This window comes from Burkholderia sp. USMB20 (assembly GCF_000949135.2).
Taxonomy (GTDB): Bacteria; Pseudomonadota; Gammaproteobacteria; order Burkholderiales; family Burkholderiaceae; genus Burkholderia.
On sequence record NZ_JTAN02000012.1, the window covers coordinates 55,896 to 113,566 of the forward strand.

General features: G+C 69.0%; 44 protein-coding genes and 4 pseudogenes (1 of these 48 only partly in view). 21 read left to right on the forward strand and 27 right to left on the reverse strand.

Translation table 11 applies throughout. The features are described from left to right. Positions 1–162: 162 nt before the first annotated feature. Complete coding sequence (locus PL79_RS13410) at positions 163–3,735, forward strand: indolepyruvate ferredoxin oxidoreductase family protein (RefSeq protein ID WP_044846171.1); 3,573 nt, start codon at positions 163–165, stop codon at positions 3,733–3,735. An 88-nt stretch (positions 3,736–3,823) separates the two neighbouring features. Here the strand turns inward: PL79_RS13410 and PL79_RS13415 are convergent, their stop codons facing one another. Further along, entirely contained in the window at positions 3,824–5,491 is a 1,668-nt protein-coding gene (locus PL79_RS13415; protein WP_044846172.1) for a Na+/H+ antiporter, read from the reverse strand. A gap of 291 nt (positions 5,492–5,782) precedes the next feature. On the opposite strand from PL79_RS13415, the gene PL79_RS13420 reads away from it, so the two are divergent. Further along, positions 5,783–7,069, forward strand: a complete 1,287-nt coding sequence (locus tag PL79_RS13420) for a sensor domain-containing phosphodiesterase (RefSeq protein WP_044846173.1) — start codon at positions 5,783–5,785, stop codon at positions 7,067–7,069. A gap of 77 nt (positions 7,070–7,146) precedes the next feature. Next, entirely contained in the window at positions 7,147–7,872 is a 726-nt protein-coding gene (locus PL79_RS13425) for a copper homeostasis protein CutC (protein WP_044846174.1), read from the forward strand. A gap of 187 nt (positions 7,873–8,059) precedes the next feature. On the opposite strand, the gene bioB is transcribed toward PL79_RS13425, so the two are convergent. The 9 genes from bioB to aceK form a co-directional block, all read right to left on the reverse strand. Further along, positions 8,060–9,079: a biotin synthase BioB gene (gene bioB / locus PL79_RS13430; RefSeq protein WP_044846175.1), complete on the reverse strand. Its 1,020-nt coding sequence runs from the start codon at positions 9,077–9,079 to the stop codon at positions 8,060–8,062. Positions 9,080–9,115: 36 nt separating this feature from the next. After that, on the reverse strand, positions 9,116–9,835 hold the full coding sequence (gene bioD / locus PL79_RS13435) for a dethiobiotin synthase (RefSeq protein WP_044846176.1): 720 nt from the start codon (positions 9,833–9,835) through the stop codon (positions 9,116–9,118). Then, positions 9,832–11,043: an 8-amino-7-oxononanoate synthase gene (gene bioF / locus PL79_RS13440; protein ID WP_044846177.1), complete on the reverse strand. Its 1,212-nt coding sequence runs from the start codon at positions 11,041–11,043 to the stop codon at positions 9,832–9,834. Before bioF ends, bioD begins: the two co-directional genes overlap by 4 nt. Further along, positions 11,043–12,386 (reverse strand): adenosylmethionine--8-amino-7-oxononanoate transaminase, encoded by a 1,344-nt coding sequence (gene bioA, locus PL79_RS13445; protein WP_044846178.1) that lies wholly within the window; start codon positions 12,384–12,386, stop codon positions 11,043–11,045. The genes bioF and bioA overlap by 1 nt, the downstream gene beginning before the upstream one ends. Before the next feature lie 612 nt (positions 12,387–12,998). Further along, positions 12,999–14,258 carry a dienelactone hydrolase family protein gene (locus PL79_RS13455; protein ID WP_044846179.1) on the reverse strand — a complete coding sequence of 420 codons (1,260 nt, stop codon included), beginning with the start codon at positions 14,256–14,258 and terminating at the stop codon, positions 12,999–13,001. Between the two features lie 107 nt (positions 14,259–14,365). Then, positions 14,366–14,803 carry a YchJ family protein gene (locus PL79_RS13460; RefSeq protein ID WP_044846180.1) on the reverse strand — a complete coding sequence of 146 codons (438 nt, stop codon included), beginning with the start codon at positions 14,801–14,803 and terminating at the stop codon, positions 14,366–14,368. Positions 14,804–14,842: 39 nt separating this feature from the next. Continuing rightward, positions 14,843–15,520: an SDR family oxidoreductase gene (locus tag PL79_RS13465; protein WP_044846181.1), complete on the reverse strand. Its 678-nt coding sequence runs from the start codon at positions 15,518–15,520 to the stop codon at positions 14,843–14,845. A 243-nt stretch (positions 15,521–15,763) separates the two neighbouring features. Further along, positions 15,764–16,531: a carbonate dehydratase gene (gene can, locus PL79_RS13470; protein ID WP_044846182.1), complete on the reverse strand. Its 768-nt coding sequence runs from the start codon at positions 16,529–16,531 to the stop codon at positions 15,764–15,766. Between the two features lie 62 nt (positions 16,532–16,593). Next, positions 16,594–18,414: a bifunctional isocitrate dehydrogenase kinase/phosphatase gene (gene aceK / locus PL79_RS13475; protein WP_044846183.1), complete on the reverse strand. Its 1,821-nt coding sequence runs from the start codon at positions 18,412–18,414 to the stop codon at positions 16,594–16,596. A 337-nt stretch (positions 18,415–18,751) separates the two neighbouring features. Between aceK and PL79_RS13485 the strand changes: the two genes are divergently transcribed. Next, complete coding sequence (locus tag PL79_RS13485) at positions 18,752–19,828, forward strand: MBL fold metallo-hydrolase (protein WP_044846184.1); 1,077 nt, start codon at positions 18,752–18,754, stop codon at positions 19,826–19,828. Between the two features lie 175 nt (positions 19,829–20,003). Here the strand turns inward: PL79_RS13485 and PL79_RS13490 are convergent, their stop codons facing one another. From PL79_RS13490 to argS, 6 genes are all read right to left on the reverse strand, one after another. Next, positions 20,004–21,644, reverse strand: a complete 1,641-nt coding sequence (locus PL79_RS13490; protein ID WP_044846185.1) for an ABC-F family ATP-binding cassette domain-containing protein — start codon at positions 21,642–21,644, stop codon at positions 20,004–20,006. Between the two features lie 192 nt (positions 21,645–21,836). Next, positions 21,837–23,432, reverse strand: a complete 1,596-nt coding sequence (locus PL79_RS13495; protein ID WP_044846186.1) for an ABC transporter substrate-binding protein — start codon at positions 23,430–23,432, stop codon at positions 21,837–21,839. A 517-nt stretch (positions 23,433–23,949) separates the two neighbouring features. Then, entirely contained in the window at positions 23,950–24,723 is a 774-nt protein-coding gene (locus tag PL79_RS13505; RefSeq protein ID WP_044846187.1) for an SDR family oxidoreductase, read from the reverse strand. A gap of 19 nt (positions 24,724–24,742) precedes the next feature. Next, positions 24,743–25,384 (reverse strand): thiol:disulfide interchange protein DsbA/DsbL, encoded by a 642-nt coding sequence (locus tag PL79_RS13510; protein ID WP_044846188.1) that lies wholly within the window; start codon positions 25,382–25,384, stop codon positions 24,743–24,745. Positions 25,385–25,453: 69 nt separating this feature from the next. Continuing rightward, entirely contained in the window at positions 25,454–26,365 is a 912-nt protein-coding gene (locus tag PL79_RS13515; RefSeq protein ID WP_044846189.1) for an SPOR domain-containing protein, read from the reverse strand. Between the two features lie 113 nt (positions 26,366–26,478). After that, entirely contained in the window at positions 26,479–28,260 is a 1,782-nt protein-coding gene (gene argS, locus PL79_RS13520) for an arginine--tRNA ligase (RefSeq protein WP_044846190.1), read from the reverse strand. A gap of 200 nt (positions 28,261–28,460) precedes the next feature. Between argS and PL79_RS13525 the strand changes: the two genes are divergently transcribed. After that, the gene (locus PL79_RS13525; RefSeq protein ID WP_044846191.1) at positions 28,461–28,784 is read left to right on the forward strand and encodes a DUF1840 domain-containing protein; all 324 of its coding nucleotides are present in this window, start codon (positions 28,461–28,463) and stop codon (positions 28,782–28,784) included. Positions 28,785–29,067: 283 nt separating this feature from the next. Here the strand turns inward: PL79_RS13525 and PL79_RS13530 are convergent, their stop codons facing one another. The 6 genes and pseudogenes from PL79_RS13530 to PL79_RS13560 form a co-directional block, all read right to left on the reverse strand. Next, positions 29,068–29,694: a hypothetical protein gene (locus tag PL79_RS13530; protein WP_235879265.1), complete on the reverse strand. Its 627-nt coding sequence runs from the start codon at positions 29,692–29,694 to the stop codon at positions 29,068–29,070. Between the two features lie 148 nt (positions 29,695–29,842). Further along, positions 29,843–32,560, reverse strand: a complete 2,718-nt coding sequence (gene metH / locus PL79_RS13535) for a methionine synthase (protein ID WP_044846193.1) — start codon at positions 32,558–32,560, stop codon at positions 29,843–29,845. A gap of 46 nt (positions 32,561–32,606) precedes the next feature. After that, positions 32,607–33,674, reverse strand: coding sequence for a homocysteine S-methyltransferase family protein (locus PL79_RS13540; RefSeq protein WP_044846194.1), 1,068 nt, complete (start codon positions 33,672–33,674; stop codon positions 32,607–32,609). 318 nt (positions 33,675–33,992) lie between these two features. After that, positions 33,993–34,250 carry a BTH_I0359 family protein gene (locus PL79_RS13545; RefSeq protein ID WP_006477667.1) on the reverse strand — a complete coding sequence of 86 codons (258 nt, stop codon included), beginning with the start codon at positions 34,248–34,250 and terminating at the stop codon, positions 33,993–33,995. Positions 34,251–34,494: 244 nt separating this feature from the next. After that, positions 34,495–35,773, reverse strand: a pseudogene (locus PL79_RS13555) (DUF3108 domain-containing protein). Between the two features lie 137 nt (positions 35,774–35,910). Continuing rightward, positions 35,911–36,786 (reverse strand): IclR family transcriptional regulator, encoded by an 876-nt coding sequence (locus PL79_RS13560; protein ID WP_044846196.1) that lies wholly within the window; start codon positions 36,784–36,786, stop codon positions 35,911–35,913. 127 nt (positions 36,787–36,913) lie between these two features. Between PL79_RS13560 and PL79_RS13565 the strand changes: the two genes are divergently transcribed. The 6 genes and pseudogenes from PL79_RS13565 (at position 36,914) to rfaE2 (ending at position 42,947) form a co-directional block, all read left to right on the forward strand. After that, the gene (locus PL79_RS13565) at positions 36,914–37,906 is read left to right on the forward strand and encodes a fumarylacetoacetate hydrolase family protein (protein ID WP_044846197.1); all 993 of its coding nucleotides are present in this window, start codon (positions 36,914–36,916) and stop codon (positions 37,904–37,906) included. A gap of 130 nt (positions 37,907–38,036) precedes the next feature. After that, the gene (locus PL79_RS13570; protein WP_044846198.1) at positions 38,037–38,864 is read left to right on the forward strand and encodes an enoyl-CoA hydratase/isomerase family protein; all 828 of its coding nucleotides are present in this window, start codon (positions 38,037–38,039) and stop codon (positions 38,862–38,864) included. A gap of 79 nt (positions 38,865–38,943) precedes the next feature. Further along, positions 38,944–39,683 (forward strand): annotated as a pseudogene (locus PL79_RS13575) (PhaM family polyhydroxyalkanoate granule multifunctional regulatory protein). A gap of 24 nt (positions 39,684–39,707) precedes the next feature. Continuing rightward, entirely contained in the window at positions 39,708–40,934 is a 1,227-nt protein-coding gene (locus PL79_RS13580) for a patatin-like phospholipase family protein (RefSeq protein WP_044846772.1), read from the forward strand. Between the two features lie 486 nt (positions 40,935–41,420). Beyond that, positions 41,421–42,299: a ferritin gene (locus tag PL79_RS13590; protein ID WP_044846770.1), complete on the forward strand. Its 879-nt coding sequence runs from the start codon at positions 41,421–41,423 to the stop codon at positions 42,297–42,299. Positions 42,300–42,461: 162 nt separating this feature from the next. After that, positions 42,462–42,947 carry a D-glycero-beta-D-manno-heptose 1-phosphate adenylyltransferase gene (gene rfaE2, locus PL79_RS13595; protein ID WP_044846769.1) on the forward strand — a complete coding sequence of 162 codons (486 nt, stop codon included), beginning with the start codon at positions 42,462–42,464 and terminating at the stop codon, positions 42,945–42,947. A gap of 16 nt (positions 42,948–42,963) precedes the next feature. Here the strand turns inward: rfaE2 and PL79_RS37030 are convergent. From PL79_RS37030 to PL79_RS13610, 3 genes and pseudogenes are all read right to left on the reverse strand, one after another. Then, positions 42,964–43,205 (reverse strand): annotated as a pseudogene (locus tag PL79_RS37030) (hypothetical protein). A gap of 92 nt (positions 43,206–43,297) precedes the next feature. Then, on the reverse strand, positions 43,298–44,086 hold the full coding sequence (locus tag PL79_RS13605) for a type III pantothenate kinase (RefSeq protein ID WP_044846768.1): 789 nt from the start codon (positions 44,084–44,086) through the stop codon (positions 43,298–43,300). Continuing rightward, positions 44,083–45,003 carry a biotin--[acetyl-CoA-carboxylase] ligase gene (locus tag PL79_RS13610; protein ID WP_044846767.1) on the reverse strand — a complete coding sequence of 307 codons (921 nt, stop codon included), beginning with the start codon at positions 45,001–45,003 and terminating at the stop codon, positions 44,083–44,085. The genes PL79_RS13605 and PL79_RS13610 overlap by 4 nt, the downstream gene beginning before the upstream one ends. Before the next feature lie 567 nt (positions 45,004–45,570). Between PL79_RS13610 and PL79_RS13615 the strand changes: the two genes are divergently transcribed. After that, entirely contained in the window at positions 45,571–46,080 is a 510-nt protein-coding gene (locus PL79_RS13615) for a hypothetical protein (RefSeq protein ID WP_044846766.1), read from the forward strand. 43 nt (positions 46,081–46,123) lie between these two features. Here PL79_RS13615 and PL79_RS13620 read toward each other — a convergent pair. Together PL79_RS13620 and PL79_RS13630 are read right to left on the reverse strand one after the other, a co-directional pair. Further along, a pseudogene (locus PL79_RS13620) lies at positions 46,124–46,966 on the reverse strand (tetratricopeptide repeat protein). Between the two features lie 14 nt (positions 46,967–46,980). Further along, on the reverse strand, positions 46,981–49,050 hold the full coding sequence (locus PL79_RS13630; protein WP_044846764.1) for a bifunctional 2',3'-cyclic-nucleotide 2'-phosphodiesterase/3'-nucleotidase: 2,070 nt from the start codon (positions 49,048–49,050) through the stop codon (positions 46,981–46,983). 319 nt (positions 49,051–49,369) lie between these two features. Between PL79_RS13630 and PL79_RS13635 the strand changes: the two genes are divergently transcribed. The 9 genes from PL79_RS13635 to PL79_RS13675 all read left to right on the forward strand — a co-directional run. Further along, on the forward strand, positions 49,370–50,494 hold the full coding sequence (locus tag PL79_RS13635; protein WP_044846763.1) for an MlaE family ABC transporter permease: 1,125 nt from the start codon (positions 49,370–49,372) through the stop codon (positions 50,492–50,494). Then, complete coding sequence (locus tag PL79_RS13640; protein ID WP_044846762.1) at positions 50,491–51,420, forward strand: ABC transporter ATP-binding protein; 930 nt, start codon at positions 50,491–50,493, stop codon at positions 51,418–51,420. The genes PL79_RS13635 and PL79_RS13640 overlap by 4 nt, the downstream gene beginning before the upstream one ends. 27 nt (positions 51,421–51,447) lie before the next feature. Continuing rightward, positions 51,448–52,383 (forward strand): MlaD family protein, encoded by a 936-nt coding sequence (locus PL79_RS13645; protein WP_044846761.1) that lies wholly within the window; start codon positions 51,448–51,450, stop codon positions 52,381–52,383. An 89-nt stretch (positions 52,384–52,472) separates the two neighbouring features. Then, positions 52,473–53,096 (forward strand): ABC-type transport auxiliary lipoprotein family protein, encoded by a 624-nt coding sequence (locus PL79_RS13650; RefSeq protein ID WP_044846778.1) that lies wholly within the window; start codon positions 52,473–52,475, stop codon positions 53,094–53,096. Between the two features lie 19 nt (positions 53,097–53,115). Further along, entirely contained in the window at positions 53,116–54,267 is a 1,152-nt protein-coding gene (locus tag PL79_RS13655; protein ID WP_044846760.1) for a VanZ family protein, read from the forward strand. Positions 54,268–54,413: 146 nt separating this feature from the next. After that, positions 54,414–54,731 (forward strand): (2Fe-2S) ferredoxin domain-containing protein, encoded by a 318-nt coding sequence (locus PL79_RS13660; protein WP_044846759.1) that lies wholly within the window; start codon positions 54,414–54,416, stop codon positions 54,729–54,731. A gap of 13 nt (positions 54,732–54,744) precedes the next feature. Next, positions 54,745–55,389 (forward strand): alpha/beta hydrolase, encoded by a 645-nt coding sequence (locus PL79_RS13665; RefSeq protein ID WP_044846758.1) that lies wholly within the window; start codon positions 54,745–54,747, stop codon positions 55,387–55,389. A gap of 484 nt (positions 55,390–55,873) precedes the next feature. Beyond that, on the forward strand, positions 55,874–57,190 hold the full coding sequence (locus PL79_RS13670; RefSeq protein WP_044846757.1) for a D-alanyl-D-alanine carboxypeptidase family protein: 1,317 nt from the start codon (positions 55,874–55,876) through the stop codon (positions 57,188–57,190). A gap of 48 nt (positions 57,191–57,238) precedes the next feature. Beyond that, positions 57,239–57,671, forward strand: the 5' end (the start) of a protein-coding gene (locus PL79_RS13675; protein WP_044846756.1) for a D-amino acid aminotransferase. 494 nt of this gene lie beyond the right edge of the window; the window shows 433 of its 927 coding nt (coding positions 1–433); its start codon is at positions 57,239–57,241; its stop codon lies off the right edge, out of view.

Below are 57,671 nucleotides of genomic sequence, written 5' to 3' on the forward strand. Positions count from 1 at the left end.
ACCGAAACCTGCGCAGTTTTTCTCGCTCCGGCGTCATCCGAGCAAGATGAGAAAAAACTTTCTCGTCTCCCCGCGAAAAAATAGAGCCATCCAGCCGCAGCCCGGCCGGCGTCGCCCGACGCCCCGTGCGCGGCCCAGAACACACAATCAGGAGACATCCCCATGACCGCCCGCCTGCCCGTCGACGGCACGCCCGCTCTATCCGACTACCGCCTGACCGACAACCTGACCGCCACGCGCGGCCGGATCTTCCTGACCGGCACGCAGGCGCTGGTCCGCCTGCTGCTGATGCAGCGCGCAGCCGATACCGCGCAGGGCCTGAACACGGCCGGCTTCGTCAGCGGCTACCGCGGCTCGCCGCTCGGGATGGTCGACCAGCAGCTGTGGAAGGCGAAGAAACTGCTCGACGGCAGCGGCGTGCGCTTCCTGCCCGCGATCAACGAGGAACTCGGCGGCACCGCCGTGCTCGGCACGCAGCGCGTCGAGGCGGACCCGGAGCGCACCGTCGATGGCGTGTACGCGATGTGGTACGGCAAGGGTCCCGGCGTCGACCGCGCCGGCGACGCGCTGAAGCACGGCAACGCATACGGTTCGTCGCCGCACGGCGGCGTGCTGGTGGTGGCCGGCGACGACCATGGCTGCGTGTCGTCGTCGATGCCGCACCAGAGCGACTTCGCGATGATCGCGTGGCACATGCCGGTCGTGAACCCGTCGAACATCGCCGACATGCTGGAGTTCGGCCTGTACGGCTGGGCGCTGTCGCGCTACTCGGGCGCATGGGTCGGCTTCAAGGCGATCTCGGAGACCGTCGAATCGGGCTCGACCGTCGATCTCGACGCGCTGCAGACGCAATGGCCGGCGCCGGCGGGCTTCACGCCGCCGGCGGGCGGCCTGCACAACCGCTGGCCCGACCTGCCGAGCCTCACGATCGAAGCGCGCCTCGCCGCGAAGCTGGACGCGGTGCGCCACTTCGCGCGCACCAACAGCATCGACAAATGGATCGCGCCGAGCGCGCACGCGAACGTCGGCATCGTCACGTGCGGCAAGGCGCACCTCGACCTGATGGAGGCGCTGCGCCGGCTCGACCTCACCGTCGCCGACCTGGAAGCGGCCGGCGTGCGGATCTACAAGGTCGGCCTGTCGTATCCGCTCGAGATGACACGGATCGAAACCTTCGTCGACGGCCTGTCGGAAGTGCTCGTCATCGAAGAGAAGGGTCCGGTGATCGAGCAGCAGATCAAGGACTACCTGTACAACCGCGCGGACGGTGCGCGCCCGCGCGTGCTCGGCAAGCACGACGCCGAAGGCGCGTGCCTGCTGTCCGAACTCGGCGAGCTGCGCCCGTCGCGGATCCTGCCGGTGTTCGCCACCTGGCTCGCGCGGCACAAGCCGGCGCTCGACCGGCGCGAGCGCGTCGTCGATCTCGTCGCGCCGCAGATCCTGTCGAACGAGGCGGACGCGGTGAAGCGCACGCCGTACTTCTGCTCAGGCTGCCCGCACAACACGTCGACGAAGGTGCCGGAAGGCTCGATCGCGCAGGCCGGCATCGGCTGCCACTTCATGGCGTCGTGGATGGAGCGCGACACGACGGGCCTGATCCAGATGGGCGGCGAGGGCGTCGACTGGGCCGCGCACGCGATGTTCACCAACACGAAGCACGTGTTCCAGAACCTCGGCGACGGCACCTACTTCCATTCAGGCATTCTCGCGATCCGCCAGGCGGTCGCCGCGAAAGCGAACATCACGTACAAGATCCTCTACAACGACGCAGTCGCGATGACGGGCGGCCAGCCGGTCGACGGCAGCATCTCGGTGCCGCAGATCGCGCGGCAGGTCGAGGCGGAAGGCGTGTCGCGCTTCGTCGTGGTGTCCGACGAACCGGAGAAGTACGACGGTCATCACGGGCTGTTCCCGAAGGGCACGACGTTCCATCACCGCAGCGAACTCGACGCGGTGCAGCGCGAGCTGCGCGAGACGCCGGGCGTCACCGTGCTGATCTACGACCAGACCTGCGCGGCCGAGAAGCGCCGCCGCCGCAAGAAGGGCGAATTCCCCGACCCGGACAAGCGGCTGTTCATCAACGACGCCGTATGCGAAGGCTGCGGCGACTGCGGCGTGCAGTCGAACTGCCTGTCGGTCGAGCCGCTCGAGACGCCGCTCGGCCGCAAGCGCCGCATCGACCAGTCGTCGTGCAACAAGGACTACTCGTGCGTGAACGGCTTCTGCCCGAGCTTCGTGACGGTCGAAGGCGCGGCGCTGAAGAAGGCCGCGGGCGCGGCGTTCGACGAAGCCGCGCTCGCCGTGCGCGTCGACGCGCTGCCGGTGCCCGCGACCCATCTCGACGCGGCGCCGTACGACATGCTGGTCACGGGCGTGGGCGGCACGGGCGTCGTGACGGTCGGCGCGCTGATCAGCATGGCCGCGCACCTCGAAGGCAAGAGCGCGTCGGTGCTCGACTTCATGGGCTTCGCGCAGAAGGGCGGCTCGGTGCTGTCGTTCGTGCGGATCGCGTCGAGCGACCGGTGGCTGAACCAGGTGCGCATCGACACGCAGCAGGCCGACGTGCTGCTCGCGTGCGACATGGTCGTCGGCGCGAGCGCCGAGGCGCTGCAGACGGTGCGCCACGAGCGCACGCGGATCGTGGTCAACACGCACCGGATTCCGAACGCGTCGTTCGTGCAGAACCCCGACGCGAACCTGCACGCGGATGCGCTGCTCGAAAAAATGCATCACGCGGCCGGCGACGGCTACCTGTCGAGCTGCGACGCGCAGGCGCTCGCCGCGAAATTCCTCGGCGACTCGATCGGCGCGAACATCCTGATGCTCGGCTACGCGTGGCAGCTCGGCCTCGTGCCGGTGTCGCTCGCCGCGATGATGCGCGCGATCGAGCTGAACAACGTCGCGGTGCCGATGAACAAGCTCGCGTTCGCGATCGGCCGGATGGCGGCCGGCGACGCGGCGGGCCTCGACGCATTGTGGAACGCGCGTCACGCGGTGGCCGTGCAGGCCGCGCCGGAGACGCTCGCCGAGCTGATCGCCGATCGCGAAGCGCGCCTCGACGCCTACGGCGGCGTGCGTTACGTCGAGCGCTACCGCGCACTGGTGAACGCGGCGCGCGCGAAGGGCGACGATGCGCTGACGCGCGCGGTCGCGACGACGTTCTACCGGTTACTCGCGGTGAAGGACGAATACGAGGTTGCCCGGCTGTATGCGGACGGCGCGTTCCGCACGGCGCTCGAAGCGCAGTTCGAAGGCGTGCCGGGGCAGGACTATCGCGTGAAGTTCAACCTGGCGCCGCCGACGGTCGCGAAGGCCGGCCGCGACGGCAGCGTGCCGAAGAAGCGCGTGTTCGGCCAGTGGATGTGGCCGGTGCTCGGCACGCTCGCGCGCGTGCGCAGCCTGCGCGGCACGTGGCTCGATCCGTTCGACCGCACGGCCGAGCGCCGGATGGAGCGCGCGCTCGCCGACGACTACGAAACCACGCTCACGCGCGCGCTCGCCGCGGTGACCGCCGGCAATGCGGCGCAGGTCGCGCAACTGGCAGATCTTCACGCTCGCGTGCGCGGCTTCGGTCACGTGAAGGTGCGCAACCTCGCGGGCGTGAAGCGTGCGGAGCGCGAGCTCGCGCTGCAGCTCGGCATCGACGCGGCGACGAGTGCGGCAGTGCAGCACGCGCTCGACGAGATGAAGGGCGCGGGAATGCTGAAGGGGATTCCGGTCGTCGTCGCGAAGTAACGCCGCGGCGGGCGGATGTGAAAACGGCGACGCTCGTGCGTCGCCGTTTCTTTTGAGCGGCCGTGCGATCGCACCGCGGCGCAGCCGCTCAGACGAGTCCTTTCTTGCGCGTCGACAGCGCCGTTTCCGACAGGTCGATCTCGCGGATCAGCTTCGTCAGCGTCTCGTCGGAAATCCTGCTTTCGCTGCGCAGCCGGTACAGCACCGAACGTTCCGCGCGCACCGCCGCGATCCGCATCTGCAGTTCCATCGTCTCCGCCTGCTTGGCTTGCGCGCGCGGGGTCGGGCCGTCGTCGGCGAGCGCGGCGAGGCGGCGGCGGTACTGGTCCATCACGCGCGCCGAGATGTCCGCGCAGCGCGCGGCGCCCGATTCGTCGAGATCGGCCGAGATCGCGTCGTGCGACGAGTCGATCGCGCGGATCGCGGCCTGCGCGGCGGCCGCGCGCGCGGTGCGCTCCTCGTCGGCGAGCGGGTTGCGCGTCGAGCGCACGCCGCGCAGCAGCAGCGGCAGGCCGATCACCGCGACGATCAGCGAACCGAGAATCACCGCCGATGCGACGAAGATCGCGGTGTCGCGCCCGGGCAGCGGCGCGCCGTCGGACAGCGCGACGGGGATCGACAGCACGCCCGCGAGCGTGACCGCGCCGCGCACGCCGCCGACCGTCATCACCGCGATCGTGCGCACGCCGGCCATCGTGCCCGCGAGGCCCTGGCGCGCGGCGCGGCGGCTCGCGATCCAGCGCAGCAGCCAGACCCACAGGAAGCGGATCGCATACAGCGCGATCATCATCGCGCACACGTTGAAGATCATCCGGCCGACGAGCGCGTCGCTCGTGTGGTGCGCGTCGACGAGCGCGCGGCCGATGATGTGCGGCAACTGCAGCCCGAGCATGATGAACACCATGCCGTTGAACACGAACTCGATCATCGCCCACGTGCTTTCGGCCCGCACGCGCGACGCGACGGTGCTTTTGCGGGAGAAGCTCGTGTAGTTCATCATCATCCCGGCCGACACGGCCGCGAGCACGCCCGACAGGTCGAGATGCTCGGCGAACAGATAGGCGGCGAACGGCACGAGCAGCGTCATCACGATGCCTGGGGCCGGATCGCCTTCCTGCTCGGCGTTCAGGAAGCGCGTCGACAGCGCGCTGAATCCCCACGACACGAGCGCGCCCGTCGCGAGCCCGCCGGCGGCGACGATCACGAACGTGATCGACGCATCGCGCAGCGAGAACATGCCGGTGAGCGCGGCCGCGACCGCGAACTTCAGCGCGACGAGGCCCGACGCGTCGTTCATCAGCGCCTCGCCTTCCAGGATGTGCATCAGTTGCGGCGGGATCCGCCCCTTGCCGGCGATGCCGGACAGCGCGACCGCGTCGGTGGGCGACAGCACGGCCGCGAGCGCGAACGCGATCGGCAGCGGCAACTCGGGTATCAGCCAGTGCGCGAAATAGCCGACTGCGAGTACCGTCATGAACACGAGCCCGAACGCGAGCATCAGGATCGCGCGGCGCTGCAGGTACAGCTCGCGTTTCGGAATCCGCCAGCCGTCCGCGAACAGCAGCGGCGGAATGAACAGCAGCATGAAGATTTCGGGATCGAACGTGACGTGCAGGTTCAGCTTCGGCCACGCGAGCATCGCGCCGAACGCGATCTGCATCAGCGGCAGCGGAAGCTGCAACGGCAGGATGCGTGTGACCGCGCCGGACAGCGCGACGGTCAGCAGCAGGATCAGGACTGTGAAGACGATTTCCATCGAGACGGCGATTGCGGAGAATGAAACGACCGTACGGAGTTTAGCGTGACGATGCGGCGGGTGCGTTCGAGTGCGCCGGTGCGCATGCACGTGAACGGTGCATCCGGCCTGCGCCATGCTGGTGCGGCGGCGCCGCACGCAGGCGCGGCGCGCGCGTTCGGCCCTTGCACGGACCTTGCTTGATGCTTGCCTACCGTCCGGCACCGGCCGGACAACCGAGGATTCCACCATGACATTGCGCGCGCCGTCTCAACCAACCGCCGCGTTCGGCTGCATCACCAGGAGGGCGCCATGACGATCGCGCAACAGGAGCGTCCGGCCACCGCATCGCCGTATCGTTTCGAGCGGGAGATGAGCTCCGGCCTCGAGCGCCTGGCGACGCAGCATCACGACCTGTCGCTCACGACCGTGTTCCAGCCGATCTTCAGCCTGTCGCACCAGCGCGCGGTGGGCTACGAGGCGCTGCTGCGCGCGCATGACGCGCTCGACCGCGCGGTGTCGCCGCTCGACGTGTTCGGCGAGGCCGCGCGCCAGGGCGAGTTGCTGCAGCTCGACCGGCTCGCGCAGGCGCTGCATCTCGAGAACTTCGCGCTGCTCGGCGCCGAGCGCGAGTGGCTGTTCCTCAACGTGCATCCGGGCGTGCTGACCGACCCGTTCCAGGCCGCCGCGCTGTTCGCGAACCTGAAGCGGATCGGCATGCCGCCGCGCCGCGTCGTGCTCGAAGTGCTCGAACAGCGCGCGGAAGACGTCGAGCGGCTCGCCGAGGCCGTGCGCGAATTCCGCGCGCAGGGTTTCCTGATCGCGCTCGACGATTTCGGCGCCGGTCACTCGAACCTCGAGCGGATCTGGCAGCTGAACCCGGACATCGTGAAGCTCGACCGGATCATGCTGTCCCACGCGGCGCACCGCACGGGGCTCACCGCGATCCTGCACGGGCTCGTCACGCTGCTGCACGAGGCCGGCAAGCTGGTGCTCGTCGAGGGGATCGAGACCGAGCACGACGCGCAGATCGCGCTGTCGTGCGAGGCCGATTTCGTGCAGGGCTATTTCTTCGGCCGCCCGGCCCCCGGGCTACCTGACAGCGCGGCCGCGACCGGTTGCATCGGCGAGCTGACCGAGCGCTTTCGCCAGCAGACCGAAGCGCGCGAGCGGCGCGACGCGCAGCGGCTCGCGCCGTACCTGCGCGCGTTCGAGCGCGCGGCCGAGCGGGTGGCGGCCGGCGAGCCGCTCGACGAGGTGTGCTGGAACTTCCTCGCGCTCGACGATGCCGCGCGCTGCTTCCTGCTCGACGCGCGCGGCCGGCAGGCCGGCCGCAACGTCGTGCTGCGCGCGGACCGCGCGCTCGCCGAGGCGCGCTTCTCGCCGCTGTCGGATGCGCAGGGTGCGAACTGGCTGCGCCGGCCGTATTTCCGCACGGCGATCGCCGAGCCCGGACGCGTGCAGGTGACGCGCCCGTACCTGTCGATCAACGAGGCGCAGCCGTGCGTGACGCTGTCGGTGGCGGTGCGCATCGGCGATGCGCAGCACGTGCTGTGCGGCGATATCGACTGGATCGACGAGGAAGCGGGCGGCGCATAGCGACGGCCGGCATGCTGGCGCGGTTCATGCCGCTCGGCTAGGATGCGCGAATTGTCCTGACGATTCGCGAGCCGCCGATGAACCGCACCGCCGCTTCCTCCGTTCTCCTCGAAGTGATCGCCACCACCGTCGGCGACGCGAAGGCCGCTGCCCGCGCGGGCGCCGACCGGCTCGAGCTCGTGACCGCGATCAGCGAAGGCGGGCTCACGCCGAGCGTCGGCCTGATCGAGGCCGTCGTGGCCGCCGTGGCGATCCCGGTGAACGTGATCGTGCGCCCGCACAGCCGCGCGTTCGTCTACGACGCCGACGACCTGCGCGTGATCGAGCGCGACGTGCGCGCGGCCGTCGCGGCTGGTGCGAACGGCGTCGTGTTCGGCGCGCTCGATGCGCGCGGCGACGTCGATCTCGATGCGCTCCAGCGCATCGCGGCGGCCGCGGACGGGCGCGACCTGACGTTCCATCGCGCGTTCGACGTGTCGCGCGACCTCAATGCCGCGTTCGACGCGCTGCTGCGCGTGCCGGCTGTCACGTCGGTGCTGACCTCGGGCGGCCATCCGTCGGTGCTCGACGCGGTCGCGACGATCACGCGGCTGGTGCGCCAGGCGGCAGGCTCGACCTGCACGGTGCTGGCCGGCTCGGGCCTCACGATCGACGCGGTCGGCGATTTCGTTCGCGCGACCGGCGTGCGCGCGGTGCACTTCGGCTCGGGCGTACGGCCGCGCGGCGAGGTGCTGGCACCCGTCGACGAACAGCGCGTCGCGCGCGTGCGCGCGGCGCTCGACGGCGCGGCCGCACACGTGTGACGCGCGGGCGGAAGTTGCGCCGAAGCGCACGCCGACGGGCGGGCTCGACGCTTCGATCCGGCACGCGGGCAAGACCGCGATGCGCGACGCGCAGGCCGGCCCGGCGCAGACGATCGGACGAAAAAAAACCGGGGCATGCCCCGGTTTTTTCGTCTGCAACCTTCGCTGAACGACGCGAGGCCGGCGCTTACGCGTTCTCCGCCAGCGCGTCGGCCTGGCTCGCGCGGATGCCGAGGCGCTCGAACAGCGCGCGGTCGCGCTGCGTCTGCGGATTGCTCGTGGTCAGCAGCTGGTCGCCGTAGAACATCGAGTTCGCGCCCGCGAGGAAGCACATCGCCTGCATCGCGTCGTCGAGCTGCTCGCGGCCGGCCGACAGCCGCACGACGGCCTTCGGCATCGTGATGCGCGCGACCGCGATCGTGCGCACGAACTCGAACGGGTCGAGCGGTGCGGTGCCTTCGAGCGGCGTGCCCTCGATCGCGACGAGGTTGTTGATCGGCACCGACTCCGGATACGGGTTCAGGTTCGCGAGCTGCGAGATCAGGCCCGCGCGTTCGCGGCGCGATTCGCCCATCCCGATGATGCCGCCGCAGCACACGTTGATGCCCGCGTCGCGCACGCGGTCGAGCGTGTCGAGACGATCCTGGTACGTGCGCGTCGAGATCACCTGGCCGTAGAACTCCGGCGACGTGTCGAGATTGTGGTTGTAGTAATCGAGGCCCGCGTCGGCGAGTTCCCTGGCTTGCTCGTCCTCCAGCATGCCGAGCGTCATGCAGGTCTCGAGGCCCAGTTCCTTCACGCCGCGCACCATCTCGGTCAGCGCAGGCATGTGGCGCTCCTTCGGGTTGCGCCATGCGGCGCCCATGCAGAAGCGGCTCGCGCCGTTCGCCTTGGCCGCGCGCGCGGCGTCGAGCACCGCGTCGACGTCCATCAGCTTCTCGGCCTTCAGGCCCGTCTCATGGTGCGACGACTGCGAGCAGTAGCCGCAATCCTCCTCGCAACCGCCCGTCTTGATCGACAGCAGCGTCGACAGCTGCACCGCGTTTGCGTCGAAGTGCTCACGATGCACCTGCTGCGCGCGGAACATCAGGTCGTTGAACGGCAGCTCGAACAGCGCGACGACGTCGGCGACGCGCCAGCGCTGCGGCGCCGGGGCGGCCACGGGGATCGCGTCGGGTTGCACGGCGGCGGTCTGGGCTTGGGTCATGGTGGTTTTCCTGTCGTGAATGCGGGGATCGGGGCGTCAATGCTGCGCGCGGCGCAGCGTGTCGACGAGCGCGGCGATGTCGAGCATCGCCGCGGCGGATTCGGGGGCGGCCGGCGCCAAGTGCGCGATGCGGCCGAGGAGCGGCGCGCGATGTTCGCGCGCGAGCCAGTCGCGGATCGTCGCGACGTTCTCGTCGGCGTACGACATCGCCGGGTCGACGTGGTTCGCGACCCAGCCGGCGAGCGTGAGGCCGCGCTGGCGAATCGCGTCGGCCGTCAGCAGCGCGTGGCTGATGCAGCCGAGCCGCATGCCGACCACGAGCACGACCGGCAGGCCGAGCGCGACCGCGAGATCGGCCGTGTCCTGCGTGTCGTTCAGCGGCACGCGGAAGCCGCCGACGCCTTCGACGACGACGACGTCCGCGCGCGTCAGCGCCTCGCGGTGGCTCGCGACGATCGTGTCGAGGTCGATCGTCACGCCTTCCTGCGCGGCGACGATGTGCGGGGCGGCCGGCGCCTTCAGCAGGAACGGCGTGCGCAGCTCGGGCGGCAGCACGACGTTCGCGGCCGCGTCGAGCTGGTCGGCGTCCTCGTTGCGCCAGACGCCGTCGCGTTCAACCGCACCGGCGGCCACGGGCTTCAGCGCGGCCGCGCGCAGGCCGTGACGTGCGAAGCCGTGCAGCATCGCGGCCGACACGAAGGTCTTGCCGATCTCGGTGTCGGTGCCGGTGACGAAGAGGGAAAGCGGTGCGTTCATGCGGTTTGCTCGCTGGCTTCGATGAGTGCGGTTTCCAGCCGCGCGAGATCGTCGAACGAATGCGCGGCCGACAGCGAGATGCGCAGGCGCGACGTGCCGGCGGGCACCGTCGGCGGCCGGATCGCGGGCACCCACAGGCCGTGCGCGTCGAGCGAACGCATCGCCGCGAGCGTCGCGTCGTTGCTGCCGATCACGAGCGGCTGCACGGCCGTGTGCGAATCGACCGGCTGCCAGCGTGTCATGCGCAGCAGCGCGCGCGTGCGCTCGATCAGCGCGGCGAGGTGCGCGCGTCGCGCATCGCCTTCGTCGCCGGCGATCACCTTCAGGCTTGCCGATACCGCATGTGCGACCGCGGGCGGCGCCGCCGTCGTGAAGATGTAGCTGCGCGCGCGCTGGATCATCCATTCGATCACGGTCTCGTGCGCGATGACGAACGCGCCCGCGACGCCGGCGGCCTTGCCGAGCGTGCCGACGTACACGAGGTTCGGCGAGCGCAGCGCGGCGGCCGCGAGCGCGCCGCGGCCCTGCGGGCCCAGCACGCCGAAGCCGTGCGCGTCGTCGACGACGAGCCACGCGCCGTGGCGTTCGGCCAGCGCGACGAGTTCGGCGAGCGGCGCGAGGTCGCCGTCCATGCTGAACACCGTATCGCTGACGATCAGCTTCGTTTCGGCGTCCGACGCATCGAGCAGCGCGGCGAGCGCCACCATGTCCGCATGCGGATAGACCTGCACGTTCGCGCGCGACAGCCGGATCCCGTCGATCAGCGACGCGTGGTTCAGCGCGTCGGAGAAGATCGTCGCGTGTTTGCCGGTGAGGGCCGTCATCGCGGCGAGGTTCGCCATGTAGCCGGTGCTGAAGTACAGCGCGCGCGGCGCATCGGAGAAGCCGCCCGCGAAGCCGGCGAGCTCGTCCTCGAGCGTCGCGTGCGCGCGCGAATGGCCGCCGAGCAGATGCGAGCCGCCGCTGCCGGAGCCGTAGCGCTGCGCGCCTTCCGCGAATGCGGCGACGAGCGCCGGATGCGCGGCGAGGCCGAGGTAGTCGTTGCTCGCGAAGCCGACGATGTCGCGGCCGTCGACGCGCATGTGCGCGTCGCACGCGGTGTCGGCGGTGCGGCGCACGCGGCGCAGGCCCTGCGCATCGAGTTCGGCGAGGCCGCGCTGCAGCGTGTCGAGCAGTGGCGTGTTCGTTTTCGGTGACGGCTGTTTCATCACGCCGCCTCCGCGAGTGTCGCGTCGAGCGTGTCGCGCGTGCGTTGTGCGAGCCACGCGATGTCGTCGTCGCTCATCACGTACGGCGGCATCAGATACACGGTCGCGCCGATCGGGCGCAGCAGCAGTTCGCGTTCGAGCGCGCGCTCGAAGAAGCGTCGCGAGAAGCCGCGTGCCGCGTCGCCGTCGAGCGCGACGTCGAACGCGAACAGCGTGCCGCGCTCGCGCAGGTGACGCACCTGCGGGTGCGCGCCGAGCGGCGCGAGCGCGGCGCGCATCGCGGCCGACTTGCGCGCGTTGCCGGCGAGCACGTCGTCGCGTGCGAACAGGTCGAGCGTCGCGACGGCCGCGCGGCACGCGAGCGGGTTGCCGGTGTACGAATGCGAATGCAGGAAGCCGCGCGTGGTGTCGTCGTCGTAGAACGCCGCGAACACGTCGTCGCGCGTGAGCACGAGCGACAGCGGCAGGTAGCCGCCGCTGATGCCTTTCGACAGGCACAGGAAATCGGGCCACACGCCGGCCTGCTCGCACGCGAAGAAGGTGCCGGTGCGGCCGCAGCCGACCGCGATCTCGTCGGCGATCAGGTGCACGCCGAATTCGTCGCACAGCGCGCGCAGCCCGCGCACGTACGACGGATCGTGCATCGCCATGCCGGCCGCGCATTGCACGAGCGGCTCGACGATCAGCGCGGCGATCCGGTCGGCGCGTTCGGCGAACAGGCGCCGCACGTCGTCGAGCGCGCGGCCCGCGACGTCGGCGGCCGTCTCGCCCGGCAGCGCGCCGCGCGCGTCGGGCGACGCGACCACGTGCGCGTTGCGGATCAGCGGGTCGTACGCGTCCTTGAACAGCGCGACGTCGGTCACGCCGAGCGCGCCGATGGTCTCGCCGTGATAGCTGTTCGCGACGCACACGAACTCGCGCTTGTCCGCGCGGCCGCGGTTGCGCCACGCGTGGAAGCTCATCTTCAGCGCGATCTCGACCGCCGACGCGCCGTCCGACGCGAAGAACGCATGGCCGAGCGTGCGCGCGGTGAGCGCGTGCAGCCGCTCGGCGAGCTCGATCGCCGGCTCGTGCGTGCAGCCAGCGAGCATCGCGTGCTCGAGCGTGTCGAGCTGGTCCTTCAGCGCCGCGTTGATGTCCGGGTTCGCGTGGCCGAACAGGTTCACCCACCACGAGCTGATCGCGTCGAAGTAACGGCGGCCGTCGCGGTCGTACAGCCACAGGCCCGCGCCGCGCGCGACGGGAATGAGCGGCAGGCGCTCGTGGTGCTTCATCTGGGTGCAGGGATGCCAGACCGCGCGCAGGCTGCGCGCGACCCAGTCATCGGTGGCTGGCGTACTCAAGGCGACTCCGGGGAGTAAAACGGCGGCGGGTATCGAACGGGACACCGCGCGGCGACAGACGGAAAACGCGCTGAGATTAGCGTGTTCCGCCGCGCGTTGCACTACCGGTTACAAACACCGCAAAGCCTTGCCGGGCGGGAGTTCGGCGCAGATCCGGGGTGCTCGGGACGGTACGCGCCAGATGCCCAGAAATGACCGCAGATGACGACGTTCGAGTGACACCCCCCGACAGAAAAAAATCGTCGGGCAGGCGGGCGCGGGAGGGGTGAAAAAATCGGGGCGGGAAGGGAAAAGGGGCGCGAAGTGTGGCGCAATGCGACCGGCGACTAGCAACCTGCGACCTGCGAATGGCGACTAGCGACCGGCGACCGGCGACCGGCAAATGGCGCGTTGAATCAGGCGCCGCTGGCGTTCGGAAAAGGCGGGAAAAGGCGGGAAAAGTCCCGCAAAGGCTCTCAGCGGATGTTACGAGCGGGGTGCTCAGCCCGCTGACTCACAAGAGCGCGAGAACGGGCATGCGAACGCCGTTGCGGACCGCGCGCTCACGAAACGGAAGAGGGGAAAGAGACGCGGGTAGAACGCGATCCTGACGCGCGTCGCGACCCGCGCGCGTCAGCGCGAAGCCAATGCGCGCGCGTCGGCGTCGCCGTTGTCGGCCGTCTGCGTCGCGTTCGCGTTCCACACGACGCGGTCGTTGACCGCATACAGCTTGCATGCGCCCGCGCCCTGCTTCGAGCAGTTGTCGAGCGCGAGCGCCATCGGATCGTCGCCGCCTTCGGCCCACGACCATGCGCCTTCAGCCGACACCGCGAACGCACGGCTCGGATGCTGGCTCAGGAAACGGCGATAGCCTTCGCGGCCGGCTGCGTCGAGGAACGGCACCGCCTCGACCGCATCGATCGACGCATAGCCGGTCGCATTCGGCTCGTGCGGGTTCGCGACCGCATAGCGCACCGACGTCGGCAGGTTCAGTTCCGCGAGGAACGCATGCACGGCCGGCCACCACACGGGCACGCCGTCGCGATCGACGATCAGCCGGTGCGCGTCGTCCTTGTAGCGGCCGAAATCGATGAACTGCGCCTGCGTGCCGTGCGACACGTAGGCGTCGTGCATCTGCGCGACGAGCGCGGGCGTCCACACCGAATCGTTGTCGCCGTACAGCCACAGCGACCGCACGGCCGTATGCGCGCCGTACTGGTCGAACGCGTCGACGAGATTGCGCTGCCAGCCGTCGCAGAGGTCCTGGCGCAGCCCGCCGGAGAAGTTGATGATGCCGCGCACGCCGGGCGCCGCCTCGGTGCCGTATGCGACCGACACGAGGCCGCCGTGCGACGTGCCCGCGACGACGATGCGCGACGCATCGATGTACGACTGACGCGACATGTAGCGGACCGTCGCGTCGACGTCGGCGGCCTGCACGAGGCCGTTCTTGCCGACGTTGCAGCCTTCCTGCTGGTACGCGCCGCCCGAACCGGCGAAGCCCTGGCGGTTCGGCGCGATGACCGCATAGCCGCGGCGCACGAATTCACGCGCGAACGCGAGCGGCCGGCTGCGCGGCTGCTGGTGAAGATCGCCGGTGTTCTTGCCGTGGTTGAAGACGACAAGCGGGAACGGGCCGGGGCCGTTCGGCTTGAACAGCGTGGCCTCGAGCATCACGGCGCCCGAAGCATCGGCCGGAATGCTGACGATTTGTTCGTTGAGGTTCGCGGCGACCTGCGGGAGGCCCGAATCGCCGTAATCGAAGCGCTCGGCGTGGGCGAGCGAGCCGCTGGCCGTGGCCGCGCCCGCAGGGGCGTTCGGCGCCGTACCGGCCTGAGCGGCCGACAGCGCGCAGGCCGCCATCCATCCCACCAATACCTTGCTGAACGCCATTCGTAAGCCCTGCCATGCAACATGACCAATCTGACGGCCATCCTAGCCCGACAAATTCAGGTTGTGCAATGCGGGAATTACCCGGCGTCTGACATGGCAACTATTTGTCAGCGTTCACTTACTTCGCCGTCGACATAGCGCCAGAAACCGTGCTCGTCGCGTGTGAAACGACTCGTCTCGTGGAGCCGGTACGCACGCCCGCCGACCTTGTAGCGGGCCACGAATTCGACCTCCGCGTGCTGTTCGTCGAGCCGGGCATGGCGTTTGACGGCGAGGCCGAGCCAGCGAGGCGCGTCGGGCGCATTCGGGTCCGCATCGAGATCGGCCGGGCAGGTGCGCGCGTCCCAGGTCGCGCGCAGGTAGTCGGTCGCGCCGAGCACGTACGCGCTGTACCGCGAACGCATCAATTCGAGCGCGGTCGGCGCGGCTTCGCCGCCGTCGATGAAGCGGCCGCAACAGGCCGCATAGCGTGGCGCCGGGGCTTTGCCGGCAGGGACGGGGGACGCGCCGCCGCACGGGCACGCGTCAGGTCGGTTCAAAATCATGCGATTCGGGAATTAACGACGCCGGGTTGTCATGCCGGCTCACCAGCTGAGCTCGACGCCGTCGTACTGGAAGAAACGGCCGTTGGCCTGCGACACGTCCGCGCCGGCTTCCGCGATCACGCGGCGCATGCCGGTCACGCTGGTCTCCGGATCGATCGCGGCCTGCGCGCCGCCCATGTCGGTGCGCACCCAGCCGGGATGGAGCGAGATGCAGGCGGCGTGGCGCGTCTGCAGCGATGCGATGCGCAGCACGTCGTTCAGCGCGGCCTTGCTCGCGCGGTACAGCCAGCCGGTCGTGCCGGTCGCCTCGGCGATGCTCCCCATCCGGCTCGAAACCACCGCCAGCACGCCGCGTGCGTCCTCGACGAGCGGCAGCAGGATCGGCAGCAGTTGCATCGGCCCGCGCACGTTCGTATGCATCACCGTGTCGAAATCCTCGGCGCCGATCGTTTCGACCCCTTCGGTGCGCGGCCCGTACACGCCCGACACGAGCACCGCCGCGTCGAGCCGTTCGCCGTCGAGCTTCCAGCCGAGCGCCGCGATCTGTTCGGGCTGCGCGATGTCGAGCGCATGCGCGTGCGCGCCGCGTTCGCGCAGCGCGGCGAGCGATGCGTCGTCGCGCGCGGTCGCGATCACGTTCCAGCCGTCGCGCCGGTATTGCCGGACGAATTCGCGTCCGAGGCCGCGCGATGCGCCGACGATCAGTACGGTTTTCATGTTCGCCGCTCCTTTGCATTGCACCGCCGTCGTGGCAGTGCCGGTGTCAGATCAGTTCGACGGCCGTCGCGGCCGCATGACCGCCGTTGCGCCGGCTGGCGTGTGCGCACGGCGCACCCGTCGGGCGACGGGATGCAGGGGGCGCGGCCCCGCCATCATGATGCGCCTTCAGCCGGATGGCGCGCGGCGGGGCGCTGGCGTGCCGCGCCCGCGCGGCCGCGCGCGTCGGCTACTTCGAGTCGGTTACTTCGCGTCGTCGCACGGCTTCAGCGTGTCGGCGACCGCCTGCGCGACGTCGTCGAGCCGTGCGGCGTCCGCCGCGACCATGTCGTTGTCGGGCGCGTGCTGGCCGCGCGCGGTCAGCGCCGCGACGCAGCGCTTGTAGGTTGCATCCAGCGCGTCGAAGCCCGACACGGCCATCCCGAGGTTGCGCATCCGCCCGTCGTGCACGCCGTACACGAGCCCGTGCACGGTGAGCGACTGGCCGCGCGCCCATGCGTCGTTGACGATCGTCGTGCGGCATACGTTGACGACCTGCTCGATCGAGTTCAGCTCGATCAGGCGGCGATAGCGCGCCTCGCCGACCGGCCATTCGTCGAGCAGTGCGGCGTGGCGTTCGCGCACGTCCTGCACGTGATGCAGCCAGTTGTCCGCGAGGCCGACGCGGCGGTTGTGCAGCGCCGCGTTCACGCCCGAGCAGCCGTAGTGGCCGACGACCATGATGTGCTTCACGCGCAGGATGTCGACCGCGAACTGGATCACCGACAGGCAGTTCAGGTCGCTGTGCACGACGACGTTCGCGATGTTACGGTGCACGAACACTTCGCCCGGCGGCAGGCCGATGATCTGGTTCGCGGGCACGCGCGAATCCGAGCAGCCGATCCACAGATATTCCGGCGCCTGCTGGTCGGCGAGACGCGCAAAGAAGTCGGGATCGTCGGCGAGCTGGCGCTTGACCCAGGCGTCGTTGTTGTCGAACAGATGTGAAAGCGGATTGTCTTGGATATTCATCGGTGTGGATTCCGTTGGCGGAAATCAGGTCGATAACGGTCTAGGTTCGATCGGACGGTGCGTCAGGCGGCGCGCTGCGCGTCGCTTGCGTCGTCGCCGGCGTCCGGCGTCGCGTCGAAGCGCTCGGGGTAGCGCACGCTGAAGCGCAGCGACACGTCGTACGGGTAAAAATCGGGCAACTCGCCCTGCAGCAGCTTGTCCTTGCTGGCCTGCCACAGCGCGGGTTCGAAAAAGTCCGCGTGATGCTTCATGAAGACCGTCCGCACGCGCGGGTCGCCGAGCAGGAACGGTCCGTAGGTTTCCGGAAAGATGTCGTGCGGGCCGACGGTATACCACGGTTCGCCGGACAGCTCGTCTTCCTCGTTGCGCGGCGGCGGCACGCGCCGCACGTTGCAGTCGGTCAGGTACTCGATCTCGTCGTAGTCGTAGAACACGACGCGGCCGTGGCGCGTGACGCCGAAGTTCTTGTAAAGCATGTCGCCGGGGAAGATGTTGGCCTTCATCAACTCCTTCACCGCGTTGCCGTACTCCTTCACGCCGTGCTCGACGTCCGCGTCGGTGCCGTTCTGCAGGTACAGGTTGAGCGGCGTCATGCGGCGCTCGATGTACAGGTGCTTGATCACGAGGTTGTCGTCCTCGTATTCGAGCAGCGACGGCACTTCCTTTTCCAGCTCGCGCACGAGCGCATGGTCGAGCCGCGACAGCGGCAGCGCGACGCTCGAATACTCGAGCGTATCGGCCATCCGCCCGAGACGGTCGTGGCGCTTCACGAGCTGGTACTTCTCCATGATCTGCGCGCGCGTCGTTTCCTTCGGCGGCGGGAACTGATCCTTGATGATCTTGAACACGTACGGGAACGACGGCAGCGTGAATACGAGCATCACGAGGCCCTTGATCCCGGGCGCGATGATGAAGCGGTCGCTCGAATGCGACAGGTGGTGCAGCAGGTCGCGGTAGAACAGGTTCTTGCCCTGCTTCTGCAGGCCGACCGACGTGTAGATCTCGGCCTTCGGCTTGCCCGGCATGATCGTGCAGAGAAAATCCACGTACGCGGACGGCACGCCCATGTCGACGAGGAAATACGAGTGCGAGAAGCTGAAGATGATCTGCAGCAGGTCGCGGCGCAGCAGCACGGTGTCGAGCGCGAGCAGGCCCGGGCGCACGTGGCGGATCGGCACCGCGAACGGCAGCACGCGATCGGCGTTGATGATGCGGCCGACGATGTACGCGCTCTTGTTGCGGAAAAACAGCGACGACAGCACGTGGATCTGGAAATTCGGCGCGGCGTCGAACTGGCCGAATTCGTCGCTGATCGCCTGCATCACGCAGCCGATGTCGCGCGTGAGATCCTCGAACGGCGGCTCGAGCTGGAAGTTCGTGACGATGCGCTCGAGCGTGGCCGCGAGCCCGTCGGTGCCCGGGTAGTACGCGCGATAGGTCGGCTTCGCGGCCGGCTCGTCGTTCTCGAGGTATTCGGTCGAGATCGCGGGCCGCACGAAGATGAAATCGTTGCTGAAATACGAGCGGTGCAGGATCTTGCAGCACACCGAATTGAAGAACGTTTCCGCGCACTCGGGCTGGCGGTGCGACGTGAGCAGGCCGATGTAGTGCAGCTTGATCTGCTGCCACACCTCGTCGTCGATGTTCTCCGCGTCGTATTCGTCCTCCAGCAGCTCGACGCACTCCTGCACGCGATCGTCGTACGACGTGATCCGCTCGCGCGCGAGCCGCTGCAGGCCGTGCCAGTCGGCGCGCTCGAATAGCGTCTTCGCCTCGACGGCGGCTTCCCGGAAGATCCGGTAGTGGCGGTCGAAGTATTCGAGCATCGTCTGCGCGACGTCGAAGCCGATTTGCGACGACAGCAGTTTGGGGAAGTGATTCATCGCGTGCAGGCTCGTTGAAGAGGGGCTGTAAGCACTCGCCATTTTAGCGCCCAAGTCGGCGTTTCAATGACTTTCGGGGTCCGGCGCCCAAGCGCCGTCAATGGGCGGGTTGCTCGCCGTTGCACGCCGTTCGGTGCATCTTCGCGTAAAGATACGGGTACGGAACGGATTCTGACACGAACTTTTTTTGGCCGTCCGGCGCGCGCCGGCACGCGTTTCGCGCGACGGCGATAGAATCGACGCGATGCCTGCCGCGGCATGCCGCGCGCACCTGCACTTGCATTCGCGCCCGCACCCGCATTCGCATTCGCACCGATAACGACGAGACACCCCACCGATGAACGCACTGGAACACCAACTCGACTATCCCTTCGCCGACACGCTGCCCGCCGCGGGCGACACGTTCGAGGTCGCGCCCGGCGTGCGCTGGCTGCGCATGCCACTGCCGTTTTCGCTCGATCACATCAATCTCTGGCTGCTGCGCGACGAGATCGACGGACAGGCCGGCTGGACGATCGTCGACTGCGGTATCTCGTCGGATGCGATCCGTACGCACTGGGAACAGATCTTCGACACGCATCTCGACGGGCTGCCGGTGCTGCGCGTGCTCGTCACGCATTGCCATCCCGATCACTTCGGCCTGGCGAACTGGATCTGCGAAGGCGGCGACCGGCGCCGCTGGAACGTGCGGCTGTGGATGACGCTCGGCGAATACATGTTCGGCTGCCTGATGGCGGCCGGCAACGGCTCGAACGCCGGCGGCGCGGCCGCCGCCGATCACTTCGCGCGTCACGGGCTGACCGATCCGGCCGCGCTCGACAAGCTGCGCAACCGTCGCAGCTATTACTCGGACCTCGTGCCGGCCGTGCCGCCGCGCTACCGGCGCCTGCGCGAAGGCGACCCGGTGACGATCGGCGCGCGCACGTGGCGCGTCGTCACCGGCTACGGCCATTCGCCTGAACATTGCGCGCTCTACAGCGAAGCGGACGGCGTGCTGATCTCCGGCGACATGGTGCTGCCGCGCATCTCGACCAACGTGTCCGTGTTCGATCTCGAGCCGGAAGCGAACCCGCTCGCGCTGTACCTCGAATCGCTCGGCCGCTACGAGACGATGGCGCCCGACACGCTCGTGCTGCCGTCGCACGGCAAGCCGTTCCGCGGCGTGCGCACCCGCATCGCGCAACTGCGCGCGCACCACGACGCGCGGCTCGACGAAGTGCGCGTCGCCTGCGCGGAGAAGCCGGCGAGCGCCGCCGACATCGTGCCGATCATGTTCCGCCGCCGCGAACTCGACATCCACCAGATGACGTTCGCGCTCGGCGAGGCGCTCGCGCACCTGAACCTGCTGTGGCTTGCGGGCGAGCTCGTGCGCGAGCAGGGCGACGACGGCGTGATTCGCTTCGCGCGGGCCTGAGCGCTGCCGGCCTGACGTCCCCTCGTTTTCAGCGTTCAACCCGGTCCGTGCCGCTCCAACAACGCGAAATCCGTCGTCCCGATCGGCAAAGGCCTGCTCGAATCGGAGCGGCTCGTCTGGCAGCGGTTCGTCGAATCGGACATCACGCGAAACGACGAACGACCGTGAGCGTCAATCACGCGACGGGTTCGTAACGCCACCCGTCGCGCTGCCATTGCATCGTGTGCGTCGGCGCGAGCGCCGCGAGAAACGCGGCGTCGTGCGACGCGACCACCAGCGCACCGGGGAAGCCGGCCAGCGCGGCTTCGATCGCGCGCACCGATTCGAGATCGAGGTGATTGGTCGGCTCGTCGAGCAGCAGCAGCTGCGCGGGTGTGCCGCGCCACAACGCGCACGCAAGCGCGGCCTTCAACCGCTCGCCGCCGCTCAGGCGCTGCACCGGCTGCGTCGCGCGCGCGGCATCGAGCTGCAGCAGCGCGAGCCGGCTGCGCAGCTCGCCTTCGGCGAGCGGCGTAGCGAGGCTGCCCAGCTGTTCGACGATCGAGCGCTCGGGATCGAGCAGCGCGAGCCGCTGGTCGAGATACGCGGCGCTCACGTGCGTCGCGCAGGCGCCCGAGCGCGGCGCGAGTTCGCCGGCGAGCATGCGCAGCAGCGTCGATTTTCCGCAGCCGTTCGGGCCCGTCAGCGCGATGCGCACCGGGCCGCTGGCCGACCACGTGATCGCGTCCGCGCGCCCGGCGGTGCGCCACGGCAGTCGGGCGCGCTCGAGCGTGAACAGCTGGCGGCGCGCGCTGACCTCGGTGCCCGGCAGCGACACGAGTACCGGCGCGTCGGCTTCGACGCGCGCGGCTGCGTCCTGCACGCGTTCGTCGAGCGTCGCCTTGAACGCGCTCTGGTCGCGGCGCACCTGCCCCATGATGTTGCGCGCGGCGCCCTTGCGCCGCTGCTTCGCGCCCGACGACAGGTTGGCCGTCTTCGCATCGCGCAGCGAGCCGGCCGCGTGGCGCTGGATCGTGTCGTGTTCCTGTTCGAGCCGGCGCCTGGTGCGCCCGCGCTCGGTGCGCGCATGCTCGAGCGCGGCCTGCGCGGCATCCTGTTCCGCGTCGCGTTGCGCGCGATACAGCGCGTAGTTGCCGCCGTAAGTACGCACGCCGTGCGGCGTCAGCTCGACGATGCGCTGCACGTGCGCGAGCAGCGCGCGGTCATGGCTGACGATCACGATGCCGCCGCGCCAGCCGTCGAGCGCCGTGCGCAGCCACGCGCGGCCCGGCGCGTCGAGGTGGTTGGTCGGTTCGTCTAGCACCAGCAGCCCGGCCTCCGACAGCAACGCGCCGACCAGCGCGACGCGCGCCATCTGGCCGCCGCTCAACGCATGTGCCGGTGTATCGGCTCGCACGTCGTGCAGGCCGGCTGCGTCGAGCGCCGCGCGCAGCCGCTCGGCGAGGTCCCAGCGGTCGCCGATCAGGTCGAAGTCGTGTGCGCTCGCACGGCCGTCCGCGAGGCGCGCGAGGGCCGCGAGCGGCGCATCGAGCGCGGCGATTTCCGCGACGGTCTGCGTGGCGTCCGGCGCGTCGTCGTGCTGCTGCGCGACGTAGACGACCGACGTCTGCCGGTCGATCGCGCCCGCGCTCGGCGTGCGCCGGCCGGCGATCAGTTGCGCGAGCAGGCTCTTGCCGGCGCCGTTGCGGCCGACGATGCCCGTCGGCGTGCGGTCGATGGAAAGGTCGAGCGAATCGAACAGCGTGACGCCGTCGTCGAAGCGGAAGGAAACGTGATGAAGCGCGACGAGCGCGCCGGTCGGCGTGGCAGCAGCCATAAGCACCTCCGAAAATGCGTGAAACCCTTCGCGCGCGGCGTGCGTGGCACGGCGGCGAAAACATTTTTGGGAAGGCTTAGTTGTTCACTTCGGCTGGCGTCCGGTATGAGGAATGAGCGCGCAGTGTAGCAAGCGCGGCGCGCGGGCCGCAAGCGACGGGCCGGGGCGCCGTCGCTTGCGCGCCACGCGCGGTTACTGCACGGCGACTGCCGCGAAGTTCTGCCGGCCGAACGGGCTGACGTGATAGCCGCTCACGTTCGCACGCGTGAGCGCGGCCGCGGTCGGGTAGCCGAGCGGAATCCACAGCGCCTCGTCATGGATGATCTTCTGCGCCGATTCGTACAGCTTCGCGCGCTTGCCCTGGTCGGCGGTCGACTTGCCGTCGGCGATCAGCTTGTCGAGCTGCGCGTCGCAGAAGCGCGCGAAGTTGATGCCCGACTTCACCGCGTTGCAGCTGAACAGCGGCGACAGGTAGTTGTCCGGATCGCCGTTGTCGCCGGCCCAGCCCATGAACAGCATGTCATGCTGGCCGAGCTTCGCCTGCTTGATCAGCTCGCCCCACTCGATCACCTTCACCTCGGCCTTCACGCCGATCTTCGCGAGGTCGGCCTGCAGCAGTTCCGCGCCGGCCTTCGGGTTCGGGTTCAGCACGCTGCCGGTCGGGCGCGTCCAGATCGTCGTCGAGAAGCCGTTCGGGAATCCGGCCGACGCGAGCAGTTGCTTCGCCTTCGCGGGATCGTACGCATACGGCGCGACGTCCTTCGCGTAGCTCCACGTGTTCGGCGGATACGGGTTGTTCGCGGCCGTCGCCGTGTTGTCGAACACCACCTTCAGGTAGGTCGAGCGATCGAACGCGAGGTTCAGCGCCTCGCGCACCTTGTCGTTGTCGAGCGGCTTCTTCTGCGTGTTCAGCGCGACGAACGCGGTCATGAACGCGGGCGTCTGCACGACCTTCAGCGCGCCTTCGCCCTTCGCGGCGAGCACGTCCTGCGGTTTCGGCGACAGCGCGATCTGGCATTCGCCGGCCTTCACCTTCTGCATGCGCACCGACGGGTCGGGCGTGATCGCGTAGATCAGCCGGTCGACCTTCGGCTTCGCGCCCCAGTAGGCCGGGTTCACGTCGTAGCGGATCAGCGCGTCCTTCGTGTAACTCTTCAGCACGAACGGGCCGGTGCCGATCGGCTTCGCGTTCAGGTCGGCCTGCTTGCCGGCCTTCAGCAGCTGGTCCGCGTATTCGGCCGAGTAGATCGACGCGAAGCCCATCGTCAGGATCGGCACGAACGTCGCGTTCGGCTCGTTCAGCACGAACTTCACCGTGTTGTCGTCGACCTTCGTGACCGACTTCACGAGTTTCACGAGACCCATCGACTGCGCGTGCGGGAAGCCGCTCGCGCCGGCCACCTTGTGCCACGGGTTCGCATCGTCGAGCATCCGCGAGAACGTGAACACGACGTCGTCCGCGTTCAGCGGGCGGCCCGGCTTGAAGTAGTCGGTGGTCTGGAACGCGACGTTCGGGCGCAGATGGAACGTGTACGTGAGGCCGTCGGCGCTCGCTTCCCATTTGTCGGCGAGCGCGGGCACGACCTTCTTCGCGGCTTCGTCGTACGACACGAGCGTGTTGAAGATCACGTCGGCCGATGCGTTGGTCGTGACGAGCGAGTTGTACTGCACGACGTCGAAGCCGTCCGGGCTCGATTCCGTGCAGACGGTGAGCGGCTTGGCGGCGGCGAGGCCGGGGGCGGCGAGGGCGGCGGCGACGGCGGCCGCGGCGAACAGCTTGACGTGCATAGGTTCTCCCACGTTGCTTGTGATTTTTGCTGGGTGTCGGAATGCGGGCGTGGCCCGGTAACAGGCGGGGCCGGCGCGGCTGGCGGATAGCATACCGTCAAAGCGCGCGGTGCGTGAAAAAAGGCGCCGGAACGCAGCGAATTGAGCGAGAAACGGCTGCGTTCGCGACGGAATGCGTGCTGGGGCGGCGCAGCGCGGGGAGATGAGACAGGCGCGACGGCGAACGACCGGCGGCCGAGATTTGGGGGGCGGGGAGAGCGCAGGCCAAAGCGGATCGGCGAGGATCGGTGCCGATCGACGCGAATCGGCTGGATCACCGAATCACCGAATCACCGAATCACCGAATCACCGAATCACCGAATCACCGAATCACCGAATCACCGAATCGCCGAATCGCCGAATCACCGAATCGCCGAATCGCCGAATCGGCAGAATCGGCAGAATCGGCAGAATCGCCGCGCCGGCTGCGGCGAGTCGTGTGGAAGGAGGAGCGGTGCGTGCGACGTTGGCGCCGCACTCAATGCGCGCCGGCCTTCGGCTTGCGCGGCGCCTTCTCGAACAGGCGGTCGTAGAGCCAGCGCGGCAGCACGTGCAGCACTTTCGCGACGACGCCCATCTGCCACGGAATCACGCGGAACGCGTGCTGCCGCGCGATCGCGCGCGCGGCGCGGGCCGCGAAGCGGTCGGCGTCCATCAGGAACGGCATCCGGTACGGGTTGTGCGCGGTCATCGGCGTGCGGATGTAGCCGGGCGCAATCGTCACGACGCCGACACCGGCCGGGCGCAGTTCGACGCGCAGCGCCTCGAGATACTTGATCGCGGCCGATTTGGACGCGCTGTACGCACCTGACCCGGGCAGGCCGCGCACGCCGGCGACGCTCGCGACGCCGACCAGCGTTCCGTGGCGCGCGGCCGTCATCGGGCCGACGAACGGCTCGAACGTCGCGACCATCCCGTAGTAGTTGATGTCCATCACGTTGCGGAACGTGGCGAGATCGCCCTGGCCCGTGACGGCGCCCTGGCTGATGCCAGCGTTCGCGATCACGACGTCGGGGCAGCCGTGCGCGGCGATGAACGACGCGGCGGCCGTCGCGAGCGCGTCGGCGTCGCGCACGTCGGCGGAATAGACGGAGACGGACAGCTTGGGAAAGCGTCGCGCGAACGCATCGAGGGCATCGGTGCGGCGCGCGACGAGGGCGAGCGTGGCGCCCTGGCGGGCGTATTCCTCGGCCATCGCGAGGCCGAGCCCGCTCGACGCGCCGGTGATGAAGACCTTCAGCGGAGTAGTCATGCCGGCGCGCGGGCGGGGATCAGAGCTTCTTGTCCTGAACCTGCTTCACGAGGTAGTCGAGCACCTGCGCGGTACCCGGGATGCTGTTCGTGTAAGCCGGGCCCGTCTTGTACTTGCCCTGGACCACGATCGTCGGCACGCCGTCGATCGCGTAGTTCTTCAGCAGCTCGGCCGACTGCTTCACCTGGCCCTGCACGCTGAACGAGTTGTACGCGTCCATGAACTGCTTCTTGTCGACGCCCTGCGTCGCCAGGAAGTCGGCCTGCGCCTGCGGCGTCAGCAGGTAGTTCTTCTGCTTGTGGATCGCGTTGAAGATCGCCGGCGTGACCTTCTCCGAAATGCCGAGCGCCGACACCGCGTAGAACAGCTTCGAGTGCGGGAGGAAGTCGTCACGGAAGGCGACCGGCACGCGCTTGAAGTCGATGTTGTTGCCCTGCTTCTTCACCCAGGCCTCGACGGTCGGCTCGAATTCGTAGCAGTGCGGGCAGCCGTACCAGAAGAACTCGATGACTTCGACCTTGCCGGCCGGCGCGGACACCGGCTGCGGCGACTTCATCACCTCGAAGTCCTTGCCGGACACCGGTGCCGCGGGCGAAGCCTGGGCGAAGCCGGCTGCGGCCAGGCCGAGGGACAGAAGGAGCGTGCTAAGCAGTTTTTTCATGTTGTGGACGTCGAATCAGTTGCTCGGGTTACGAAACGTAACGGGTTCTGCGTGGGCGCGGCCGGTTGCTTACTGCTTCGTGAAACGGATCACCGCCGTGTCGACACCTGCATCGGACAGGCGCTGGCGGGCCGAGTTCATATCCTCGAACTTCGAGAACGGGCCGACGCGCACGCGGAAATAGGTCACGCCGCTGACATCGCGCTTCGACACCTTCGACTCGAAGCCCTGGAAGCCCAGCCGAGCGCGCTGCTGCTCGGCGTCGCCTTCCGTCTTGTACGCACCGACCTGCAGGAAGTAGCCGGTGTTCGCGTCGCTTGCGGTCGGCGGCTTCGCTGCCGCGGCGGACGTCGCGGACGGCGCCGGCTTCGGCGTGTTCGCGGCCAGTTGCTGTTGCTGCTGTTTCTGCGCGGCAGCCTGCTGCGCCTGCTTCTGCGCGGCGAAGCGCGCGAGGTCGTCCTCGCCGCCTTGCTGCTGCTGTTGCTGCTGTTGCTGCGCCTGTTGCGTCTTCTTCGGCGGCGGCGGGTTGTCGGCCGGCTTCGGCGCGACGGCGACGCCGTTGCCCGACGACGCGTTGTTCGATGCGGTGGTGTTGCTCGAGCCGCTGGTGTTGCCGGAGCCGTTCGTGTTGCCCGACGGCGGCACTTCGACGATCTGCGGTTCGGGCAGCAGGCCGCCCTGGGTCTGGTTCGCGGCCTGGCCGGGCGCGGTGTTGGGCGGCGCGGATTGCGCGGCCTGCGGCACCGGCTGGCCGGGCGTCTTGCCTTGCAGCGCGCGGTTCGGGTCGAACTGCTGCGGCTGGCTCGCGGCGTTGTCGGCCGGCGGCGGCGCGACCTTCGACACGAACGGCGACGGCGACCGCGTGATGTAGAGCGCCACCACCACCGCGATCGCGAGGCCGACGATCAGGCCCAGCACGATTCCAAGAAATGTCCCTCCGGCTTGTTTCGATTGCTTCGAAGTTCGGCGTGGTTGTGCCATTGCTTGAGTCACCTGCAAAAAGAATCGTGAAAAGGCTGCGACGGGCATCCGGCGGCGGGTGCTCCCGTCGCAGGCGCGCCTGCCGCAGCCATTCGCTGCCCGGTCCGGGCCGCTTACATCTTGGCGGGCGCGGACACGCCGAGCACCGCCAGGCCGTTCTCGAGCACTTGCCGGGTCGCGGCGAGGAGCGCGGCGCGCGCGTTGCGCGGCGCTTCGTCGTCGACCAGCACGCGCTCCGCATTGTAGAACGAGTGGAATTCACCAGCGAGATCGCGCAGGTAGAACGCGACCGCGTGCGGCGCCAGTTCGTTGGCCGCGTGCGTGAGCATGTCCGGATACTCGGCGAGCTTCTGCATTAGCGACACGGCCTGCGGGCTCGTGAGCTGCGACAGGTCGGCACCCGGCAGCTGCGCCGCGTCGACGTTGTAACGCGACTTCAGTTCGTTGAGCACCGAGCAGATCCGCGCATGCGCGTACTGGACGTAATAGACCGGGTTCTCGTCGTTCTGTTTCAGCGCGAGGTCGATGTCGAACACGAATTCGGTGTCGGCCTTGCGGGAGATCAGGAAGAAACGGACCGCGTCGCGGCCGCGCGTGATGGTCGCCTCGTCGATCAGGTCGGGGGCCGCTTCCTGGCCCGGCGTCGCGCCTCCCGACCATTCGATCAGGTCGCGCACCGTCACGTAGCTGCCCGCGCGCTTCGACAGCTTCACTTCCTGGCCGTCGCGCATCACGGTGACCATCTTGTGCAGCACGTAGTCGGGATAGCCCTTCGGGATGCCGATGTGCAGGCCCTGCAGGCCCGCGCGCACGCGCGCGATCGTGCCGTGGTGGTCCGAACCCTGGATGTTGATCACCTTCGAGAAGCCGCGCTCCCACTTCGTCACGTGGTACGCGACGTCCGGCACGAAGTACGTGTACGTGCCGTCCGTCTTGCGCATCACGCGATCCTTGTCGTCGCCCTCGTCGGTCGTGCGCAGCCACAGCGCGCCGTCCTGCTCGTAGGTCATGCCGGCCTTGATCAGCGCGTCGACCGTCTTCTCGACCCGGCCTTCGCTGTACAGCGACGACTCGAGGTAGTACTGGTCGAATTTCACGCCGAACGCCTGCAGGTCCATGTCCTGCTCGTGACGCAGGTACGCGACCGCGAACTTGCGGATCGCGTCGAGATCGTCGATGTCGCCCGCGCCGGTGACCGGCTCGCCGTCCTTCGCGGCAACCGTCTCGCGGTTCAGGTAGTCGCGTGCGATGTCGGCGATGTATTCGCCGTTGTACGCGGCTTCCGGCCAGCCCGCGTCGCCCGGCTTCAGGCCGCGCGCGCGCGCCTGCGTCGAGATCGCGAGGTTGCCGATCTGCACGCCGGCGTCGTTGTAGTAGAACTCGCGGTGCACCGCGTAGCCCTGGCTCGCGATCACGTTCGCGAGCACGTCGCCGAGCGCCGCCTGGCGGCCGTGGCCGACGTGCAGCGGGCCGGTCGGGTTGGCCGACACGAATTCGAGCAGCACCTGCTTGCCCTTTTCGCGATCCGACGTGCCGAACGCACGGCCCTGGTCGAACACGGCGGCGATCACCGCCTGCTTCGCGGCGGCCGTCAGGCGCAGGTTGATGAAGCCGGGGCCGGCGATTTCGGCCGCGTCGACGAGCCCTTGCGCGGCCGGCTGGGCCGTGAGCGCGGCGACGATCTGCTCGGCGAGCTGGCGCGGGTTCGTGCCGAGCGGCTTGGCGAGCTGCATCGCGACGTTGCACGCGACGTCGCCGTGCGCGGCGACCTTCGGGCGCTCGAGCGTGATGGCCGGGGCGACGAACGCTGCGTCGGCGCCTTTCAGCGCGTGTGCGACCTGCGTGACGCTATCCGCGAGCAGGGCTTCGAGGGTCTGTTTGTGAGCTGGCAGCATGCTGGTAGAAGGCTTCGTTGGTGGCGGCCGGAAACGCCGGCCGGCCGGCGCGCTTTTTAAGCGCGCGTTTCAGGGATCGCAGAATTTTAACAGGTGCTAATATGCCGCTCAGGCGCCCCGCGTCCGCGAGGCCGGACGCCGGCCTGCCGGCGTCCCCCAACCGCGCCGCGCAGGCACAACAAGATGAAAAGGGAATAGTCATGATTACGTTCAAGAGCAAGGCGGCACAGGATCTCGACGTGCTGAAGGATTTCGCCGTATACGTGCTGGGCCTCGTCGGCAAGCAATTGGGCGAACGCGGTGTCATTACGCACGACGAACTGGACCACGCGATCGCGAAGCTGGAAGGCGCGGTCGCGCAGGCGAAGCAGGAGCGTGCCGAGCACGCCGGCCATTTCCACGAGGACGAAGACGACCACGCGCACCACGAAGTGCCGCCGAGCCTGGCGCAGCGCGTCGCACCGTTCCTGACGATGCTGCGCGAAGCGAAGGCCGGTCAGGCCGACGTGCATTGGGGGTTCTGAACTCCGTAGTCTGGCCGACGCGGATCGCGAGGTCGGCAAGGCAACAACGAGCCTGCTCGATGCAGGCTTTTCTTTTGTCTGATGAAATCCGGGCCGGGCGGCTGGCCGCTCGCCTTGACCGGCAAGGGAAATTCCTTATAATTCAACGCAAGACTATGTGAAAGCGGGTGCGAAAACATAGTGCCGCCCGGGCAACCGGGTCCCACCTGGAGTGGGTATTTCGTCGATGGACGAAAAGAGAATCCCGCATGCGACGGCTGCCGAAAGGCGGCCGTTGGTTTTTCTACGCACGAATCTTCCGGCCTTCCAGGCTCGCGCGCAGCAAGGTGCGCAACGCCACCTTCCGGGCGTCCCGCTGGCGTTTCGTCAGGTCGCCCTCCAGCAGATAGGCGGATTGGACCCGCAGGACAAGCCTGCGCTTTCTCGCCCGATCCTTCGACACCTCGAAAAACACCGCGTACACGCGCTGCGTGCCGTCCGACAACACCGTTTCCACCGTGACGAAATTGCGTTGCCGTTCGTCCGCGACGACGATCCGGCGTGCCGGCAGCCCGACGATCACGTCGCGCAACAGTCGTCGCGACCCGTGATACCGGTCGGCGCACAGCACACGTGTCTCGCGGCCGTCGTCGTAGATTTCGTCATCCGGGATCGCGTCGCGATCACGCTGGTCCCATTTGAAGCTGCGCGTAAAGCAGTGGCACGAGAACAGCACCAGGACCGTCACGTCGAATCCGGTTTCCAGATCGCAGATGAACGTCAGCGGGCGCAAATGGCTCAGATCCCAGCGCTCGCCGCGGTAGATCGTCGGCGGGAACGAGCTCGCACTGTCAGCTGGCGTTTCGGTGATCCGGATTTCGAAGGTCGGCATGCGGGAACGATTTTGGGAGAAGGGTGCCGTGCCGCCCACGCGCGCAAGCCCCGAGGCTTGGCGTTGTCGCGACTTCGCTTCCGGTTATCGAGATTAGGTATCCTGATGAATCGTGTCGTTGTGCGACGCGCCCCTTGATCGGGGCGCGTGGCGATGGAAGCCGCGGATGGCGCCGCGGTCGATGCGGTTAAAGCTGCGGCGCGAGCGCGCGGCGCGCGTCGTCGAGCGACAGCTGCATCCGTTGCGCGTAGTCGTCGAGCTGATCCTGCCCGATTTTGCCGACCGAGAAGTAGCGGCTGTCCGGATGCGCGAGATAGAAGCCCGACACGCTCGCCGCCGGCAGCATCGCCAGCGAATCGGTCACGCTCATCCCGATTTCGTCCGCGTGCAGCGCGGCGAACATGTCGCGTTTCACGAGGTGGTCGGGGCAGGCCGGGTAGCCGGGCGCCGGGCGGATGCCCGCGTACTTTTCGGCGATCAGCGCGTCGTTGTCGAGCGTCTCGCCGCTCGCGTAGCCCCACAGCTCGCGGCGCACGCGCGCGTGCATCGCTTCGGCGAACGCTTCCGCGAAGCGGTCGGCGAGCGCCTTCAGCATGATCGCGCTGTAGTCGTCGTGGTCGGCTTCGAACTGCTTTTCCTTGACGTCGACGCCGAGGCCGGCCGTCACCGCGAACATGCCGATGTAGTCGGCGACGCCCGATTCCTTCGGCGCGATGAAGTCGGCAAGCGAGCGGTTCGGGCGCATCACGCCGTCGACCACCGGACGCACGCTCTGCTGGCGCAGGTTGCGCCACGTCATCAGCACTTCCGAGCGCGATTCGTCGGTGTAGATTTCGATGTCGTCGTCGTTGACCGTGTTCGCCGGCAGCAGCGAGATCACGCCGTTCGCGGTCAGCCAGCGGCCCTGGATCAGGCGCGCAAGCATCGACTTCGCGTCGGAGAACACGCGCCGCGCCGATTCGCCGACGATCTCGTCGTTCAGGATCGCCGGGTACGGGCCCGCGAGATCCCAGGTCTGGAAGAACGGGCCCCAGTCGATGTAGTTCGCGAGTTCGTTCAGGTCGTAATTCCTGAACACGCGGCGGCCGATGAACTTCGGCTTCACGGGCTGGTAGCCCGCCCAGTCGATCTTCGTCTTGTTCGCGCGCGCCTGCTCGAGCGTGACCATCGGCTGCGCCTTGCGGTTTGCGTGCTGGTCGCGGATTCGTTCGTAATCGGACTTCAGTTCGTCGAGGTACTTCGCCGCGCCTTCGTCCGACAGCAGGTTCGACGCGACCGACACCGAGCGCGACGCGTCCGGCACGTAGACGACCGGGCCTTCGTAGTGCGGCGCGATCTTCACGGCCGTGTGCACGCGCGAGGTCGTCGCGCCGCCGATCAGCAGCGGGATCTTCTTCACGCGGAAGTAGTCGTCGCGCTGCATCTCGGACGCGACGTACGCCATTTCCTCGAGGCTCGGCGTGATGAGGCCCGACAGCCCGATGATGTCCGCGCCCTCGACCTTCGCCTTCGCGAGGATCTCGTTGCACGGGACCATCACGCCCATGTTGACCACTTCGAAGTTGTTGCACTGGAGCACGACCGACACGATGTTCTTGCCGATGTCGTGCACGTCGCCCTTCACGGTCGCGATGACGATCTTGCCTTTCGCGCGCACGTCGCCGCCCGCTTCCGCGAGCAGCCGCTTTTCTTCCTCGATGAACGGGATCAGGTGCGCGACGGCCTGCTTCATCACGCGCGCCGACTTCACGACCTGCGGCAGGAACATCTTGCCCTGGCCGAACAGGTCGCCGACGATGTTCATCCCGTCCATCAGCGGGCCTTCGATCACGTTGATCGGACGGCCGCCGGCCGCGGCGATCTTCGCGCGGACTTCCTCGGTATCCTCGACGATGAAGTTCGTGATGCCGTGCACGAGCGCATGCGAAAGCCGCTTCTCGACCGGCTGGTTGCGCCACTCGAGGTTCTCTTCCTTCTTCGCGCCGCCCGCCTTGAACTTGTCGGCGATCTCGAGCAGGCGGTCGGTCGAATCGTCGCGGCGGTTCAGGATCACGTCCTCGACGCGCTCGCGCAGCTCCGGGTCGAGATCGGCGTACACGCCGAGCTGGCCTGCGTTCACGATACCCATGTCCATGCCCGCCTGGATCGCGTGATACAGGAACACGGTGTGGATCGCCTCGCGCACCGGGTCGTTGCCGCGGAACGAGAACGACACGTTCGACACGCCGCCGCTCACCTTCGCGTACGGCAGGTTCTGCTTGATCCAGCGGGTCGCCTCGATGAAGTCGACCGCGTAGTTGTTGTGCTCCTCGATGCCGGTCGCGACCGCGAAGATGTTCGGATCGAAGATGATGTCTTCCGGCGGGAAGCCGACTTCGTTCACGAGGAAGTCGTACGAGCGCTTGCAGATCTCGGTCTTGCGTGCGTAGGTATCGGCCTGGCCCGTCTCGTCGAATGCCATCACGACCGCGGCTGCGCCGTAGCGGCGGATCAGGTTCGCGTGGCGGCGGAACGCGTCCTCGCCTTCCTTCAGCGAGATCGAGTTCACGATCGCCTTGCCCTGCACGCACTTGAGGCCGGCTTCGATGACTTCCCACTTCGACGAGTCGATCATGATCGGCACGCGCGCGATGTCCGGCTCGGACGCGATCAGGTTCAGGAAGCGCACCATCGCCGCCTTCGAATCGAGCATCGCCTCGTCCATGTTGATGTCGATCACCTGCGCGCCGTTCTCGACCTGCTGGCGCGCGACCGCGAGCGCCTCGTCGAACTGGCCGTTGAGGATCATCCGCGCGAATGCCTTCGAGCCGGTGACGTTGGTGCGTTCACCGACGTTGATGAAGAGCGTTCCGGACGTGACGTTGAACGGCTCGAGGCCGGCAAGGCGCATCATGTGATCGGTCATGGCGGTGCGAATTCGTATGAGGTAGGGCGGGCGTTGATGCGGTCGGTCAGGCGGCGTCGCTGTACTGGCTCGGCCAGCGGCGCGGTTTCACGTCGGCGAGCGCCTTCGCGATCTCGGCGATGTGTTCGGGGGTCGTGCCGCAGCAGCCGCCCGCGAGATTCACGAGCCCGGCCTGCGCGAATTCCTTCAGGAGGCCCGACGTGACGTCCGGCGTCTCGTCGAAGCCGGTGTCGCTCATCGGGTTCGGCAGGCCCGCGTTCGGGTAGCACGACACGTAGGTGTCGCACAGCTTCGCGAGCTCGGCGATGTACGGGCGCATCAGCGCCGCGCCGAGCGCGCAGTTCAGGCCGAACGTGAGCGGCTTCGCGTGGCGCAGCGAATTCCAGAACGCCTCGACCGTCTGGCCCGACAGGATGCGGCCCGATGCGTCGGTCACGGTGCCCGAGATCATGATCGGCAGGCGCTCGCCGGTGTCCTCGAACAGTTCGTCGAGCGCGAAGAGGGCGGCCTTCGCGTTCAGCGTGTCGAAGATCGTCTCGACGAGGAACAGGTCGACGCCGCCGTCGAGCAGCGCCTTCGCCTGCTGGTAATACGCGTCGCGCAGCTCGTCGAACGTGACGTTGCGCGCGCCCGGGTCGTTGACGTCCGGCGAGATGCTCGCCGTCTTCGGCGTCGGCCCGATCGCGCCCGCGACGAAGCGCGGTTTGTCGGGCGTCGCGTAGCGGGCCGCCGATTCGCGCGCGAGCCGCGCCGATTCGACGTTCATCTCGACGACGAGGTCTTCCATCCCGTAGTCGGCCTGAGCGACCGTCGTCGCGCCGAAGGTGTTGGTTTCGACGATGTCCGCGCCGGCCGCGAAGTACTGGTCGTGGATCTCGCTGATGATCTGCGGCTGCGTGAGCGACAGCAGTTCGTTGTTGCCCTTGATGTCGCGCGGGAAATCCTTGAAGCGCTCGCCGCGATACGCGGCCTCGTCGAGCTTGTAGCGCTGGATCATCGTGCCCATCGCGCCGTCGAGGATCAGGATGCGCGATTTCAGCAGCGCGGGCAGTGCGGCGCCACGCGTGTAGGGCGCGTCGAGCGGGGCGGAAGCGGCGAGAGGAGTCGCAGACATGGGCGAGAGACCGGCGAAGACGGGAAAACCGTCATTGTAGCCGGTGCGCCGGGGCGCCGCCCGGCCTCGCGCGGCGTGCAGCCGCCCGGCGCGGCATGCGGGTGGCGCGCACGGTCGTGGTGCAGGCAACGGTGCGGGCCCGATGCCTGCGTGCGCGCGGTCTGCGCGCAATGAACGCGCGTACCTGTGTGCGAGGCGCGCACCGGTGGCACCAAACGAAAACCCCCGCCCGGCGAACCGGACGGGGGCTTGGATCGGAGTGCTCGCGGCGCCGCTTAGTGCGGCGAATGGCCCGGCGATGCGCCGGGCCGCGGGTCGTCAGTGCAGGACGACGGGCATCATCATCAGGCTGTCGAACTGTCCGAGGAATTCGTCCACTTCGTCGAGCGACGGTTCATCCTCGATCAGCTGCTTCACGTGCGCGCGGAATCGCTCGGCGAGCTCGCCGTCGATGAAGATCTCGCGCTGGGCGTTCTTGTCGACGATTTCGTATCCGCCGGCATTCATCAGATGGTGGCCGGCCTGCGGCGCAAATTCGACGACGCAGTAGTTGGGGCTGTTGTAGATCATTTGCATGGCGGCACTCCTCTTCGCAGTGGCATCTGGCCTTGTTGTCCCGTAGGTGGGGCGGGCTGTGCCGGTTTCAAGGGGCTTGCGCTGCACACCCCGTTCTCCCGTTTGCGTGGGGTGTATCGGTTAGAAACCAATGTCTATCAAACGTTTCTTATTGTGATCCGGTGGACTGAAATAGTTGTTAAAGAGTGTCATCGGCCATTTCGGCAAGTCCTTTAATCGGTCGAAATTGCCGATTGGTCGATCGTCACGGCGCGGCCGGCGCCGAGGCCGGCAGTGCAGACGCTGGCGCGGGCGGTTGCACGGCGGGCGGCGGCGTGGGTTGTGCCGGCTCCGCGGCCGGTGCGCTGGCAGGCGCGTTGGTTGCGCCTTCCTTCGTTGCGCCTTGCGTCGCGCCGGCGGTCGGTGCATCCGGCGGGGCAAGCCGGCCGTGCCACAGCAGCTCGATCTGCGAACCGTTCGGTTCCGATTGTACGAGCCTCGCGGGCAGCCAGTCGAGCGACGGCGCGAGCCACATGTCGATGCGGCGCGTGTCGCCGTCGCGGCGCGGCAGCCGCATGAAATGGCGTGCCCGGATGATGCCGGCCTGCGTCTGCACGTCCTCGTCGCCGATCACCGTGATCGGCCAGGTCTCGCCGCTGTTGTTGTCGATCACGAAGAACTGTTGCGTGACGCCCGGCTTGTACGCGGCCGGATTGCCGCGCACGAGCCCCGACAGCTGCATCAGCATGCTGAAGCGATCCTGCACGCCGTCGGGCAGCGGCGCGTTGTTCGGCGTGCGCGTGAAGACCACCTGGCGGATCTCGCGGTTGAAGATCGCGATGTCCTCGGGCCGCTTGCCGCGCTTCTCGACATAGCGGTCGGGCGCGACGCCGAACGCGTCGATGCGGCCTTCGCTCCGGTAGGAGAACGGGCCGACGAACGGCACCGGCATCGACACCGACAGATCGTAGGTGCGCCCGTCGGTGCGCCAGTGGATCGTGCCGATCATGTTCTGCATCCCGTTGTAGAACGTGTCGTACTGCAGGTCGCCGGGCGGCGGCGCCGCGAACTTCACCGCCGCTCGTCGCGGGGCCCGGCGTCGCGCACTGGCGCCACTGGCGGCATCGCGGACGATGCGCGTGCGCGCCGGATGCGCCTGTCGTGCCGCTCGCGGCGGAGCGGCGGCGCGGCGGCTCGCCGTGCTCGGCCGTCTGCGTCGACGTGAGGACCGGCTCGGCGACGGCGCGGGCTTCGGTGCAGGCTTCGGCGTGGCGGGGAGCCGGTTTCGCCGGCGCCTGCTCGGCCGGATGTGCGGCCGGATGTTCGGCCGGCTTCGGCGCAGGCTGGCGCTCGATCGGTTGCGGCTTCAGCAATTCGATCTGCACCGGTATCGCGGCGGGCGCGGGCGGCGTGAACGCGTCGCGGCTGCGCGTCAGCCACAAGGCCGCGAGCGCGTGCAGCACCAGCACGACCACGAGCGCGATGCCCACGCGCAGCCAGCGGCGGGGCGGGGCGTGACGAGGACGGGTGTCGGCAGGCGGCATCGGCGAAACGGTACAGGGTTGGGGCGGTCGCGGCGCGCAGCGCGCGTCACAGCCGTCGGACCGCCGGATGCGCCGCGCGTTCGCGGTACATCGCGCGGGTGTCGCACGTGTGTAGCGCGCCCGGCGTGTCAGGCGTGTCAGGCGTCGCGCGCGTCCGGACTATAGCCGAGTTCGTAGGACAGTTTCTGCGCGCAGGCACGCAGCGCGGTGTCGATTTCGCCGCCCCACGCGATGTCGAACATGCCTTCCTGGCCGAGCGCGACGATCGCGAGCGCGAGTTCGCCGACCGCGTCGAACACCGGCATGCAGAACGCATGGATCGTCGGCAGCAGCATCCCTTCGACGCGCGCGGCCTGATGCGCACGCACGTCGGCGAGCACCGCCTCGACCTCGTCGAGCGTGCGCGGGCCGCCGTGATGCGGCGAGCGGCGCGTGTCGGCGAGTTCGCGTTCGAGCATCGCCGCGGTCTTGCTGCGCGGCAGGTACGCGGCGAACAGCAGGCCCGTCGCGGAGCCGAGCAGCGGCATCACGTCGCCGAGCTTCAGCGACGCCTTCGCGGGATGGCTCGATTCCATCCAGTGCACGATCGTCGGTCCCTGGTTGCCCCACACCGCGATGCCGACCGTCTGGTCGACGCGGTCGCGCAACTCGGTCAGCGCGATCCGCGCGAGTTTCACGCCGTCGACGCGCGCGAGCCGCGCGAGCCCCATCTGCAGCGCGAAGCCGCCGAGTTCGTAGCGGCCCGACACGGGATCCTGCGACACGACGCCGAGCCGCGAGAAGCTGACCAGGTAGCGGTGCGCCTTCGCCGGGCTCATGCCCGCGCGCTGCGCGAGGTCGCGCAGCATCATCGCGCGCGGCTCGCTCGTCAGCACATCGAGCAGGCGGAAGCCGACCTCGATCGACTGGATGCCGGAACGGAGCTTCTCGCCGCCTTCACCGTGTTCGCCGGCGCCGGTGTCGTCGGTGTCGGAATCGGCGGGATCGTCGTCGGGAAGCGGGCTGGCAGGCATGGGCAACGGGGGCGCGACAAGGCGGCAAGGGTCGGGACGAAAACGGCGCGCACGATCGTGGCGCGCCGCACGGATTCACCATCGTAAAATAGATTCCCTCCATCGTCACTAAAACGGCAGATACCCCATGAAACTTGCATCGCTGAAGGACGGCACGCGCGACGGCCAGCTGATCGTCGTGTCGCGCGACCTGCACACCGCGGCGATCGCCGATGCGATCGCACCGACGCTGCAGCGCGTCCTCGACGACTGGGCGTTCTACGCGCCGCAACTGCGCGACCTGTACGACGCGCTGAACCACGGCCGCGCACGCAACGCGTTCGCGTTCGATCCGGCGAACTGCATGGCGCCGCTGCCGCGCGCGTTCCAGTGGGCCGACGGCTCCGCGTACGTGAACCACGTCGAGCTCGTGCGGCGCGCGCGCGGCGCCGAGATGCCGCCGGAGTTCTGGACCGATCCGCTGATGTACCAGGGCGGCAGCGACGATTTCCTCGGCGCGCGCGACGACATCATGTGTCCGTCCGAGGAATGGGGCATCGACTTCGAGGCCGAAGTCGCGGTGATCACCGGCGACGTGCCGATGAGCGCATCGCCGGACGACGCGCTGAAGGCCGTGCGGCTCGTCACGCTCGTGAACGACGTGTCGCTGCGCAACCTGATTCCGGCCGAACTCGCGAAGGGCTTCGGCTTCTTCCAGAGCAAGCCGGCCACCGCGTTCGCACCGGTCGCGGTGACGCTCGACGAGCTCGGCGACGAATGGCGCGAAGGCCGCGTGCACCGGCCGATGATCGTCCACTGGAACGGCAGGAAGGTCGGCCAGCCCGACGCGGGCACCGACATGGTGTTCCACTTCGGCCAGCTGATCGCGCACGCGGCGAAGACGCGTAACCTGCGTGCCGGCTCGATCGTCGGCTCGGGCACGGTGTCGAACAAGGACGCGAAGCGCGGCTACTGCTGCATCGCCGAGAAGCGCTGCCTCGAGACGATCGAGCACGGCGCGCCGCAGACCGAATTCATGCGCTACGGCGACACCGTGCGCATCGAGATGTTCGACGCGGCCGGCAAGTCGATCTTCGGCGCGATCGAGCAGGCGGTCGCCCCGCCCGACGGCGCGGCCTGACGCAAACGCGCCAGCCGACGCGAAACCCGGCCCCGGCCCGCGCGCCGGGTTTCGCCTGATGTTTGCCCGCGCGGGCTTGGCTACACTCGATTCAGGCGCTTCAGGCGTCTCGAGAACCCGGGAGCTGCGCATGGCCGATCTCGCCGCATACGGCGGTTACGAAGCACTGAAGGTGACACGCCGCGATCACGGCGTGCTCGACATCGTGATGAGCGGCGAGGGCGCGAACCGCAGCGGCCTCGCGACTGCGAACGAGCGCATGCATCGCGAGCTCGCCGACATCTGGCGCGACGTCGACCGCGATCCCGACACGCGCGTCGCGGTGATCCGCGGCGAGGGCAAGGGCTTTTCGGCGGGCGGCGATCTCGCGCTCGTCGAGGCGATGGCGAACGACTTCGACGTGCGCGCGCGCGTGTGGCGCGAGGCGCGCGACCTCGTCTACAACGTGATCAACTGCAGCAAGCCGATCGTGTCCGCGATGCACGGCCCGGCCGTCGGCGCGGGGCTCGTCGCCGGGCTGCTCGCCGACATCTCGATCGCCGCGAAGGACGCGCGCATCATCGACGGCCATACGCGGCTCGGCGTCGCGGCCGGCGATCACGCGGCGATCGTGTGGCCGCTGTTGTGCGGGATGGCGAAGGCGAAGTACTACCTGCTGCTGTGCGAACCGGTGAGCGGCGAGGAGGCCGAGCGGATCGGCCTCGTGTCGCTCGCGGTCGAGCCGGCCGACCTGCTGCCGAAGGCGTACGAAGTCGCGGAGCGGCTCGCGCACGGATCGCAGTCGGCGATCCGCTGGACCAAGTACGCGCTGAACAACTGGCTGCGCGGCGCCGGGCCGACGTTCGATACGTCGCTCGCGCTCGAATTCATGGGCTTCTCCGGGGCCGACGTGCAGGAAGGCATCCGCTCGCTGCGCGAGCGGCGCCCGCCCGACTTCCCCGGCGACGCACCGTTCTGACGCGCGTTATGATCGAACCAAAGGCGGCCGCTCGATCCGTGCCGGCCGCTTCGCTCCCCCAGTCAACCAGGACGCCCGTATGACGACCGATGCCCCCGGCTCCAATCCTTTCGCCGGCTTTGCCGGTTTCAAGCCTGCCGACATGCTCGACCGGATGTGGGACATGATGCGGATGACGCCGTTCGGCGGGATGGCGTCGTTTCCCGGCACCGCGTCGGGGCTGCCGCCTTCGCTGTCGAGCATGTCCGACATGATGGCGCCGCTCACGAGCGTCGAGGAACTCGACAAGCGGATCACCGATCTGCGTGCGGTCGAGCAATGGCTCAAGCTCAATCTCGGGATGCTGCAGTCCGCGATCCAGGCACTCGAGGTGCAGCGCGCGACGCTCGCGACGCTGCGCGCGTTCGGCGCGTTCGCGCAAAGCTCGATGTCGGCGGCCGAGGAGGCGCGGTTGCGGCCGCGCAACGGCGTCCGCGCCGCGCGCCGACGCGCAGCAAGCGCCGGACGCCGCCGCCGCGGACGCGCCGCCGCTGGCGACGCGCGCAACAGGCGTTCGATCCGGCCGGCTGGTGGAACCTGCTGCAGGCGCAGTTCAACCAGCTCGCGAGCCTCGCGATGACGCAGCGGGGGCGCAGCCGCGGCACCGGACGACGCCGCACCGCCCGAGCAGCCGCACGGCCGCGGCGGCACAGCCCGCGCCGGCCCTGCCGCCCGCCGCGCAAGCCGGCCGCGAAGCGCGCGAAGCCGGCCGATTCGGCCGCGGCGCGCGCGGCAGCCGCTTCGTCGCCCGAAACGCGTCCGCCGAAGCGCTCGACGTGATGCGAACCGGATAGCAGGTCGATCATGCGGCTCGCGCTCGTGCTGATGGGAGGCGGCGCACGCGCCGCCTATCAGGTCGGCGTGCTGAAGGCGCTGGCCGAAATCGCGCGCGAGGCCGATCCGAACCGGCAGACGGTGCCGTTCACGGTGGTCTGCGGGTCATCGGCCGGCGCGATCAATGCGACGTCGATCGCAAGCCATGCTGACGACTTTTCGCACGGCGTGCGGCGCCTGCTCGAATTCTGGGAGCCGCTGCGCGCGGACTACGTGTATCGCACCGACTGGCTCGGCATCGCCGCGGCGGGCGCACGCTGGCTCGCGACGATGACCTTCGGCTGGGCGGCGCGCCGCTCGCCGCGCGGGCTGCTCGACAACGCGCCGCTCGCGCACCTGCTGCAGCGCGAGCTGAGCTTCCACCGGATCGAGCAGATGCTCGAGGCCCGCCTGCTGCATGCGCTGTCGGTGACGGCGCTCAGCTATTCGAGCGGCCGGCACCTCACCTTCTACCAGGCCGCCGAACCGATCCAGGCATGGCGGCGCGCGCAGCGCACCGCGCGGCTCGTCGATCTGTCGGCGTCGCACCTGCTCGCGTCGTCGGCCATTCCGTTCGTGTTCCCGGCCGTGCCGCTCGTGCTCGACGGCCAGATCGAATACTTCGGCGACGGGTCGATCCGCCAGGTCGCGCCGCTGTCGCCGGCGATCCACTTCGGCGCGGACCGGATCGTCGTCGTCGGCGCGGCCGATCCGCGGCCCGAAATTCCCGCCGCGAACGGCTCGGGGCTGGTGCGCGGTTACCCGACGCCCGCGCAGATCGGCCAGCAGGTGCTCGCGAGCGTGTTTCTCGACTCGATCGGCTCGGACATCGAGCGGATCGAGCACATCAACCGGATGATCGAGCATTTGCCGCACCAGGTCGAAGTCGACAGCGGCTGGCGGCACGTCGACGTGCTCGCGATCGCGCCGTCCGAGCGCATCGAGCTGATCGCCGCGAAACACCTGAAGCAGATGCCGGCGACGATGCGCGGGCTGCTCGGCGCGATCGGCGGCAGCCAGCCGGCCGGCGCGTCGTTCGCGAGCTACCTGTTGTTCGAGGAGGCGTTCACGCGCGAGCTGATCGAACTCGGCTACCGCGACGGGCGCGCGCAGCGCGACACGCTGGCGGACTGGATCGCCCGGGCCGACGGCGGCAGTGCGCCGGCGGCCGGCACGCCGCCCGAAGGCGGTCTCGCGACAGGCGAAATACGGGTCTGACCGACAGGCCCGGGCAGGCCCGAAAGCGACCCAGCTTACATTTCGGTTGCGTTTTCGCGACGGGGCCTGCGACCGATCGCCGCACCGCCGTTGGCGGCCCGCGACCGGTTCCGCGTCTCGGAACCGTCATGTGTGCGTGCTATCATGGCCGCCGCCGTATACACCATATCGAGCAGCCCGCCGGTCCGGCGGTCGCACGGGAACCCGTCCGGGGACCGCGTGGCGCCGGGCGGGCTCGCCACCGAGCCGGCCTGCGCCGGCCCCCACATCAGGCACGCGCGGTCGGTTCCGTTCGAGCGGAGCGGGGTCGCGGCGTGCTTCAAGGCGGCGGCGCGGCCGCCCGGCTGCCGAACGCGGAATCTGCGTCCGGGGGCTGGATTCACGCGTAAAATTAGAGTCTTGGCTGCAAAAAGCGCGTTCGCGCGCCCGCGCGGCAACAGTCACGTTTAGAGAAGTCGCATTGCGCAGAACAGGGGTGGGACCATCATGAACACCATGCTTTATCCGGAACTTTACAGGTCGCTCGAAGCTGTCCGCTGGGACATGGAGAAGGACATTCCGTGGGACAAGTTCGACGCTTCGCTGCTCACCGACGAGCAGGCGAAGACGATCAAGATGAACGCGATCACCGAATGGTCGGCGCTGCCCGCGACGGAAATGTTCCTGCGCGACAACCAGCACGACAGCGACTTTTCCGCGTTCATGAGCGTGTGGTTCTTCGAGGAGCAGAAGCATTCGCTCGTGCTGATGGAATACCTGCGCCGCTTCCGGCCGGAAATGGTGCCGACCGAAGAGGAACTGCACGCGGTGCGCTTCGCGTTCGACCCGGCGCCGCCGCTCGAGACGCTGATGCTGCACTTCTGCGGCGAGATCCGCCTGAACCACTGGTATCGCTGCGCGGCCGACTGGCACACCGAGCCGGTCATCAAGCACATCTACGAAACGATCTCGCGCGATGAAGCGCGCCACGGCGGCGCTTACCTGCGCTACATGAAGAAGGCGCTGAACAACTGCGGCGACGTCGCGCGCGCGGCGTTCGCGAAGATCGGCGTGCTGATGGCGTCGGCGCGCCGCACCGAGAAGCCGCTGCACCCGACCAACCTGCACGTGAACCAGGCGCTGTTCCCGCGCGACACCGTGCAGTCGCGCCTGCCCGATCCGGAATGGCTCGAGCGCTGGCTCGACGAGCAGATCCGTTTCGACGGCGAGTGGGAAAAGAAGGTCGTCGAGCGGATCCTGCACAACCTGTCGATCCTGTTCGAGCGAACCTTCGCGACCGCGCAGGAACTGAACCGCTATCGCAAGGAAGTCACCGGCCGCCTGCAGTCCGAAAGCGGCCCGTCGTCGGCCGCGCAACCGGCCTGAGGCCGCGCGGCGTCGCAGCCGGCGTGAAGCGCCGCCGGCCGCGCTCGCCGCCCCGTATTCCCGCATGAAGCCCGCCCGGCGATCCGGCGGGCTTTTTATCTGGCGCCGCCGTGTTCCGTCGCGACGTGCACCGCGCGCCGCTCACGCCATCCGAAATCCATCATGCCCGCTACCTTCGAACGCAAGCTGATCACCCGTGACGCCCTGGTTGCGCTGCGCGCTTCGCTGCCTTCGCCCGTCGTGTTCACGAACGGCGTGTTCGACATCCTGCACCGTGGCCACGTCACCTATCTCGCCGACGCGAAGGCGCTCGGCGCATGCCTGATCGTCGGCGTGAACAGCGATGCGTCGGTGCGCATGCTCGGCAAGGGCGATGACCGGCCGATCAACCGCGAGGAAGACCGCATGGCGCTGCTCGCGGCGCTGGAAAGCGTCGACTGGGTCGTGAAGTTCGAGGAGAAGACGCCGGTATCGCTGATCGAGGCCGTCCGTCCGGACATTCTCGTGAAGGGCGGCGACTACGACATGGACGCGCTGCCGGAATCGGCGCTCGTGCGCGGCTGGGGCGGGCGGGCGCTCGCGATTCCGTTCGAGCACGACCGCTCGACCACCGCGCTGCTGAAGAAGGTGCGCGCGCAGCAGTCCTGATGCGGGTGCCGCGCCGTCAGGGCGCGGATGCCGCGAACGGCTCGGCCGGACGGCCGGCGCGCCGATCGGGCCGCCGATCACCGGCTGATCGGCCGCCTGCGCGAGCGGCATCGCATGCAGCGCCTCGGGCCGCACCTGCCGGGACAGCACGCCGGGTTCGCGCGGACCGGCCGCCGGCAGCGGCCCGAACACGCCGCGCACGGCGACGAACGCGAGCAGGTTCGCGAGAAAGAGAACAGCGATCAGCCAGCGCAGCATCGTCGACACTCCTCGTCGTTGTTCAGTCGTTCAGTCGTTCAGTCGTTCAGTCGTTCGGTCGTTCAGTCGGCGCGATGCCGGCCGGTTTTTCGTCAATCCTGCGCCGCCGCTTCCGCGGCGATCAGCGCAAGCCCGGACAGGATCAGCGCATCGTGCCGCGTATGCGGCAGCGTCAGCGCACGCGCGACGTCGTCGGCCGCACCGCCTGCCAGCACGAGCCGCACGGGGGCCTGCCACGCATCGGCGAGATCGCGCCACGCGCGTTCGATCAGCCCCGCCTGCGCGTACAGGCAACCGGCCGACAGCGAGCGCGGCGTATCGACCTGGAACGGCTCGGCCTGCGCACCCGCGAGCAGCCCGCTCGCGATGTCGGTGGTCAGCGTCGGCAATTGCGCGGTGTGCGTGCCGAGCGCGCGCATCATCAGCGCCCAGCCCGGCGCGATCAGCCCGCCGGTGAAACGACCGTCCGCACGCAGCGCTTCGAGCGTCGTCGCCGTGCCGAACGTCGCGATCAGCAGATGCTCGCCCGGAAACGCCGCATGCGCGCCGATCAAACCGGCCCAGCGATCGCTGCCGAGCTGTTCGGGCGTCGTATAGCCGTTCGTCACGCCGCATTGCGCGGGCCGCGAGCGGATCGTCGTGCGCGGCAGGCCGGGCCAACGGGCGTCGAGCAGCGCGTCGAGCCGGGCGGCCACGTCGGCACCCGCGACGTTCGAGATCCATGCGCCGCGCGGACGCGGCACGGCCGACCAGTCGGGATCGGCGCCGCCGTCGCGCGTATGGCCGAACGCGCCGGTGTCGACGAGCGTACGCTGCGTGTCGGCGAGCGCCCACTTGATCCGGCTGTTGCCGGCGTCGATCAGCAGATGCGGTTCGTTCATTGCGCTTCGCGCAGCGATACGTCGCCGGCCGCGATCGCCCGCACGCCATCGGGCGTGTCGAGCAGCAGCTGGCCGGTCGCGTCGATGCCGGTTGCGATGCCGCGCACGCGTTCGACACCCTGTTCGAGCAGCACGACTTCGCGCCCCGCGTATGCGTGCAGCGCGTGCCAGCGCGGCAGGAACGGCGCGAGCCCGTCGGTGCCGAACTGCGCGAGGGCGGGGGTGAGCGCGTTCAGCGCGGCGGCGAGCGTATCGGTGAGGTTGGCCGATGCGCACGCGGCCGACAGCGCGGCCGGCGGCAGCCCGCTCGCGAGCGTCGCTTCGCGCGCGCGCAGCGCGTCGACCTGCGCGGCGACGGCTTCCGCGCCGCGCACGTTGATGCCGAAGCCGATCACGACGGCGGTCGCGTCGGCGGTGGTCCAGACGGTTTCGATCAGGATCCCGGCGAGCTTGCCGACGATGCGCGGCGTGCCGTCGTCGGTGACCGTCAGCAGCAGGTCGTTCGGCCATTTGAGCGCGACGCGCGTGCGGGCGTCGAGCGGCAGCGCGGCGAGCCCTTCCGCGAGCGCGACGCCGATCGCGATGCTGAGGCCGCCGAGCGCGTCCACGGGGCGCGGCACGATGCAGCCGACCGAGCACAGCAGCGCGTTGCCGGGCTGCGCGAACCACGGGCGGCCTTGCCGGCCGCGGCCGGCCGTCTGCTCGAACGCGACGCGCACGAGCGGCGCGGGCAGCGCGTTCGCGGCGCGCGGCAGCGCCTTGAGGCGCGTCGCGACGTCGGCGTTGGTCGAGCCGGTGGCGGCAACGATGTCGAGCGGCCACGCGCGCGGCGCGGCATCCAGGTGCGCCTCGAGCCGGTTGCGCGCGATGTGCGCGTCGCCGGAATCGGGCGTGTCGGAGGAGGTGGGGGCGTTCATGGTGGCTATTGTAGCGACAGGGGCGCAAGGGGCGCGTGGAAGCACCGGCAGCAAGATCGACGATGATGGCCGCGCATCCGGCGCGGCTACCTGTTTTTCAGGCTCGGCTTGCACGGATGCGCGAATGCTCGCGGTCGGTGTCCTGCTTGACCGCGGGCCTGTTGCCGCTTGCGCCTGCCGAACCCGGCACAGTCGCGTACCGCCGCCGGCCGGCATCTTGAATTTGGAGACCGGCACGACTACGTTCGAAGTATCCGCTCTGGCGGCGCGTTCGACGGTGTTGCCGGCAGTAACGCAGACGAATCGGCGCGCGCCGGCGCGTCCTCGTCGTTGCCGCATCGACGGAAATGGCGATGAACCCGCTTCATTCGGGTTCGAGCCCGTCCAGCCTGTTCGAGCGCCTTCACCGCAAGACGCGCCGGATCGCCGATGCCGCCGGGCTCCCGACGACGTGTGCCTGTCGCGGCTGATGGACTCGCTCGAGTCGGCATGGTCGGTGGTGCGAGCGGGTACGTAGCATAGGCACCGGCGCTGATGCGGCGGCCGACCGTTTTCAAGGAGGTGGCCATGCAACTCCACATGCATTCGCACCATTACGTGCGCCGCATTCCGGTGTGGCGAGCCGCCGTGATCGGCGGGTGCGTGGCCGGCGCGGTTTTCCTCGTCGTCCAGGTCGTCGCGGCGGCAATCATCGGACACGACGCGTGGGCGCCGCTGCGCATGATCGCGGCCATCTACTTCGGCGATGACGCGCTCGCGCCGTCGGCCACGGTCGAAGTGGGGACGCTGCTGGCCGCGCTGGGCGTGCACTTCGCGTTGTCGATCGTGTTTGCGCTGGTCCTGGCCGTGATCATCGCGTGTTTCAGCCTGGATTCGAGCATCGGGATGGCCAGCGTGGCGGGGGCCGTATTCGGCGTGCTGCTGTACGTCGTCAACTACTACGGCATGACGCAGTTGTTCCCGTGGTTCGCCGACGCGCGAGGCTGGGTGAGCGCGCTCGATCACATCGTCTTCGGACTGATCGTGTCCGACTCGTACATGCGCCTGGAGCGACCCGCGCGCAGCGGCGCCGCCTGACGCCGGATGCCGCGACGGCACCCGGCCAGGCGGCTCGCGCGCATCACGGCGCGATGACCGGGTGCTTCAGCGCATGCGCGGTTTCGATCCACTGCGCGTGGAATTCGTCCGCGTCGGGCTTGAGCCCCAGCTCGCCGTTGCGATACGCCATCGCGAGCGTCTGCACGGCTTCCGGCAGTTCGTGTTCCGCCGCCCGGCGATACAGCGCGAGCGCGCGCGCTTCGTCGCGCGGCACGCCGCTGCCTTCGCGGTACGCGTTCGCGAGCATGAAGTCCGCGGCCGGAAGGTCCGCGCGCGACGCGAGCTCGAACCAGTGCGCAGCCTGCACCGGATCGGCCGCGATCCCGTAGCCACTCCGATAGATCAGCCCGAGGTAATACGCGGCGGCCGGATCGCCCTGTCCGGCCGCTGCGCCGAGCAGCGCGCGGGCGCGTGCGTAATCCTTCGGGATGTCGCCGCTGCCGAGCAGCAGAGCCTTGCCGAGCGCCAGCTGCGCACGCCGCGCGGCCGGCGTGTCGGCACGGCCGTCCGCCTGCGCGGCGGTTTCGAGCCAGCCGCGTCCCTCGTCGCGCAGCCCGGCTCGGCGCGCATCGACCAGCGCGATGCGAGCGCGCCTGCGCGTCGCCCGACCCGCGGCGCGCGAGGGTGCGCAACTGCGCGAGCGCGTGCGGCTCGACGGCCTGCGCGACCATCGCCTGCCATTCGTCGAGCTGCGCGGCGCTCGGCGCGGGCCGGCGGAGCGCCAGCCGGTCGCGGCGACCACGGCCGCGACGGTCACGGCCGCCGCCGCCAGCAACGCGGCCGGTGGGAGTTTCGCGCGCAGCAGGCGCCGCACGGCGGCGGTGAAGCCGGCCTCGGCCGGCCGCATCGTCCGGATCGGTTGCATCGCGGGTCTCATGGTCATTGCGTGAGGTCGATCTCGTAGATGGCGAGGTTCTTGCCCGAGCCGTCGTCGGCCGCGACCTGCGTGAGGCCGCTCAGGCCGGCAGCCGCCGCGTCGCCGAGCCGGTTCGGCGCGGACGTGAACCGCACGTGCGCGACCGAGCTCGCGAGCTTCGTGAAGCGCCAGCTGCGCTGCGCGCCGTCGGCCGCGCGCGTGATCGCGCCGCGTTTCTTGATGAATGCGATCAGCACGTCGCGGTTCGCGTCGGGCGACGCGAAGATCGTCTTGCTGCCGTCGAGGCCCGGGAAGTTGCCGCCGCCGCTCGCGCGGTAGTTGTTGGTCGCGACGATGAACTGCGCGTTCGGGTCGATCGGCGCGCCCTTGTACGTCAGGTTCCTGATCCGGCTGCCGACCGGCTGCGTGACGTCGATCTCGTACGCGAGATCGGCGGACGTGAACATGTCGAAGTTGTAGCCGGGGAAGCTGCTGACGAGCGGCTGCACGGTCGCCTGGGTCGGGTCGATCGTGTTGAAGCGTTTCGCGGCCGTCTCGAGCCAGTTCTTCACGTCGCTGCCGCTCACCTTCACCGCGTACACGGTGTTCGGATACAGGTACAGGTCGGCCGCGTTGTTGATCGCGAGCGCGCCGGGCGCGACGTCGGTGTAGTCGCTGCCGCCGCCGAAGCCGCTCTTGAACGGCGCGCTGACCGACAGCACCGGCAGCGACGCGTATTGCGGCAGGTTCGCCTGCACGTAGGTCTTCACGTAGTCGGCCTGCGCCTCGTTGACGATCTGGATCGCGCCCGGATCGCCGACGTCGGCGAAGTATGAGTTCATCCGGTAGTCGGTCGAGCCGATCGGCGTCTTCACGTAGTCGATCGTCGCCTGGTGCTCGGCGGCGATCGCGGCGGACACCGACGGATCGGCGGCGACGTAGCTCTTGTCCGCGTTCTGGATCGGCCGCGCCTCGACGGTCGTCTGCGACTTGTCGACGCTCCAAGTCTTGCCGTCGAACTTAAGACCGAGCTTGATCACGCCGAGATGCTTGCCCCAGTAGTTGGCCATCACGGTCGGCACGCCGTTGACGGTGCCCTTCGCCTTGTCGACGCCCGGCAGGTTGAACTGCGCCACGGTGCTGTTCGCGTCCGGGAACACCTGGTGCGAGTGGCCGATCAGCATCGCGTCGATGCCGGGCACCTTCGACAGCCACCAGCTGCCGTTCTCCATCGTCGGCGAGTACGCGGTGTTGTCGAGGCCGCCGTGCGAGATCGCGACGACGAGGTCGGCGCCCTTCGCGCGCATCTCCGGAATGTACTTCTCGGCCGCTTCCTTCAGGCCGGTCGTGTAGACCTTGCCGTCGAGCCAGCGCTTGTCCCAGCTCATGATCGCGGGCGGCGTGAAGCCGATGATGCCGATCTTCACCGGCGCGCTGACGGTCTTGCCGTCGGGCGTGACGGCCGTCACCGTGCGGGTGAGGATCGTGTACGGCGAGAACAGCGGCGCGTTGGTCCTCGCGCTGATCACGTTCGCGAGCACCTGCGGGAAGTTCGGGCCCGCGCACTTCTTCTGCTGTGCAGGGGCCGGCAGCCCGTCGACGTCGAACGTGTTGCCGGTCACCTGCGACAGGTACGGCAGCCCGTAGTTGAACTCATGGTTGCCGATCCCGCCGCCGTCGAACTTCGCGGCGTTCATCACCTTGTAGATCGCGAGCGTCTGGTCGCAGCCGATCGGGTTCACGAGCGCCTGGTAGTCCGACAGCGCGGTGCCCTGGATCGTGTCGCCGTTGTCGAGCAGCAGCGTGTTCGGGTACTGCGCGCGCGCCTGCGCGATCAGCGTCGACACGCGCTCGAAGCCGAGCGACTTGTCGGCGGCGAGCTTGAAATAGTCGTACGCCAGCACGTTGGTGTGCAGGTCGGTCGTTTCGAGCAGCGCGAGCGTGGCGGTCGTGCCGGCGGGCGCCTGGGCCTGCGTCTGCGATGACGGCGGAGCGGTGACGTCGTCGCCGCCGCAACCGGCGAGGGCGAAGGCGAGGCTGGCGAGCGCGGCGGCGGCGCTCGCGCGGCGGCGGGAAAGCGGGGGGAGACGCATCGATTGTCCTGTTCGGTGTTCTGTTCTATGAATCGCGAGGCGCGCCGCGAGATGGCGGCGCGGGCGCCGACGGCCTGACGTGCGGCGCGTGAGAGTATCGAAAGGAAACGTGACGGAAGAATGAAAGGTCGCGCGCCCGGCATGCCGGTCCGGCGGCGAACGGTGCGCCGTGGCGGGCCGGGCACCCGCAACCGGATGCTGCCGACCCGACGCCCCGGCCACGCGCGCCCGGCTGCACGCCCCGACGGAAATCCTCACGTCGCGGCGCCGGGCGGTTCGCTACAATGGCCGCTGTCATCCTTTTGCAAACAATCCGCCCTTGGACTTCGAGACTCCTCCCGGCCTGTCGGTCGACGCCGGCGGCCAGGGTCAGACGGTGCGCCTGTACGGCCAATGGACCGCACTCGCGCTTGCGCGCAACCGCGGTGCGGTCGCGCGCCGTATCGCGGGCATCGCGTCCGGGCGCGTGAACGAATGGGATCTGTCCGGCATCGAGCGACTCGACCACGTCGGCGGCCAGGCGCTGTGGCGCGTGTGGGGCCGCAAGCTGCCGGCCGGCGTCGAGCTGTCCGCCACGCAGCGCACGATCTTCGAGCGGATCGAACGCCTCGACAGCCAGCGCGAGGCGCCCGAGCGCGTCGTGCGGTTCGATCCCGTCACGCGCCTCGGCCAGGCGATCTTCGCGTTCGCCGAACACCTGCAGGGCGGCATCGCGATGTTCGGCCTCGTGATCCTCGATGCGCTGTCGGTGCTGCGCCGCCCGCAGACGATGCCGTGGAAGGAAACCTCGGCGAACATCTACAGCGCCGGCGCGCAGGCGCTGCCGATCACCGCGCTGGTCGCGTTCCTGATCGGCATCGTGCTGAGCTACCTGTCCGCGCAGCAGCTGCAGATGTTCGGCGCGAACCGCTACATCGTGAACATCCTCGGGCTGTCGGTGATCCGCGAGCTGGGGCCCGTGCTGTCGGCGATCCTCGTCGCGGGCCGCTCCGGGTCGGCGATCACCGCGCAGATCGGCGTGATGCGCGTGACCGAGGAACTCGACGCGATGCGCGTGATGGGCATCCCGCACGGGTTGCGGCTGATCCTGCCGCGCGTGCTCGCGCTCGGCGTCGCGATGCCGCTGCTCGTGATGTGGACCAACATCATCGCGCTCACGGGCGGCGCGCTCGCCGCGAAGCTGGTGCTCGGCATCGACGTCAACTATTTCGTGCGCTCGCTGCCGGGCGTCGTGCCGATCGCGAACCTGTACATCGGCATCGGCAAGGGCGTCGTGTTCGGCATGCTGATCGCGCTGGTCGCCTGTCATTTCGGTTTCCGGATCAAGGCGAACTCGCAGAGCCTCGGCGAAGGGACGACGACATCGGTCGTCTCGTCGATCACGGTCGTGATCCTGGCCGACGCGGTGTTCGCGATCCTGTTCCAGAACGTGGGGCTCGGATGAACGCGTCGAACGAACCGGCGGCCGGTGCCGCCAGCGCGCATGCCGCGGCAATCGGCGCAGGCTCGGTCGGCACGTCGCCGGGCGCCGCCGTGCCCGGCGACGACCTCGTGATCGAGGTGCGCAACCTGACGAAGCGCTACGGGCGCAACATCATTCACCAGAAGCTCGATTTCGACGTGCGGCGCGGCGAGATCGTGGCGATCGTCGGCGGCTCGGGCTCGGGCAAGACGACGCTGGTGCGGCAGATCCTCGGCCTCGAGCGGCCGACGTCGGGCACGATCAAGGTGTTCGGCGAGGACACGTCGAAGATCGACGACGCGACCGCGCGGATGATGCGCACGCGCTCGGGGATGCTGTTCCAGCAGGGCGCGCTGTTTTCGTCGATGACGGTGTTCGACAACGTCGCGCAGCCGTTGCGCGAGCTCGGCCGCGTGCCGCCCGACCTGCTGCACGACATCGTGATGCTGAAGCTCGAGATGGTCGGGCTGCCGTGCAAGCACGCGTCGAAGATGCCGGCCGCGCTGTCGGGCGGGATGGTGAAGCGGGTCGGCATCGCGCGCGCGATCGCGCTCGAGCCGGAGCTGCTGTTCCTCGACGAGCCGACCGCCGGCCTCGACCCGCAGGCGTCCGACGAATTCGTCGAGCTGATCGCGACGCTGCACCGCACGCTCGGGCTGACGGTCGTGATGGTGACGCACGATCTCGACACGATGGTCGCGCTGTCGACGCGCGTCGCGGTGCTGGCCGACCGCAAGGTGCTGGTCGCGGCTCCCGTCGAGGAGGCCGCGAACGTCGACCATCCGTTCATCCACGAATATTTCCTGGGGCTGCGCGGGCGCCGCGCACTGCAGGCGCTGCCGCCCGAGCGGCGCGCGAAGCTGCCGAAGGCGGCCCTCGAACCGGCGCCGTCGAGCGTCGATCTGTAAGCAAGGCAAGAAGCAAGGAACCCGCGAATGGAAAACAAATCACATGCGTTCTGGGCCGGCCTGTTCACGATCGCGCTGACGCTCGCGATCGCGGGCACCGTGTTCTGGTTCAACGTCGACCGTACCGTGCGCGTGCCGTACGACCTGCTCGCGCGCACCAACGTGACGGGCCTGTTCCCCGATGCGGCTGTGCGTTTTCGCGGCCTCGACGTCGGCAAGGTGCAGTCGATCGGCTTCGATCGCGCGCATCCGGGCCAGATCCGGATCCGGATCCTCGTCGATCGCGACGCGCCGATCACGCAGTCGACCTACGGCAGCCTCGGCTTCCAGGGCGTGACGGGCATCGCGTTCGTGCAGCTCGAGGATACGGGGCGCGACCTGGCGCCGCTGCCGTCGTCGCCGAAGGCGATCGCGCAGATCCCGATGCGCCCGAGCCTGTTCGACCAGATCCAGGAGCGCGGCGACGTGCTGCTGCGGCAGCTCGAGCTGGCGGCGAAAAGCGCGAACGCGCTGATGTCGCCGGAGATGCGCGAGCAGCTGCGCGCGACGGCCGAAAGCCTGCAGCACGCGGCGGACGGCGCGGCGACGCTGTCGAAGCAGCTCGCGCCGGCGGTGGCCGCGCTGCCGGAGACGATGCACCAGGTCGATCGCGCGATGGCATCGGCGAACACGCTGCTGCAGCCGAACGGGCCGCTCGTGTCTAACCTGAACAAGGCCGGCTCGGCTGCCGAGCAGGTCGGCGTCGCGCTGAACGACCTGAACGCGCGGGTCCAGTACGACACGCTGCCGCGTTTCAACGCGCTGGCCGGCAGCGTCGGCGATGCGTCGCGGCAATTGAAGGACGTCGCCGGTGAACTCGGCCGCAACCCGCGCAGTCTGTTGTTCGGCTCGCCCGGTTCCGCGCCCGGGCCCGGCGAGGCGGGCTTCGTCTGGCCGGGGGCCGGGGCCGCGGCCGGGAAATGAAGCGCATCGCCCGCCCGCCGCTCGACCGGCCCGGCGCGAGACCGGGCCATCACGCCATCGAAACCGGAAACATCATGCAGGAACATGCCATGCCACGAATCCTTGACCGCGCGCTGCGTCCGGCCGCGACCGCGCTCGCGGTGCTGACGCTCGCGTTCGCCGCCGGCTGCGCCGGCAACGCCGCGGCGCTGTCGAACGTCCGCTACGACCTCGGGCCGGCCGCATCGGTCGTCACGGCCGGCACCGGGCCCGCGCTGAAGGTGCTCGACGTCGCCGCGCCCGACGCGCTCGACACGGACAAGTTCGTCTACCGCCTCGCGTATGCGGATGCGCAGCGCATGGCCGTCTATCGCGACAGCCGCTGGACCGCGCCACCCGCGCAACTGCTCACGCAGCGGCTGCGCGGCGCGCTGTCGTCGCGCGGCGCGGTGCTCGAAGGCACCGACGGCGTGCGCGCGCCGACGCTGAAGGTCGACCTGAACGAATTCGAGCAGGTGTTCGACGGGCAGTCGCAGAGCCACGGCGCGGTCACCGCGCGCGCGACGCTGATGCAGGACGGCAAGGTGCTCGGCCAGCGCACCTTCGTCGCGCGCGCGCCGTCGAGCACGCCCGATGCGGAGGGCGGCGCGCGTGCGCTCGCGGCCGCGAGCGACGAGCTCGTGTCGCAGATCGCCGCGTGGGTCGGCGTGCAGGCGTACGCGGGCAACCCGTGACGCACCGCGCGCAGCCGCGATGAGCGCGCCGGGCACGTCGCGCGCGTCGTCGCTGGCGCGGCAGGCGTTCGCCGCGTATGCGGCGCTCGTCGTCTACGCATCGCTGTATCCGTTCGACGGCTGGGTGTCACTCGGCATAGGGCCGTTCGACTACCTGTTCGCGCCGATGCAGCGCTATGTGACCGCGTTCGACGTGGTCACCAACGTGCTCGGCTACCTGCCGTTCGGCGCCCTCGGCGTGCTCGCGCTGCATCCGCGCTGGCGCGGCGTGGCCGCGACGCTGATCGTCGGCGGCCTCGGCGTGCTGCTGTCGGGGTCGATGGAGGCGCTGCAGACCTACCTGCCGACGCGTGTCGCGTCGAATCTCGACCTCGCGGCCAACGCGCTCGGCGCGCTGCTCGGCGCGGCGCTCGCCGCACCGGCCACCGGCGCGCTGCTCGAGCGCGGCGCGCTGCGCCGGCTGCGCTTCGCGTGGTTCGAGCCCGACGGCGCGACGCCGCTGCTGCTCGCCGGACTGTGGCCGTTCGCGATCCTGTTTCCGTCGCCGTTCCTGTTCGGCATCGGCGACTGGCCGGCCGCGCTGTGGGAACGTGCCGACGGCTCGATGCAGGACGCGCTGCTCGCGTGGCTGCCGGCCGCGTGGCGCGTGAGCGAATGGCCCGAGCGTGTCGACGGCTGGCTGTCCGACTCCGCGTGGGAAGCCGCGCTCGGCGGGCTGATGCTGTTCGCCGCGCTGGCGATCGCGTCGCTCGCGATGCGCGAGCGCGCGCCGCGCGTGCGGCTCCTGATCGGGTTCGTCGTCGCGACGCTCGCGCTGAAGGCGGCCGCGACCTTCATGCAGTCGAGCACCGGCCTCGTCGTCGTGTGGGCAACGCCCGGTGCGCGGCTCGGCATCGAGCTCGGCTTCGCGGCGGCCCTGCTCGCATTGCGCGTGCCGGCCGCGTGGCGCGCGCTGCTCGCGGCGCTCGCGCTGCTGGCCGGCGTGGCACTCGTCAACCTGCTGCCCGTCAACCCGTTCTTCGACTTCACGCTGTCGGGCTGGCGGCAGGGCCGCTACGTGCACTTCAACAGCATCGCGCGCTGGCTCGCGTGGATCTGGCCCTACGCGGCGCTGATCTTGCTCGGCCAGCGGGTCGAGCGCGCGTGGCTGCCGGCCGCGCCGCGGCGCTGACGCGGCACGCCGGGCAGGGCGGCCGCGGTTCGGTCGCGGGCAGCGGCGCGCGCCGCTCGTTATAATCGTCCGCACATCCGTTGCCGCGCGCAACGGCGATCGCCCCTCTTTCCGCCCGGCACCGCGCCGGGCCGCTCGTCACCATCATGGATTCCTACTACCAGCACCACGTCTTCTTCTGCCTGAACCAGCGCGACCCGGGCGCCGAGCGTCCGAGCTGCGCGCAATGCGATGCGCAGACCATGCAGGAATACGCGAAAAAGCGCGTGAAGGAACTCGGCCTCGCGGGGCCCGGCAAGGTCCGCATCAACAAGGCCGGCTGCCTCGACCGCTGCGAGGAAGGGCCCGTGATGGTCGTGTATCCGGAAGGCACGTGGTACACGTACGTCGACCAGGCCGACATCGACGAGATCGTCGAATCGCACCTGCGCGACGGCAAGGTCGTCGAGCGCCTGAAGATCTGAGCGGGCCGGCCGAATGAACGTTCATACGCAGAAGTCGCTGATCGCCGGCCCGGTCGGGCAGATCGAAATCGCGGTCGACCTGCCGGACGCCATGCGCGACGCCAGCGCCGCGCCGCGCGGCATCGCGCTCGTCGCGCACCCGCATCCGCTGTTCGGCGGCACGATGGACAACAAGGTCGCGCAAACCCTTGCGCGCACGCTGGTCCAGCTCGGCTACGTGGTGTACCGGTCCAACTTCCGCGGCGTCGGCGCGACCGAGGGCGTGCACGACAACGGTGTCGGCGAGGCCGACGACCTGCTCGCCGTGCTCGCGCACATGCGCGCGCAGCCCGCGTATGCGGACCTGCCGCTCGTGCTCGCGGGCTTCTCGTTCGGCACCTTCGTGCTGTCGCATGTCGCGAAGCGGCTGCGCGACGCGGGCGAGACGATCGAGCGGATGGTGTTCGTCGGCACGGCCGCGAGCCGCTGGCAGGTCGCCGAAGTGCCGGAGAACACGCTCGTGATCCACGGCGAAACCGACGACACGGTGCCGATCGCGTCGGTCTACGACTGGGCGCGGCCGCAGGAACTGCCGGTCGTCGTGATCCCCGGCGCCGAGCATTTCTTCCATCGCAAGCTGCACGTGCTGAAGCGCATCATCGTCGACGCGTGGCGTTGATGCGCTGAACCCGGCGTGCGGCGCCGCTGCCGCACGCGTGCGATGTCGCCGCTCGCGCGACATCGCGCCGCATCGTGTCACGGCACGGTCGCCCATGCCCGCTGCGGCGCGGCGCACCCCGACTTGCGCGGCGCCTGCGCACGCCTTTCGCGCGGCTTCGATCACCCTCTCTCGCAGCGAAGCCACGCCATCGTCTCGAAGCCGGTGTGCGGCCACCCGGGCCACGGTTCCCGAAAACGTCGTTCGCGGCCACGTATAATGGCCGCAATTCGCGTCGCCCGCGGCCCGGCTGGGCCCATGCGGCGCTCGTTTCGCGCCTGTCCGCCCGCTCGCGACGGCCGCGAACCGAACGCGTCCGCACGAGTCCAACCGGCGCGTTTCGCGCCGTCCGACGCAGTCGGACGAACGCCGGAACGCCCGCCGCCTTGCCGTTCAACCCTTGCGCGTTTCGCGCCGCACTTTCTGCCATCAGCCTGAATCGATCATGCGTCTGTCTCCCCAAGGCCTCAAGTCCCTCGCTTCTTCCATCGCCTTCGGCACCGCCGCGCGCAACGTCGCGCTGGGCGTGATGCTGCCCGTCGCGCTCGCGTCGACGATCGTCGTCGCCGAGGCGAAGCCGGCCGCCAAGGCCAAGGCCGCGCATGCCGCGCCGGCCGCCGCCGCCGAGCAGTTCACCGGCGCGCCCGCGACCTTCATGCCGGGCGCGGTGCCGCCGCCGGGCGTGAACGCGCGCTCGTGGGTGCTCGTCGATGCGACGAGCAACACGGTGCTCGCATCGGGCAACGCCGACGAACGCGTCGAGCCCGCATCGCTGACGAAGCTGATGACGGCCTACCTGGTGTTCGAGGCGCTCGACAAGAAGAAGATCTCGATGGAGCAGATCGTCACGCCGAGCGTTGCGGTACGCCGCGTCGGCACCGACGAGTCGCGCATGTTCATCGAGGCGAACAAGCCGGTGTCGGTGCACGACCTCGTGTACGGGATGATCATCCAGTCGGGCAACGACGCCGCGATCGCGCTGGCCGAACTGGTCGGCGGCAGCGAAGGGCAGTTCGTCACGCTGATGAACGACGAGGCGGCGCGCCTCGGCATGAAGGGCACCCACTTCGCCGACGTGAACGGCATGCCCGACCCGAACCACTACACGACGGCCGGCGACCTCGCGAAGCTGTCCGCGCACCTGATCCGCGATTTTCCGCAGTACTACAGCATCTTCTCGGAGAAGGAATTCAAGTACAACAACATCCGCCAGGGCAACCGCAACCGCCTGCTGTGGCTGGATCCGACGGTCGACGGCCTGAAGACGGGCCATACGCAGGCGGCCGGCTACTGCCTGATCGCGTCGGCGAAGCGCGCGATCCCGGGTGTCGACAGCCAGCGCCGTCTCGTGTCGGTGATGATGGGCGAGCAGAAGGAAGGCGAGCGCACGCAGGACAGCATGAAGATGCTGAACTACGGCTATAGCGCGTTCGACGCGGTGCGCCTGTTCAAGGGCGGCCAGGCGATGTCGACGCCGCGCATCTACAAGGGCAAGGAAAACACCGTGCAGGTCGGCGTGAAGGGCGACCAGTGGGTGACCGTGCCGCGCGGCCTGGGCGACAAGGTCAAGCCGGAAGTCGAGGTCAACGCGCCGCTGATCGCGCCGCTCGCGGAAGGCCAGCAGGTCGGTACCGTGAAGATCGTCGCCGACGGCAAGACGCTGTCGGAGTTCCCGGTCGTCGCGCTGCAGGCCGTGCCGGAAGCGGGTATCTTCGGCCGTATCTGGGACTCGATCCTGCTGATGTTCAGCAAGAAGAAGTAAGCGCGACGGGCCTTTGTTTTCACGACTTCATCCCCATCTGTCATTGCCATGAGCCAAGCCGAATTCGAACCGATCGTCTACCTCAGCGTGTCGTCGCACGAGGAACTGGTGCCGCTGTCGGAAGCCCGCGTGCCGGTGCTCGACCGCGGGTTCATCTTCGGCGATGGCGTGTATGAAGTCGTCCCCGTTTATGCGCATGACGGCGCGCACGTGCCGTTCCGGATCGAACAGCATCTGGACCGGCTCGCGCGCAGCCTGAAGAAGATCGGCATCGACAATCCGCATGACGCGGCCGGCTGGCGCGCGCTGATCGAGCGCGTGGTTGCCGCGAATGCGCAAGGCCTCGGCGACGGCCATGCGCTCGTCTACCTGCAGGTGACGCGCGGTGTCGCGAAGCGCGGCCACGCGTTCCCGGCGAATACGGTGCCGACGGTGTTCGCGATGACGAGCCCGCTGCGCCTGCCGTCGGACGAGGAGCGCG

What these genes read in the sequence shown, in the direction of transcription:
- PL79_RS13410 (WP_044846171.1), top strand. Translation starts at nt 163, where the DNA reads ATGACCGCCCGCCTGCCCGTCGACGGCACGCCCGCTCTATCCGACTAC.
- PL79_RS13415 (WP_044846172.1), bottom strand. Translation starts at nt 5,491, where the DNA reads ATGGAAATCGTCTTCACAGTCCTGATCCTGCTGCTGACCGTCGCGCTG.
- PL79_RS13420 (WP_044846173.1), top strand. Translation starts at nt 5,783, where the DNA reads ATGACGATCGCGCAACAGGAGCGTCCGGCCACCGCATCGCCGTATCGT.
- PL79_RS13425 (WP_044846174.1), top strand. Translation starts at nt 7,147, where the DNA reads ATGAACCGCACCGCCGCTTCCTCCGTTCTCCTCGAAGTGATCGCCACC.
- bioB (WP_044846175.1), bottom strand. Translation starts at nt 9,079, where the DNA reads ATGACCCAAGCCCAGACCGCCGCCGTGCAACCCGACGCGATCCCCGTG.
- bioD (WP_044846176.1), bottom strand. Translation starts at nt 9,835, where the DNA reads ATGAACGCACCGCTTTCCCTCTTCGTCACCGGCACCGACACCGAGATC.
- bioF (WP_044846177.1), bottom strand. Translation starts at nt 11,043, where the DNA reads ATGAAACAGCCGTCACCGAAAACGAACACGCCACTGCTCGACACGCTG.
- PL79_RS13455 (WP_044846179.1), bottom strand. Translation starts at nt 14,258, where the DNA reads ATGGCGTTCAGCAAGGTATTGGTGGGATGGATGGCGGCCTGCGCGCTG.
- PL79_RS13460 (WP_044846180.1), bottom strand. Translation starts at nt 14,803, where the DNA reads ATGATTTTGAACCGACCTGACGCGTGCCCGTGCGGCGGCGCGTCCCCC.
- PL79_RS13465 (WP_044846181.1), bottom strand. Translation starts at nt 15,520, where the DNA reads ATGAAAACCGTACTGATCGTCGGCGCATCGCGCGGCCTCGGACGCGAA.
- can (WP_044846182.1), bottom strand. Translation starts at nt 16,531, where the DNA reads ATGAATATCCAAGACAATCCGCTTTCACATCTGTTCGACAACAACGAC.
- aceK (WP_044846183.1), bottom strand. Translation starts at nt 18,414, where the DNA reads ATGAATCACTTCCCCAAACTGCTGTCGTCGCAAATCGGCTTCGACGTC.
- PL79_RS13485 (WP_044846184.1), top strand. Translation starts at nt 18,752, where the DNA reads ATGAACGCACTGGAACACCAACTCGACTATCCCTTCGCCGACACGCTG.
- PL79_RS13490 (WP_044846185.1), bottom strand. Translation starts at nt 21,644, where the DNA reads ATGGCTGCTGCCACGCCGACCGGCGCGCTCGTCGCGCTTCATCACGTT.
- PL79_RS13495 (WP_044846186.1), bottom strand. Translation starts at nt 23,432, where the DNA reads ATGCACGTCAAGCTGTTCGCCGCGGCCGCCGTCGCCGCCGCCCTCGCC.
- PL79_RS13505 (WP_044846187.1), bottom strand. Translation starts at nt 24,723, where the DNA reads ATGACTACTCCGCTGAAGGTCTTCATCACCGGCGCGTCGAGCGGGCTC.
- PL79_RS13510 (WP_044846188.1), bottom strand. Translation starts at nt 25,384, where the DNA reads ATGAAAAAACTGCTTAGCACGCTCCTTCTGTCCCTCGGCCTGGCCGCA.
- PL79_RS13515 (WP_044846189.1), bottom strand. Translation starts at nt 26,365, where the DNA reads ATGGCACAACCACGCCGAACTTCGAAGCAATCGAAACAAGCCGGAGGG.
- argS (WP_044846190.1), bottom strand. Translation starts at nt 28,260, where the DNA reads ATGCTGCCAGCTCACAAACAGACCCTCGAAGCCCTGCTCGCGGATAGC.
- PL79_RS13525 (WP_044846191.1), top strand. Translation starts at nt 28,461, where the DNA reads ATGATTACGTTCAAGAGCAAGGCGGCACAGGATCTCGACGTGCTGAAG.
- metH (WP_044846193.1), bottom strand. Translation starts at nt 32,560, where the DNA reads ATGACCGATCACATGATGCGCCTTGCCGGCCTCGAGCCGTTCAACGTC.
- PL79_RS13540 (WP_044846194.1), bottom strand. Translation starts at nt 33,674, where the DNA reads ATGTCTGCGACTCCTCTCGCCGCTTCCGCCCCGCTCGACGCGCCCTAC.
- PL79_RS13545 (WP_006477667.1), bottom strand. Translation starts at nt 34,250, where the DNA reads ATGCAAATGATCTACAACAGCCCCAACTACTGCGTCGTCGAATTTGCG.
- PL79_RS13560 (WP_044846196.1), bottom strand. Translation starts at nt 36,786, where the DNA reads ATGCCTGCCAGCCCGCTTCCCGACGACGATCCCGCCGATTCCGACACC.
- PL79_RS13565 (WP_044846197.1), top strand. Translation starts at nt 36,914, where the DNA reads ATGAAACTTGCATCGCTGAAGGACGGCACGCGCGACGGCCAGCTGATC.
- PL79_RS13570 (WP_044846198.1), top strand. Translation starts at nt 38,037, where the DNA reads ATGGCCGATCTCGCCGCATACGGCGGTTACGAAGCACTGAAGGTGACA.
- PL79_RS13580 (WP_044846772.1), top strand. Translation starts at nt 39,708, where the DNA reads ATGCGGCTCGCGCTCGTGCTGATGGGAGGCGGCGCACGCGCCGCCTAT.
- PL79_RS13590 (WP_044846770.1), top strand. Translation starts at nt 41,421, where the DNA reads ATGAACACCATGCTTTATCCGGAACTTTACAGGTCGCTCGAAGCTGTC.
- rfaE2 (WP_044846769.1), top strand. Translation starts at nt 42,462, where the DNA reads ATGCCCGCTACCTTCGAACGCAAGCTGATCACCCGTGACGCCCTGGTT.
- PL79_RS13605 (WP_044846768.1), bottom strand. Translation starts at nt 44,086, where the DNA reads ATGAACGAACCGCATCTGCTGATCGACGCCGGCAACAGCCGGATCAAG.
- PL79_RS13610 (WP_044846767.1), bottom strand. Translation starts at nt 45,003, where the DNA reads ATGAACGCCCCCACCTCCTCCGACACGCCCGATTCCGGCGACGCGCAC.
- PL79_RS13615 (WP_044846766.1), top strand. Translation starts at nt 45,571, where the DNA reads ATGCAACTCCACATGCATTCGCACCATTACGTGCGCCGCATTCCGGTG.
- PL79_RS13630 (WP_044846764.1), bottom strand. Translation starts at nt 49,050, where the DNA reads ATGCGTCTCCCCCCGCTTTCCCGCCGCCGCGCGAGCGCCGCCGCCGCG.
- PL79_RS13640 (WP_044846762.1), top strand. Translation starts at nt 50,491, where the DNA reads ATGAACGCGTCGAACGAACCGGCGGCCGGTGCCGCCAGCGCGCATGCC.
- PL79_RS13645 (WP_044846761.1), top strand. Translation starts at nt 51,448, where the DNA reads ATGGAAAACAAATCACATGCGTTCTGGGCCGGCCTGTTCACGATCGCG.
- PL79_RS13650 (WP_044846778.1), top strand. Translation starts at nt 52,473, where the DNA reads ATGCCACGAATCCTTGACCGCGCGCTGCGTCCGGCCGCGACCGCGCTC.
- PL79_RS13655 (WP_044846760.1), top strand. Translation starts at nt 53,116, where the DNA reads ATGAGCGCGCCGGGCACGTCGCGCGCGTCGTCGCTGGCGCGGCAGGCG.
- PL79_RS13660 (WP_044846759.1), top strand. Translation starts at nt 54,414, where the DNA reads ATGGATTCCTACTACCAGCACCACGTCTTCTTCTGCCTGAACCAGCGC.
- PL79_RS13665 (WP_044846758.1), top strand. Translation starts at nt 54,745, where the DNA reads ATGAACGTTCATACGCAGAAGTCGCTGATCGCCGGCCCGGTCGGGCAG.
- PL79_RS13670 (WP_044846757.1), top strand. Translation starts at nt 55,874, where the DNA reads ATGCGTCTGTCTCCCCAAGGCCTCAAGTCCCTCGCTTCTTCCATCGCC.